At 71.6% G+C, this 56,718-nt stretch carries 49 protein-coding genes and 2 pseudogenes (2 of these 51 cut by a window edge); 19 read left to right on the top strand and 32 right to left on the bottom strand.

From position 1 onward, the window contains the following. Nucleotides 1-570, bottom strand: partial view of a site-specific integrase gene (locus MTF65_RS23040; protein ID WP_243630801.1) — the start only. The gene continues 909 nt to the left of window position 1, outside the view; 570 of the gene's 1,479 nt are visible here — the first part of the coding sequence; its start codon is at nt 568-570; its stop codon lies beyond the left edge, outside the window. A gap of 67 nt (nt 571-637) precedes the next feature. Here MTF65_RS23040 and MTF65_RS23035 point away from each other — a divergent pair. Beyond that, nucleotides 638-1,060, top strand: a pseudogene (locus MTF65_RS23035) (3'-5' exonuclease); the annotation flags it as partial. Between the two features lie 64 nt (nt 1,061-1,124). Here the strand turns inward: MTF65_RS23035 and MTF65_RS23030 are convergent. Beyond that, nucleotides 1,125-2,018: a phosphotransferase enzyme family protein gene (locus MTF65_RS23030; protein ID WP_243630800.1), complete on the bottom strand. Its 894-nt coding sequence runs from the start codon at nt 2,016-2,018 to the stop codon at nt 1,125-1,127. A gap of 107 nt (nt 2,019-2,125) precedes the next feature. Between MTF65_RS23030 and mgt the strand changes: the two are divergent. Beyond that, a pseudogene (gene mgt / locus MTF65_RS23025) lies at nt 2,126-3,396 on the top strand (macrolide-inactivating glycosyltransferase). Then, complete coding sequence (locus MTF65_RS23020) at nt 3,393-3,956, top strand: DUF1697 domain-containing protein (RefSeq protein WP_243630798.1); 564 nt, start codon at nt 3,393-3,395, stop codon at nt 3,954-3,956. Before mgt ends, MTF65_RS23020 begins: the two are co-directional and overlap by 4 nt. 24 nt (nt 3,957-3,980) lie before the next feature. Here the strand turns inward: MTF65_RS23020 and MTF65_RS23015 are convergent, their stop codons facing one another. Beyond that, nucleotides 3,981-5,858 (bottom strand): DNA/RNA non-specific endonuclease, encoded by a 1,878-nt coding sequence (locus MTF65_RS23015; protein WP_243630797.1) that lies wholly within the window; start codon nt 5,856-5,858, stop codon nt 3,981-3,983. Between the two features lie 177 nt (nt 5,859-6,035). Further along, a complete protein-coding gene (locus MTF65_RS23010; RefSeq protein ID WP_243630796.1) occupies nt 6,036-6,884 on the bottom strand; it encodes an aldo/keto reductase in 849 nt (282 codons plus the stop codon). Between the two features lie 44 nt (nt 6,885-6,928). Between MTF65_RS23010 and MTF65_RS23005 the strand changes: the two genes are divergently transcribed. Beyond that, nucleotides 6,929-7,930, top strand: coding sequence for a ketopantoate reductase family protein (locus MTF65_RS23005; RefSeq protein ID WP_243630795.1), 1,002 nt, complete (start codon nt 6,929-6,931; stop codon nt 7,928-7,930). 350 nt (nt 7,931-8,280) lie between these two features. Here MTF65_RS23005 and MTF65_RS23000 read toward each other — a convergent pair whose 3' ends face one another. The 14 genes from MTF65_RS23000 to MTF65_RS22940 form a co-directional block, all read right to left on the bottom strand. Beyond that, nucleotides 8,281-9,045: a sirohydrochlorin chelatase gene (locus MTF65_RS23000; RefSeq protein WP_243630794.1), complete on the bottom strand. Its 765-nt coding sequence runs from the start codon at nt 9,043-9,045 to the stop codon at nt 8,281-8,283. 5 nt (nt 9,046-9,050) lie between these two features. Beyond that, complete coding sequence (locus MTF65_RS22995) at nt 9,051-9,950, bottom strand: ABC transporter permease (RefSeq protein WP_243630793.1); 900 nt, start codon at nt 9,948-9,950, stop codon at nt 9,051-9,053. Next, the gene (locus MTF65_RS22990; RefSeq protein ID WP_243630792.1) at nt 9,937-10,734 is read right to left on the bottom strand and encodes an ABC transporter ATP-binding protein; all 798 of its coding nucleotides are present in this window, start codon (nt 10,732-10,734) and stop codon (nt 9,937-9,939) included. Before MTF65_RS22990 ends, MTF65_RS22995 begins: the two co-directional genes overlap by 14 nt. 33 nt (nt 10,735-10,767) lie before the next feature. Continuing rightward, nucleotides 10,768-11,898, bottom strand: a complete 1,131-nt coding sequence (locus tag MTF65_RS22985; RefSeq protein WP_243630791.1) for an aliphatic sulfonate ABC transporter substrate-binding protein — start codon at nt 11,896-11,898, stop codon at nt 10,768-10,770. Between the two features lie 215 nt (nt 11,899-12,113). Next, nucleotides 12,114-13,454: a sulfate adenylyltransferase subunit 1 gene (locus tag MTF65_RS22980; RefSeq protein ID WP_243630790.1), complete on the bottom strand. Its 1,341-nt coding sequence runs from the start codon at nt 13,452-13,454 to the stop codon at nt 12,114-12,116. Nucleotides 13,455-13,456: 2 nt separating this feature from the next. Next, on the bottom strand, nt 13,457-14,404 hold the full coding sequence (gene cysD / locus MTF65_RS22975) for a sulfate adenylyltransferase subunit CysD (RefSeq protein ID WP_243630789.1): 948 nt from the start codon (nt 14,402-14,404) through the stop codon (nt 13,457-13,459). Beyond that, nucleotides 14,401-14,946 carry an adenylyl-sulfate kinase gene (cysC, locus tag MTF65_RS22970; RefSeq protein ID WP_243630788.1) on the bottom strand — a complete coding sequence of 182 codons (546 nt, stop codon included), beginning with the start codon at nt 14,944-14,946 and terminating at the stop codon, nt 14,401-14,403. The genes cysD and cysC overlap by 4 nt, the downstream gene beginning before the upstream one ends. Before the next feature lie 44 nt (nt 14,947-14,990). Then, nucleotides 14,991-15,710 carry a phosphoadenylyl-sulfate reductase gene (locus tag MTF65_RS22965; protein ID WP_243630787.1) on the bottom strand — a complete coding sequence of 240 codons (720 nt, stop codon included), beginning with the start codon at nt 15,708-15,710 and terminating at the stop codon, nt 14,991-14,993. Further along, on the bottom strand, nt 15,707-15,886 hold the full coding sequence (locus MTF65_RS22960; protein WP_243630786.1) for a hypothetical protein: 180 nt from the start codon (nt 15,884-15,886) through the stop codon (nt 15,707-15,709). Before MTF65_RS22960 ends, MTF65_RS22965 begins: the two co-directional genes overlap by 4 nt. After that, on the bottom strand, nt 15,883-17,595 hold the full coding sequence (locus MTF65_RS22955) for a nitrite/sulfite reductase (RefSeq protein ID WP_243630785.1): 1,713 nt from the start codon (nt 17,593-17,595) through the stop codon (nt 15,883-15,885). The genes MTF65_RS22960 and MTF65_RS22955 overlap by 4 nt, the downstream gene beginning before the upstream one ends. Nucleotides 17,596-17,822: 227 nt before the next feature. Beyond that, nucleotides 17,823-17,906, bottom strand: a complete 84-nt coding sequence (locus tag MTF65_RS30750) for a putative leader peptide (protein WP_309550570.1) — start codon at nt 17,904-17,906, stop codon at nt 17,823-17,825. 152 nt (nt 17,907-18,058) lie between these two features. Then, nucleotides 18,059-18,622 carry a GNAT family N-acetyltransferase gene (locus tag MTF65_RS22950; RefSeq protein WP_243630784.1) on the bottom strand — a complete coding sequence of 188 codons (564 nt, stop codon included), beginning with the start codon at nt 18,620-18,622 and terminating at the stop codon, nt 18,059-18,061. A gap of 24 nt (nt 18,623-18,646) precedes the next feature. After that, the gene (locus MTF65_RS22945; protein ID WP_243630822.1) at nt 18,647-19,915 is read right to left on the bottom strand and encodes a GAF domain-containing protein; all 1,269 of its coding nucleotides are present in this window, start codon (nt 19,913-19,915) and stop codon (nt 18,647-18,649) included. Between the two features lie 337 nt (nt 19,916-20,252). Next, nucleotides 20,253-21,908, bottom strand: a complete 1,656-nt coding sequence (locus MTF65_RS22940; RefSeq protein WP_243630783.1) for an acyl-CoA dehydrogenase family protein — start codon at nt 21,906-21,908, stop codon at nt 20,253-20,255. 17 nt (nt 21,909-21,925) lie between these two features. On the opposite strand from MTF65_RS22940, the gene MTF65_RS22935 reads away from it, so the two are divergent. Beyond that, nucleotides 21,926-23,041: a YihY/virulence factor BrkB family protein gene (locus MTF65_RS22935; RefSeq protein ID WP_243630782.1), complete on the top strand. Its 1,116-nt coding sequence runs from the start codon at nt 21,926-21,928 to the stop codon at nt 23,039-23,041. An 89-nt stretch (nt 23,042-23,130) separates the two neighbouring features. Here the strand turns inward: MTF65_RS22935 and MTF65_RS22930 are convergent, their stop codons facing one another. From MTF65_RS22930 to MTF65_RS22915, 4 genes are read right to left on the bottom strand one after another with little or no spacing between them, the layout of a single operon-like run. Next, a complete protein-coding gene (locus MTF65_RS22930) occupies nt 23,131-24,375 on the bottom strand; it encodes a cytochrome P450 (protein WP_243630781.1) in 1,245 nt (414 codons plus the stop codon). Further along, on the bottom strand, nt 24,372-25,388 hold the full coding sequence (locus MTF65_RS22925; RefSeq protein WP_243630780.1) for an amidohydrolase family protein: 1,017 nt from the start codon (nt 25,386-25,388) through the stop codon (nt 24,372-24,374). Before MTF65_RS22925 ends, MTF65_RS22930 begins: the two co-directional genes overlap by 4 nt. Next, entirely contained in the window at nt 25,385-26,272 is an 888-nt protein-coding gene (locus MTF65_RS22920) for an NAD(P)-dependent oxidoreductase (RefSeq protein ID WP_243630779.1), read from the bottom strand. The genes MTF65_RS22925 and MTF65_RS22920 overlap by 4 nt, the downstream gene beginning before the upstream one ends. Continuing rightward, on the bottom strand, nt 26,269-26,607 hold the full coding sequence (locus tag MTF65_RS22915) for an antibiotic biosynthesis monooxygenase (protein WP_243630778.1): 339 nt from the start codon (nt 26,605-26,607) through the stop codon (nt 26,269-26,271). Before MTF65_RS22915 ends, MTF65_RS22920 begins: the two co-directional genes overlap by 4 nt. Nucleotides 26,608-27,034: 427 nt before the next feature. Here MTF65_RS22915 and rsgA point away from each other — a divergent pair, with 427 nt between their 5' ends. Continuing rightward, nucleotides 27,035-28,150: a ribosome small subunit-dependent GTPase A gene (rsgA, locus tag MTF65_RS22910; RefSeq protein WP_243630777.1), complete on the top strand. Its 1,116-nt coding sequence runs from the start codon at nt 27,035-27,037 to the stop codon at nt 28,148-28,150. Nucleotides 28,151-28,400: 250 nt separating this feature from the next. Here the strand turns inward: rsgA and MTF65_RS22905 are convergent, their stop codons facing one another. The 3 genes from MTF65_RS22905 to MTF65_RS22895 form a co-directional block, all read right to left on the bottom strand. Further along, nucleotides 28,401-28,772, bottom strand: coding sequence for a PPOX class F420-dependent oxidoreductase (locus tag MTF65_RS22905; protein WP_243630776.1), 372 nt, complete (start codon nt 28,770-28,772; stop codon nt 28,401-28,403). Nucleotides 28,773-28,879: 107 nt separating this feature from the next. Then, nucleotides 28,880-29,368, bottom strand: coding sequence for a DUF456 domain-containing protein (locus tag MTF65_RS22900; RefSeq protein WP_243630775.1), 489 nt, complete (start codon nt 29,366-29,368; stop codon nt 28,880-28,882). A 24-nt stretch (nt 29,369-29,392) separates the two neighbouring features. Further along, nucleotides 29,393-30,373: a helix-turn-helix domain-containing protein gene (locus tag MTF65_RS22895; RefSeq protein WP_243630774.1), complete on the bottom strand. Its 981-nt coding sequence runs from the start codon at nt 30,371-30,373 to the stop codon at nt 29,393-29,395. A gap of 753 nt (nt 30,374-31,126) precedes the next feature. Here MTF65_RS22895 and MTF65_RS30335 point away from each other — a divergent pair. From MTF65_RS30335 to MTF65_RS22875, 4 genes are all read left to right on the top strand, one after another. Further along, nucleotides 31,127-31,258: a hypothetical protein gene (locus MTF65_RS30335; RefSeq protein WP_279399440.1), complete on the top strand. Its 132-nt coding sequence runs from the start codon at nt 31,127-31,129 to the stop codon at nt 31,256-31,258. An 81-nt stretch (nt 31,259-31,339) separates the two neighbouring features. Further along, entirely contained in the window at nt 31,340-33,241 is a 1,902-nt protein-coding gene (locus MTF65_RS22885) for a protein phosphatase 2C domain-containing protein (RefSeq protein WP_243630773.1), read from the top strand. Nucleotides 33,242-33,306: 65 nt separating this feature from the next. Next, complete coding sequence (locus tag MTF65_RS22880; protein ID WP_243630772.1) at nt 33,307-35,049, top strand: pyruvate dehydrogenase; 1,743 nt, start codon at nt 33,307-33,309, stop codon at nt 35,047-35,049. A 165-nt stretch (nt 35,050-35,214) separates the two neighbouring features. Continuing rightward, nucleotides 35,215-35,655 (top strand): ATP-binding protein, encoded by a 441-nt coding sequence (locus tag MTF65_RS22875; RefSeq protein WP_243630771.1) that lies wholly within the window; start codon nt 35,215-35,217, stop codon nt 35,653-35,655. A gap of 82 nt (nt 35,656-35,737) precedes the next feature. Here MTF65_RS22875 and MTF65_RS22870 read toward each other — a convergent pair whose 3' ends face one another. Together MTF65_RS22870 and MTF65_RS22865 are read right to left on the bottom strand one after the other, a co-directional pair. After that, nucleotides 35,738-36,796 carry a DUF2637 domain-containing protein gene (locus MTF65_RS22870; RefSeq protein ID WP_243630770.1) on the bottom strand — a complete coding sequence of 353 codons (1,059 nt, stop codon included), beginning with the start codon at nt 36,794-36,796 and terminating at the stop codon, nt 35,738-35,740. Nucleotides 36,797-36,988: 192 nt separating this feature from the next. Continuing rightward, nucleotides 36,989-37,885, bottom strand: a complete 897-nt coding sequence (locus MTF65_RS22865; protein ID WP_374207284.1) for a (2Fe-2S)-binding protein — start codon at nt 37,883-37,885, stop codon at nt 36,989-36,991. 146 nt (nt 37,886-38,031) lie between these two features. Between MTF65_RS22865 and MTF65_RS22860 the strand changes: the two genes are divergently transcribed. Continuing rightward, the gene (locus MTF65_RS22860) at nt 38,032-38,685 is read left to right on the top strand and encodes a GntR family transcriptional regulator (protein ID WP_243630820.1); all 654 of its coding nucleotides are present in this window, start codon (nt 38,032-38,034) and stop codon (nt 38,683-38,685) included. A 226-nt stretch (nt 38,686-38,911) separates the two neighbouring features. On the opposite strand, the gene MTF65_RS22855 is transcribed toward MTF65_RS22860, so the two are convergent. Both MTF65_RS22855 and MTF65_RS22850 read right to left on the bottom strand, forming a co-directional pair. Continuing rightward, entirely contained in the window at nt 38,912-39,688 is a 777-nt protein-coding gene (locus MTF65_RS22855; protein WP_243630769.1) for a hypothetical protein, read from the bottom strand. A gap of 165 nt (nt 39,689-39,853) precedes the next feature. Continuing rightward, on the bottom strand, nt 39,854-41,536 hold the full coding sequence (locus MTF65_RS22850; RefSeq protein ID WP_243630768.1) for a PucR family transcriptional regulator ligand-binding domain-containing protein: 1,683 nt from the start codon (nt 41,534-41,536) through the stop codon (nt 39,854-39,856). A gap of 253 nt (nt 41,537-41,789) precedes the next feature. Between MTF65_RS22850 and MTF65_RS22845 the strand changes: the two genes are divergently transcribed. The 7 genes from MTF65_RS22845 to MTF65_RS22815 all read left to right on the top strand — a co-directional run bounded on the left by MTF65_RS22845 (nt 41,790) and on the right by MTF65_RS22815 (nt 51,161). Continuing rightward, nucleotides 41,790-42,686, top strand: a complete 897-nt coding sequence (locus MTF65_RS22845; RefSeq protein WP_243630767.1) for a xanthine dehydrogenase family protein subunit M — start codon at nt 41,790-41,792, stop codon at nt 42,684-42,686. A 1-nt stretch (nt 42,687) separates the two neighbouring features. Continuing rightward, complete coding sequence (locus MTF65_RS22840; RefSeq protein ID WP_243630766.1) at nt 42,688-43,296, top strand: (2Fe-2S)-binding protein; 609 nt, start codon at nt 42,688-42,690, stop codon at nt 43,294-43,296. A 2-nt stretch (nt 43,297-43,298) separates the two neighbouring features. Beyond that, on the top strand, nt 43,299-45,704 hold the full coding sequence (pucD, locus tag MTF65_RS22835; RefSeq protein WP_243630765.1) for a xanthine dehydrogenase subunit D: 2,406 nt from the start codon (nt 43,299-43,301) through the stop codon (nt 45,702-45,704). A gap of 382 nt (nt 45,705-46,086) precedes the next feature. After that, nucleotides 46,087-47,550, top strand: a complete 1,464-nt coding sequence (locus MTF65_RS22830; RefSeq protein WP_243630764.1) for an NCS2 family permease — start codon at nt 46,087-46,089, stop codon at nt 47,548-47,550. An 83-nt stretch (nt 47,551-47,633) separates the two neighbouring features. Continuing rightward, a complete protein-coding gene (locus MTF65_RS22825) occupies nt 47,634-48,785 on the top strand; it encodes an XdhC/CoxI family protein (protein WP_243630763.1) in 1,152 nt (383 codons plus the stop codon). 138 nt (nt 48,786-48,923) lie between these two features. After that, complete coding sequence (locus MTF65_RS22820) at nt 48,924-50,219, top strand: YncE family protein (RefSeq protein WP_243630762.1); 1,296 nt, start codon at nt 48,924-48,926, stop codon at nt 50,217-50,219. A 192-nt stretch (nt 50,220-50,411) separates the two neighbouring features. Continuing rightward, the gene (locus tag MTF65_RS22815) at nt 50,412-51,161 is read left to right on the top strand and encodes a DUF4190 domain-containing protein (protein ID WP_243630761.1); all 750 of its coding nucleotides are present in this window, start codon (nt 50,412-50,414) and stop codon (nt 51,159-51,161) included. Nucleotides 51,162-51,219: 58 nt separating this feature from the next. Here MTF65_RS22815 and MTF65_RS22810 read toward each other — a convergent pair whose 3' ends face one another. Together MTF65_RS22810 and MTF65_RS22805 are read right to left on the bottom strand one after the other, a co-directional pair. Continuing rightward, nucleotides 51,220-53,436: a terpene synthase family protein gene (locus MTF65_RS22810; RefSeq protein WP_243630760.1), complete on the bottom strand. Its 2,217-nt coding sequence runs from the start codon at nt 53,434-53,436 to the stop codon at nt 51,220-51,222. Between the two features lie 124 nt (nt 53,437-53,560). Then, nucleotides 53,561-55,612, bottom strand: coding sequence for an ABC transporter ATP-binding protein (locus tag MTF65_RS22805; RefSeq protein ID WP_243630759.1), 2,052 nt, complete (start codon nt 55,610-55,612; stop codon nt 53,561-53,563). A 289-nt stretch (nt 55,613-55,901) separates the two neighbouring features. On the opposite strand from MTF65_RS22805, the gene MTF65_RS22800 reads away from it, so the two are divergent. Continuing rightward, nucleotides 55,902-56,459, top strand: coding sequence for a hypothetical protein (locus MTF65_RS22800; protein ID WP_243630758.1), 558 nt, complete (start codon nt 55,902-55,904; stop codon nt 56,457-56,459). A 72-nt stretch (nt 56,460-56,531) separates the two neighbouring features. Here the strand turns inward: MTF65_RS22800 and cobN are convergent, their stop codons facing one another. Beyond that, nucleotides 56,532-56,718, bottom strand: partial view of a cobaltochelatase subunit CobN gene (gene cobN, locus MTF65_RS22795; RefSeq protein ID WP_243630757.1) — the final stretch only. It continues 3,431 nt past the right edge of the window; only the last 187 of its 3,618 coding nucleotides appear in the window; its start codon lies beyond the right edge, outside the window; its stop codon occupies nt 56,532-56,534.

Raw genomic sequence — 56,718 nt, 5'->3', positions numbered from 1 at the left:
CCGTAGGCCGATGTCGCGGAAGGCCGCGTAGCGGGGAACGGAAAGGAACTTCACGTTTCCGCGTTTGGCGGCTTTCTCTACTGCACGGTTGTTGCGGACGCGGACCTGCTGCCCGGAGCCAGTGCGCCGCGAGCTCTCGTAGTACTTGAACGGCGTTCGCTCGATCAGAGCCTCGTCCACCGCCCATGTGTAGAACTTGTCCACGGCAGCGACGCCCCGGTTCCAGGTCGAGGCCGAGACAACCTGTGTCGGGTCGGGAGAGACGCGCCGGGCTCGATGGAAGGCGGTGACGTCGTCGCGGTCGGCGTGCCAAAGGGTCTTGCCGCGATGCTCCTGGAGGAACCGTCCCCAGGTCAGCAGGTCCAGAGCGTAGGCACGCCAGGAATGTGCAGACCTCACCCCGAGGGTCGGCAAGGACCACAGGAATCGATTGAGTTGGACGTCGTAGCTGCCATCATCGCCGAGGATGAACGGTGCACCGGCATGTAATCCGTGCCGTGCGAGCGCCTTCGTCGCGTCTCTCACCCCGGCTGCTTCCAGCGCATCCGGGTCGGTGAAGAAGATCTCCATTTGATCGCACCCCCTGTGCCCCATCAACGACGTTGGGGAGGGTGAGACACGGTCGTGCGTGGATAAGGCCTTCGACCTGACGCTGCTGAGCGCGGAGCTGGCCCGGTACGGGCTGCCGTCGCTGTCCGACCGGTTGGGCGGGCCGCGGACGGGTCCGGTGGCGGACCCGCTGACCATCGACCGGGCCGTGGACCGCTACCGGCGGGGGAAGCGCACGCTGGAGGCGGTGTGCGGGGTGTACGGGGTCACCCTGGACGACGCGCACGACGCGGGGGCGGACGCGCTGGCCGCGGTCCAGGTGGCGCGGGCGATAGCCGCCCGCCACCCGGAGGTGGCCGGCCTCACCCCGGCGGACCTGCACGACCGGCAGGGCACCTGGCACGCCCGCTGGGCCCGCGACTTCCAGTCCTACCTGCGCAAGCAGGGCACCCCGGACGCGGTGATCGACACGGCCTGGCCCCTGCGCGCCCTCATACCGTCCTCGGCCTGACCGTCGGTCGCCCCACCGGTCCTCTCGGGCCCGGTGGAACACCAGGGGTCTTGGTGGCGCACCGTCAGAACGCGTGCCAGCGCATGTGCGGGTCGCGGTGGCGCAGTGAGGCGACTCGGTCGCGGAATTCGGTCAGGGCGTTCGGGTTGGTCGGGGCGTGTTGGGCGACCCAGGCGCAGCTGGCCGTCTCGCGGGCGCCGCGCAGGACCGCGCAGCCGTCCCACTCGCGGACGTCCCAGCCGTATGCCGTCACGAAGGACTCGTACGACGCGGCGGGCAGGCCGTAGCGGTCGCGCGACAGGGCCATCACCACCAGGTCGTGCTCGCGCAGGTCCGCCGAGACGGTCTCCAGGTCCACCAGGACCGGGCCGTCCGGGCCCACGTGGACGTTGCGGGGGAGGGCGTCGCCGTGGATCGGGCCCGGAGGAAGGTGCGGGGTGAGCCCCGCGACCTCACCGGCGTAGGCGTCGCGCCGGGCCCGCAGGTAGGCGGCGTCGGCCGGGTCGATGGCCTCGCCGGCCAGCCGCAGCCAGCGTTCGACGCCGCCGAGCAGATCCCGTGCCGGGAGCTCGAACGGCGGGGCGGGCAGGGCGTGGATGTGCCGCAGGAGCACGGCGAGGTCCTCCGGGCCCGCCGGACGGACCGCTGCCGGGAGCCGGTGCCACACGGTCAGCGGGTGTCCGTCCACCAGCCGGGGCTTCGGCTCGGCCGCGCGGACGGCGGGGACCCCGCGGTCCGCGAACCAGCCGGCCACCGCGAGTTCCCGTTCGGCGCGCTCCAGCAGGGCGGCCTCCCGGGCCACCTTCACCACCAGGTCGCCGACCGCGAAGACGGCGTTCTCACCGAGCGCCAGCAACTCGGCCCGCCCGGCCCGCCCGGCCCGCCCGGCCCGCTCGGCCCGCTCCGTGCGGCCGAGGCCCGCCGCCGTCAGTACGTCCCTGGCCCGCGCCTCGTCCATGCCGTCTCTCCGCTGCCCTGTCCGCCGTCAGCCCCGGTCGCCCCCGGTTGCCTCGATCGCGCCAAGTCTCGCATTCCGGTGTGCGCCGCCGCGCGCCGCAATATCGATTGCACGATACGTATCGTCTCGTTACGGTTGGTTCATGACCTCAGCCAAGCCCGCGCACATCGCCATGTTCTCCATCGCCGCCCACGGGCACGTGAACCCGAGCATCGAAGTGATCCGGGAACTCGTCGCCCGCGGCCACCGCGTCAGCTACGCCATCCCCGCCTCCTTCGCGGAGAAGGTCGCGGAGACCGGCGCCACACCGGTGATCTGGAACTCGACCCTCCCCACCGAGGACGCGCCCGAGGAGTGGGGCACCGAACTCATCGACAACATCGAACCGTTCCTGAACGACGCCATCCAGGCGCTGCCCCAGCTCGCGGCCGCCTTCGAGGGCGACGAGCCGGACCTCGTCATCCACGACATCACCTCCTACCCCGCTGCCGTCCTGGCCCACCGCTGGGGCGTCCCGTCCGTCTCCCTCTCCCCGAACCTGGTCGCCTGGACGGGCTACGAGGAGGAGGTCGCCGCGCCCATGACCGCCGCGCTGCGCGCCACCGAACGCGGCAAGGCGTACTACGCGCGCTTCCGCGCCTGGCTCGACGAGAACGGCATCGACGAGGACTCCGACCGCTTCGTCGCCCGCCCGCGCCGCGGCATCGTGCTCATCCCGCGCGCCCTCCAGCCGCACGCGGACCGGGTCGACGCGTCCGTCCACACCTTCGTCGGCGCCTGCCAGGGCGACCGCAGCGCCACCCAGGGCACCTGGAAGCGGCCGGCCGCGGCGGCGGGGAAGAAGGTGCTGCTGGTCTCCCTCGGCTCCGCCTTCACCCACCAGCCCGGCTTCTACCGCGCCTGCGCCGAGGCCTTCGGCGACCTCCCCGACTGGCATGTCGTCCTCCAGATCGGCAGGTTCACCGACGAGGCCGAACTGGGCGAGATCCCCGCCAACGTCGAAGTGCACCGCTGGGTTCCCCAGCTGGACATACTGGGCCAGGCCGACGCCTTCATCACCCACGCCGGCGCCGGTGGCAGCCAGGAAGGCCTCGCCACCGGCACCCCGATGGTCGCCGTCCCCCAGGCAGTCGACCAGTTCGGCAACGCCGACATGCTCCAGGAGCTGGGCGTCGCCCGGCACGTCCCGATGGACCGGGCCGACGCCGAGACCCTGCGGGAGGCGGTCCTCTCCCTGGTCGGCGACCCCGAGGTCGCCGCCCGCCTCGAAGCGGTCCGAGCGCGGATGGCCGACGAGGGCGGCACGCGACAGGCCGCCGACCTCATCGAGGCCGAACTGCCCGACGTGTCAGTGGCCCGCCCTATCGTTCGGTCATGACCACTCGGAAGTTCGCCGCGCTCCTGCGGGGCATCAATGTCGGCGGGAGCAAGAAGGTCCCGATGGCCGAGCTGCGGAAGGTCCTGGAGGGCCTCGGCCACGGGGACGTCCAGACCTACCTGCAGAGCGGCAACGCCGTCTTCAGCAGCGCGAAGGACGACCCGCGCGCCCTGGCTCGGGAGCTGGAGGCCGCCATCGAGGCCCACTTCGGCTTCAAGGTGCCCTGCCTCGTCGTGGACGGCGCGTACCTGCGCGCCGTCGCCGACGCCTGCCCCTTCCCGGCCGCCGAACTGGAGGGCAGACAGCTGCACGCCACCTTCCTCTCCGAGCAGCCGGGCGAGCAGCGTTTCGCGGGGATCGACGGGCCCTCGTACCTCCCGGAGGAGTACCGGCTCGGCGACCGGGTCATCTACCTCTACGCGCCCGAGGGCCTGGGCCGCTCCAAACTGGGCGAAGCGCTGGCCAGACCGGCCGTCGTCAAGGGCCTCGATGTGACGAGCCGCAACTGGAACACGGTCGTCAAACTCGTCGAGCTGACGGGCGGGCCCGATGCCGCCTAACGCCTAACACCTAATACCTAATACCTAACTCCAGTCGATGTCGGCCACGCTCTCCAGCGGGGCCCGGTCCTCCACGGATTCCGGTACGACCAGTGTGTCCGCCTGGATCATCGTGGCGGGGAACTTGAGGTTGGTCCGCTTCTGCACCTCGCCCAGCTTGACCTGGAAGACGCGGAACTCGTCCAGCTCCAGGATCTCGGCCAGGACCAGGTTCTGGGTGAGCAGGAACGCCTTGCACTTGAGCGTCCCCTTCTCGGAGTAGACGAGCACCTTCCAGAACTCGCGCGGTATCTGGACGTTCCGGAAGACGCGGTCGTCCTCGTGGAACACCGGCCCGCCGAACACGCTGATCTTGAGGCCCTCGACCTGGACGTCCTCGTAGAGGGCGTTCTCCAGCTCACCCCAGACGCCGGCCTTCGCACTCTGGTTGAAGTCGTCCATCTGGGGGGTGATGTTGGTGTAGAAGAACGAGTCCGTGTTGGCCCTGTCCGCCTCGGGCATCGTCCCCCAGAGCAGGTCGGCGCGGCGCGCTATGTGACCCCGGTCGAGCCGGTTGTCCTTGTACAGCTCATTGCTGACCTGGGCGTTGGCCGGCAGCCGCGGGTCCTTCTTGAACTCGATCCCGCTGCGGTCGAGCTTCTTCATCATGCCGCCGTCGATGTTCCAGGCCACCCAGAACGCGAACCGCCGCTTCCCGTTCTGTGCCAGCGAGAAGTGCGTGTACGGGACGACCTCGGTTCCGTCGAGCTGCACCGCGTCGGCCTTGATGGACGGGCCGAGCTGCGGGGTCGCTATCGGAACCGAGAGGAAGCCCGGGTCGTACCCCGTCACGGCCTCCAGCGAATCGGGGGGCGGCTGCTGGAGGGTGATCTTCAGTTCCTCGAAGACCGCCTGGGGGAAGCAGGCGAGCGCCCGCTCGTCGGGGTCCCCGTCGCTCTCGCCGCCGAAGTGCAGGCCGGCCAGCACCTCACTCGGCCGGCCGCCGCGCGTCTTGAAGATCCACGCCGAACCCGAGTCGCCGGGCGCGCTGATCTCCCCGTCCTCCGCCGGCTTGTTGGGGTCCGGGCCTATCTCGAAGCAGTCGATCTCCCGTACGCCGACCGGCGCACCGTAGTCGATGCTGACGCGGGCGAAGGGGCGGCTCACCACCCCGTGTGTGACACCGGTCGTGCGCCCGCACTTGACGACCTTGTCGTCGATCTGCGGCTCGCCCAGCTGCGTCGGCGTGACGTCGAGGTCGAGGATGTTCGTGTCGAACTCGCGGCCCGTGATGCTCGACACCGCGCAGTCGCCGACCAGCCCGAGGTGGGACCGCTTGAGCGTGCCGAGAAGGTTCAGGTCGAGGCGGCTGTCGTCCGCCTTGCCCGGCTGCACGACCTTGTCGCCCAGCTCGCCCTTGCGTCCGTTCAGGACGTGCCAGTTGCTCAGCAGGCAGGTCGAACCGTCGTTCTTGTCGAAGACGACGCACCCGAAGGTGCCGGCGGACACCTTGACATTGCCGACGCTCACCCCGGGACGGACCGGATCGACGCGCTTCTGCCGTTCCGGCGTCTCCGCCTCGGCCACCACGAGGAAGTGCGGCTTGTAGCTGCGCTGGACCACATCGGTCGGCACCTTCACGCCGCCGCCTATGTCGATGACGTCGGGGATCTTGGCGCTCCTGAGCCCGTCCACACCCTCCGGCCGCACCTTCTTGTCCACCGTGAACTGGAGGGCCAGTTCCTTGCCCCGCTTCCCCTTCGTCTCCTTGTAGCCGATGCCGATGGACGAGATGTTCGGGTCGCTGAGATAGCCCGACCCCTGCGTACGGATGAACTGCTTGAGCGAGGTGATCAGCTCGTCCTGCCCGCCGGCGGAGCCGGCAGCCGAGGACGTGGAGGACGTGCGCTTCTTGGCAGCCATCGAAGGCTCCCTTCAAGCGAGAAGTTCCCGCGTGGGAACCCCGCCGAAGAAGATGCCGCCCCCGCGGTCGCCGAATCGACGCAAGCAGGCTGGGGCTCCCCGCTCTGTACGTGCGATTCCAGCCTACGAGCGAACCCGCGCCCCTGCCTCCGGGACCAGGAGTAGTGGACCGCTGAACTACCCGGCGAGCCCGTCGAGCAGGGCGAGTTCCCGCGCCGTGAGGTGCACCGTCGCCGCGTCCAGGTTCTCCGCGAGGTGGACGAGGGACCCCGTGCCCGGGATCGGGCACAGGACCGGGGAGTGGTGCAGCAGCCAGGCCAGCGCGATCTGGCCCGGCCCCGCCCCGTGCTCGCCGGCCACGGCGGTGACGGCGGCCGCGCTCTCACGCGTCAGGGCGCCGCTGCCCAGCGGGTGGTACGGGAGGAACGCGATCCCGCGCGCCTCGCACAGCGCGAGCACCTCGGCCGAGGAGCGGTCCAGCAGGTTGTACGGGTTCTGCACCGAGGCGATCGGGACCGACTCCATGGCCTGCCGCAGCTGTTCGGCCGTGACCGTGTCCAGACCGATGTGCCGGATCTTGCCCTCGGCCCGCAACTCGGCCAGCGCGCCGAGCTGTTCGGCGGGCGGAACCTCCGGATCGAAGCGGTGCAGCTGGTAGAGGCCGATGCTGTCCACGCGCAGCCGCAGCAGGCTCGCCTCGCACATGGCCCGGAGCTGCTCCGGACGGCCCGCGGCGTGCCACCGGTCGGGGCCGGTGCGCACCACCCCGCCCTTGGTGGCGATCACGAGCCGGTCGCCGTACGGGTACAGGGCCTCCGCGATCAGCTCTTCCGCCAGGTCGGGGCCGTAGTTGTCGGCCGTGTCGATCAGGGTGACGCCGCGCGCGACCGCGTCCCGCAGCAGCGTCAGGGCATCGGCCCGTTCACCGCGCGGACCCCAGTAGCCGGGGCCGACCAGACCGCCCGTACCGAGGCCGAGCCGCCGTACGGGCAGATTCCCACCGAGACTGAACACCATGTCCGCCATGGCCCGACGGTAACGCACTGCGCGGGGTGTGCCAGGCTCGGAACATGCGTTACATCATCATCGGCGCCGGGGCGATCGGCGCGGCCATCGGCGGGCGGCTCGCGGAATCGGGCCACGAGGTCGTACTCGCCGCGCGCGGCGCGCACGCGGAGGCCTTGCGGACGGACGGGCTGCGGCTCACGACGGCGGACGGGGAGCGGGTGCACCGGCTGCCCGTCGCCACGGGACCGGCGGAGCTCGGCGAACTCCGGCCGGACGACGTCCTGCTGCTGGCCGTCAAGACCCAGGACGCGATCGCCGCGCTCGACGCGTGGGGCGACGCGGAGGTCGCGGGCGGGGGCACGGCCGCGCAGCGGCTGCCGGTGCTGTGCGCGCAGAACGGGGTGGAGAGCGAACGGCTGGCCCTACGGCGCTTCGCGCGGGTGTACGGGGTGTGCGTGTGGCTGCCGTCCACGTTCCTGGAGCCGGGGGTGGTCTCGGCGCGGTGCGCTCCGCTGACGGGGATTCTGCACCTGGGCCGGGCGGCGGGCGGGACCGACCCGCTGATCCGGCGGATCGCCGCCGACCTGGAGAAGTCCGGGTTCGAGGCGCCGGTGGTCGAGGACGTGATGCGGTGGAAGTACGCGAAGCTGCTCGGCAACCTGGGCAACGCGATCCAGGCGACGACGGGGCCGGAGCCGGACCCGGCGAAGGGGGCGCTGCTGCTCCGCGCGATCCGTGAGGCGAAGGCCGCCTTCGAGGCCGCCGGGATCGGCTACGCCACGGACGCGGAGCAGGCCGCCGCGCGGGACGGCAAGGTCGAGGAGCCGGCCGGGGTTCGGGGCGGGTCGTCGTGGCAGTCGCTGCACCGGGGCACGGGCTCGATCGAGGCGGACTACCTCAACGGTGAGATCTCCCTGCTGGGCCGGTTGCACGGGGTCCCGACCCCGGTGAACGACACCCTCCGCCACGCGGCGAACATCTTCGCCCGCGAAGGCCTCCCGCCGGGCGCGATGTCCATCACGGACCTGACGGCCCTGGCCGACGAGGCCGCCGCGCGCGCGTAGCCGGGCCCGGGGCCGGTGCCGCCAGGCGGGCGTATCCGGTCCGGGCGGGCGGCGCTGCGCGGGGCCTCCCGGGCTCTGCCCGGACCCGCGCCTCAATCGCCGGCGAGGCTTGATTTGCGCCGGCGGTGGGGGGATCCGCTGCGCGGGGCCTCCCGGGCTCTGCCCGGACCCGCGCCTCAAACGCCGGCGGGGCTGGATTTTGGCTGATGCCGCCCGCCAGGTGCGGCTGGATTGCCCGCAGGGCAATTTCAGCCTCGCCGGCGTTTGAGGCGCGGGGTCTGGGGCGGAGCCCCAGGGGGACCGGGCGGAGCCCGGGGGCGCTTGCGCGGCGGCGGCGCAGATGCTCCGGGTCAGGCCGTCAGGGCGGGCAGGCGGGACGGGGCCGTCGCGGCGGCGGCGTAGCGGTGCAGCAGGAGGCGGGCCAGTTCCGGGGCCGCGCCCAGGACATCGGCCACGACATCCGCGCCCCCGGCAACCGCGCCGGCGGCGATACGGTCCGGGAGGCGCCCCGGGGCGATGACGTACGGGGCCACCACCACCCGCCGGACGCCCTCAGCGCGCAGCGCCCGTACCGCGTCCTCCGTACGGGGCAGAGCGGCGGAGGCGAACGCAGGCCGCACGGCGCACCAACCGGTGTGCCGCCACTCCCGCGCGGTTTCAGCGATCACTGCGATCGCCTCCGGGTCTGTGGAACCGGCGGACGCGAGCACCACACCGGTGCCGGCGCGGTCCGCCGGGTCGAGGCCGGCCTCGAACAGGCGGCGCTCCAGGGCCGAGATGAGCAGCGGGGACGGTCCGAGGACGTCCGCCACCGAGACCGAGAGCCCCGGCAGGCGGACCAGCGCCTCCGACAACGCCGCCGGTATGTCGGCCTTCGCGTGGAAGGCGCGGGTGAGGAGCAGCGGCAGGGCCACCACGTCACGGACGCCGTCGGCGTACAGCGCGGACAGGACCTGATCGACCCGCGGGGCGTTGAAGTCCAGGTACGCCGTCTCCACCCGCAGCTCCGGCCGCAGCGCCCGCGCGCGCCGGGTGAGGGCGTGCACGGTCGCCGCGTGCCGCGGGTCGCGGCTGCCGTGGGCGATGACCAGCAGGGCGGGGGAGGCGGGGGACACGCGGCTCAGCTCTTCACCAGCAGGCCGCGGCTGCGCAGCACCCAGCGCTCCAGCGGGCTGAAGATCAGCAGGTCGATGGCGATGCCGACGACCAGGATCAGGATGATCGCCAGGAACACGCCCGGCAGGTCGATGTTGTTGCGGCCGTTTTCGAGGAGCTGGCCGAGGCCGAGGCCGAGGTCGGGCGAGCTGGCGATGATCTCGGCGGCCATCAGGGAGCGCCAGGAGAAGGCCCAGCCCTGCTTCAGCCCGGCCAGGTACCCCGGCAGCGCGGCCGGCATGACCACGTGCCGGGCCCCGCGCAGCCCGGTGGCGCCCAGGGTGCGGCCGGCCCGCAGGAACAGCGGCGGGATCTGGTCGATGCCGGAGACGAGGCCGTTGGCGATGGACGGCACCGCGCCCAGCAGGATCACCGTGTACATCATGGCGTCGTTGAGGCCGAACCAGAGCACGGCCGGCGGCACCCAGGCGACCGAGGGCAGGGACTGCAGGCCCTGGAGGATCGGGCCGATCGCGGCACGGACGAACTTCACCCGGGCGACGAGCAGCCCGAGCGGGGTACCGATGGCCAGGGCCAGCAGGAAGCCGAGCAGACCGCGCGAGACGCTGGTCCAGATGACCTCCAGCAGCGTGCCCTTGAGCCACATGTCGGACAGGCTGTCCCACACGGAGGACAGGGCGGGCAGCTTGGTCTCGTCGGTGACCTTCAGCGCGACGAGGACCTGCCAGACCAGCAGGACCAGGCCCACGGCCACGAACGGCGGCAGGATCTTCTTGACGAGCAGCTCGCGGACGGACGTGCGGTGGGTCTGGACCGCGTCGAGGGCGTCCAGTCCGGCCTCCAGGCCCGCCAGGTCGTCCGCCTTGCCGCCCGTGACCTTCGGGGTGGTGTCAGTGCTGGCCATGGCGGCGGATCTCCCCACGCAGGTGTTCAGTGATCTCAAGGGACAGCTCCGCGACGTCCGCGTCCTCGATACGACGCGGCTGCTGGATGTCCACGGTCCATTCCTTCGCCACCCGGCCGGGCCGCGAGGAGAGCAGGACCACGCGCTGGGCGAGGCGCACGGCCTCGCGGACGTTGTGCGTGACGAAGATGACCGACAGCTGCGTCTCGTCCCAGATGCGGGTGAGCTCACCGTGCAGCACGTCGCGTGTGATCGCGTCGAGCGCCGCGAACGGCTCGTCCATCAGCAGCAGCTGGCTGTCCTGGGCGAGCGCCCGGGCCAGCGCGACGCGCTGGCGCATGCCGCCGGACAGTTCGTGCACGCGCTTGCCGTACGCGTCGCCGAGCCGGACCAGCTCCAGCAGCCGTTCGGCCTCCGGCCTGCGGTCGGCCTTGGCCACCCCGCGCAGGCGCAGGGCGAGTTCGATGTTCTTGCCCGCGGTGAGCCACGGGAAGAGGGCGTGCTCCTGGAACATGAGCGCCGGACGGCCGCCGGGGGTCTCGATCGACCCCACGGAGGGCTTGTCCAGGCCCGCGACCAGGTTCAGGAGCGTGGACTTGCCACACCCCGAGGCCCCCAGGAGGGTGACGAACTCGCCGGGAGCGACATCGAGGCTGATGTCGTCCAGGACGAGCTGCGATCCGGCCGGGCCGGAGAAGGACTTCGAGACGTGCTCGATGCGGGCGGCGTGCGTCGTCTGCTCCGCTACGGAGCCCTCGGCAGCCTTGGCGAGCGTGGTGGCCATGGTCGTCACCTCCTGGGTTGCTGGAACGTGGACTTACTTGGCGCCGAGACCGGCGTCCGAGACCTCGGGCTTGCCGGCGGCCTTCAGCACCTTGTTCAGGAGCGTCAGGTCGTAGATCCCGGCCAGGTCGGGCTGCTCGATGAGCTTGGCCTTGACCGCCCACTCCGCCTGCGTCTTCAGCGTCGTGGCCAGCGGGTCGTCGGTGATCGCGATGCTCGGCCACGCCGGGTCGATGATCTTCGCGTCGAGGGCCTTGCCGCTCTCCGCCTGGAGCTTGGCGTTCGCCGAGGCCTTCGCCTTCTCCGGGTTGGCGTTGATCCACTCGTTGGTCTTCACGGTGCCCTTGAGCACGGCCTCGACCACGTCCGGGTGCGCCTTGAGGAACTTCTGCGACACGATGATGTTCGTGATCACGAACTTCTTGTCGGGCCACAGGGAGGTCTCGTCGAGGAGGACGGAGCCGCCGTCGGAGACGAGCTTGGAGGCCGTGGGCTCGGGCACCCAGGCGCCGTCGATGGAGCCCTGCTTGAAGGCGTCCGGGGTGACCTTGTTGTCCGTACGGACGACGGAGACGTCACCCTTGCCGGACTCCGGGTCGACCGACCAGCCCTTCTCGGAGATCCAGTTGAGGAACGCGACGTCCTGCGTGTTCCCCTTCTGCGGGGTGGCGATCCTCTTGCCCTTGAGGTCGTCCAGGGTCTTGATCTTGTCCGGGTTCACGACCAGCTTGACGCCGCCGGAGGCGGAACCGGAGACGATCCGCAGGTTGGTGCCCTTGGACTTCACATAGGCGTTGATCGAGGGCGAGGGGCCGATGAAGCCGATGTCGAGAGAGCCGCCGTTGAGGGCTTCGATCTCGGACGGGCCCGCGTTGAAGGCCTGCGGCTTGATGGCGGTGCCGCCGAGCTCCTTGGCGATCAGGCCTTCCTGGAGGCCGACCAGAGCCGTGGCGTGCGTCAGGTTCGGGAAGTACCCGATGCGGACCTCGGAGGCGGAGAGCTTCGCGGCGCCGGTGGCGGGGGCGCCCGAAGTCTTCGCGTCCTCCTTCGCGGCCTCGGAGCCGTAGCCGCAAGAAGCGAGCGCGCCGATCAGGAGCGGCAGGGCGGCAGCGGCGGCGACGCCGCGGCGAAGGGTCTTGCGGGTGGCGATACCAGTGGCAGGCACGGGAGGACTTCCTCTCGTGACGCGGTCATCTCATGACGCACGTCTTCGTCTGTGGAGCGGGGGCAGGTACAGCTCGTGGGGGGTGTGGGCGCGCATGCGGTGCGCGTACGTCATCGCGCACATCGCGCCACCCCTCCCTGGCCGCTGCCGAGGGCGCCGCTGCCTACGCGGCCGCCCTCCTTCGCGAAGGTGGAGTACAGATCGGCAAACATGATCTAGAAGTCCCACCCTTCTTCATCCGCCTGGACGGTGGTCCGGGCCTGGGAGGCGAAGGACTCGCCCGCCATGCCCGCCGCCAGGGTGGTGCCGTCGGCCGGGTCGATCAGCAGGAAGGACCCGGTGCGGCGCGAGTCGGCGTACGCGTCGAGCGCGAGCGGCTCGGCGGTGCGGACGACGACGCGGCCGATGTCGTTGGCCACCAGCTGTCCGGGGTTCGGGTGCTGGGACAGGTCGTCGAGGGTCAGCCGCGAGGGGATCTCCTTGACGATCGCCTTGACCGTGCGCGTCGTGTGCTTGAGCAGCACCCGCGCGCCGACGGCCAGGGGCTGGTCCGCCACGTGGCAGACCGTCGCGACGACGTCCTGCGTGGTGGCCGGCGGGTTCGCGGACGGCGCGATCAGGTCGCCGCGCGAGATGTCGATGTCGTCCTTCAGCCGCAGCGTCACCGACTGCGGGGCCCAGGCGATGTCCACGCTCTCGCCGAGCGCGTCGATCCCCTCGATCACCGAGGTACGGCCCGACGGCAGCACGGTGACGGCCTCGCCGACGCGCAGCACGCCGGAGGCGATCTGACCCGCGTAGCCGCGGTAGTCGGGGTGCTCGGCGGTCTGCGGACGGATCACGTACTGCACCGGGAAGCGCGCCGGGCAGGCGGTGAGGTCGTGGCTGACCGGGACGGTCTCCAGGTGCTCCAGCACCGTCGGACCGCCGTACCAGTCCATGTGCGCGGACGGCTCGACCACGTTGTCCCCGGCCAGCGCCGAGATCGGGATCGCGGTGATCTCCGGGACGCCCAGGTCCGAGGCGTACGCGGTGAACTCCTCGGCGATCGCCGCGAAGACCGACTCCTGGTAGCCCACCAGGTCCATCTTGTTGACGGCCAGCACCACGTGCGGGACGCGCAGCAGCGCGGCGACGGCCGCGTGCCGGCGGGTCTGCTCGATCACGCCGTTGCGGGCGTCGACGAGCACCACGGCCAGGTCGGCGGTGGAGGCGCCGGTGACCATGTTCCGCGTGTACTGCACGTGCCCCGGGGTGTCCGCGAGGATGAACCGGCGGCGCGCGGTGGCGAAGTAGCGGTACGCGACGTCGATGGTGATGCCCTGTTCCCGCTCGGCCCGCAGGCCGTCGGTCAGCAGTGCGAGGTCGGGGGTGTCCTGGCCGCGCTGGGCGGAGACGGCTTCGACGGCCTCCAGCTGGTCGGTCAGCACCGACTTGGAGTCGTGCAGCAGGCGGCCCACCAGGGTGGACTTGCCGTCGTCGACGGAACCGGCGGTCGCGAAGCGCAGCAGTGTGGTCGCCGAGACGTCGGCGAACTGCTCGGTGGTGGAGGTCATTTCTAGAAGTACCCTTCGCGCTTGCGGTCTTCCATCGCGGCCTCGGACATCTTGTCGTCGGCGCGGGTCGCGCCCCGCTCGGTGAGCCGGGAGGCGGCGATCTCGGTGATCACGGCGTCCAGCGTGGTGGCGTCGGAGTCGACGGCGCCGGTGCAGGACATGTCACCGACGGTGCGGTAGCGGATGAGACGCGTCTCGGGCGTCTCGCCCTCCTTCGGGCCGCCCCACTCGCCGGCCGTCAGCCACATGCCGTTGCGCTGGAACACCTCGCGCTCGTGGGCGAAGTAGATCTCCGGCAGCTCGATGCCCTCGCGGGCGATGTACTGCCACACGTCCAGCTCGGTCCAGTTGGAGAGCGGGAAGACGCGCACGTGCTCGCCGGGTGCGTGGCGGCCGTTGTAGAGCTGCCACAGCTCGGGGCGCTGGCGGCGCGGGTCCCACTGGGAGAACTCGTCGCGCAGGGAGAAGACGCGCTCCTTGGCGCGTGCCTTCTCCTCGTCGCGGCGGCCGCCGCCGAAGACGGCGTCGAACTTGAGGTGCTGGATCGCCTCCGTGAGGGGGACGGTCTGCAGCGGGTTGCGGACGCCGTCGGGGCGCTCGCGGAGCGTGCCGGCGTCGATGTACTCCTGGACGGAGGCCACGTGCAGGCGCAGGTTGTGCCGCGCCACGGCCCGGTCGCGGTACTCCAGGACCTCGGGGAAGTTGTGCCCGGTGTCGACGTGCAGCAGCGTGAACGGCACCGGCGCCGGCGCGAACGCCTTCAGCGCCAGGTGCAGCATGACGATGGAGTCCTTGCCGCCGGAGAAGAGGATCACCGGCTTCTCGAACTCGCCCGCCACCTCGCGGAAGATGTGCACGGCCTCCGATTCGAGGGCGTCGAGGTGCGACAGCGCGTAGGGCGCGTCGGACTCGCCGGTCTCGTCGTGGACGTGTGCGACGGTGGTCGTCATGCCAGACCCCTCTCGGTGAGCAGCGCGTGCAGGGCCGAAGCCGACTCCCGCACGGTCTGCGTGTGCGACTCGATACGCAGGTCCGGGGACTCCGGAGCCTCGTACGGGTCGTCGACCCCGGTCAGACCGGAGATCTCGCCCGCCGCCTGCTTGGCGTACAGGCCCTTCACGTCACGCTCGGAGCAGACCTCGACCGGGGTGGCCACGTGCACTTCGAGGTAGTCCGTCCCGGCGGCCCCGTGCCGCTTGCGGACGGCCTCGCGGCTGTCCGCGAACGGGGCGATCACCGGCACCAGCGCCTTGACGCCGTTGCTCGCGAGGAGCTCGGCGACGAAGCCGATCCGCTGCACGTTGGTGTGCCGGTCCTCGCGGCTGAAGCCGAGCCCGGCGGAGAGGAACTCGCGGATCTCGTCCCCGTCGAGCACCTCCACGCGGTGGCCCTCCGCGCGCAGCCGCTCGGCCAGCGCGTAGGCGATGGTGGTCTTGCCCGCGCTCGGCAGCCCGGTCAGCCACACGGTGGCGCCCTGGTCGCTCACGCTCATCTGCTCTGTCTCCGTAAGTTCTTCAAGTTCTTCGCTGGTCGTCATCAGCCGTGCAGTCCGCACTCGGTCTTGCCGCGCCCGGCCCAGCGGCCGGCCCGCGCGTCCTCGCCCTCCGCCACGCGGCGCGTGCAGGGGGCGCAGCCGACGGAGGCGTAGCCGTCCATCAGCAGGGGGTTGGTGAGGACGCCGTGCTCGGTGACGTACGCGTCCACGTCGTCCTGGGTCCAGCGGGCGATCGGCGAGATCTTGACCTTCTGCCGCTTCTCGTCCCAGCCGACCACCGGGGTGTTGGCCCGGGTCGGGGACTCGTCGCGGCGCAGGCCCGTCGCCCACGCCTGGTACGCGGTCAGGCCCTCTTCCAGCGGCTTGACCTTGCGCAGGGCGCAGCACAGGTCGGGGTCGCGGTCGTGCAGCTTGGGACCGTACTGCGCGTCCTGCTCGGCGACGCTCTGGCGCGGGGTGAGGGTGATGACGTTGACGTCCATCACGGCCTCGACCGCGTCACGGGTGCCGATGGTCTCCTCGAAGTGGTAACCCGTGTCGAGGAAGACCACGTCCACGCCGGGGAGGACCCGGGAGGCCAGGTGGGCGACCACCGCGTCCTCCATGGAGGAGGTCACGGCGAACTTCTCGCCGAAGGTGTCGGCAGCCCAGCGCAGGATCTCCAGCGGGGAGGCGTCCTCCAGGTCCCGGCCCGCCTGCTCGGCCAGCACCTTGAGATCGCGCGTCCCGGTCTCTGTTGCCTGACTCTGACTCGTCGTCATATCTCTTCCCCTCCAGCGGTGTTGGACTGAAGACCCCGGGCCAGCAGCCCGAGGTACTTCAGCTGGAAGGCTCGGTTGCAGGCCCTGCATTCCCAGGCGCCGTGACCCGTCTCGTGGGGAAACAGGTCCTCGTCGCCGCAGTACGGGCAGTAGAACGGGGCCGCGCGCTCGCTCACGAGAGGTCCTCGTCCTTCGCACGGGTCACCCAGGAGGCGAAGCGCTCGCCGTCCGTACGCTGCTCCTGGAAGCGCGTGACGACCCGCTCGACGTAGTCGGGCAGACCGGCCGAGGTGACCTTGAGGCCGCGGACCTTGCGGCCGAAGCCGGCCTCCAGGCCGAGTGCGCCGCCCAGGTGCACCTGGTAGCCCTCGACCTGGTTGCCGTCGTCGTCCAGGACCAGCTGGCCCTTGAGACCGATGTCCGCCACCTGGATACGGGCGCAGGCGTTCGGGCAGCCGTTGATGTTGATGGTGAGCGGCTCGGCGAACTCCGGCAGGCGGCGCTCCAGCTCGTCGATCAGCGAGGCGCCGCGCGCCTTCGTCTCGACGATGGCCAGCTTGCAGAACTCGATGCCGGTGCAGGCCATCGTGCCGCGCCGGAACGGGGACGGCTTGACCCGCAGGTCGAGCGCCTCCAGGGCCGCGACGACGGAGTCCACCTGGTCCGCCTCGATGTCGAGGACGATCATCTTCTGCTCGGCAGTGGTCCGCAGGCGGCCGGAGCCGTGCCGCTCGGCCACGTCCGCGATCTTCGTCAGGGTGGCGCCGTCCACGCGGCCGACCCGGGGCGCGAAGCCGACGTAGAAGCGGCCGTCCTGCTGCTGGTGCACGCCGACGTGGTCGCGCCACTGGCCGCTGGGCTGCTCGGGCGCGGGGCCGTCGGTCAGCTTGCGCTTGAGGTACTCGTCCTCCAGGACCTGGCGGAACTTGGCCGGGCCCCAGTCGGCGACGAGGAACTTCAGCCGGGCGCGGGTGCGCAGGCGGCGGTAGCCGTAGTCGCGGAAGATCGAGATGACGCCCTCGTAGACGTCCGGGACCTCGTCGAGCGAGACCCAGGTGCCCAGGCGCACGCCCAGCTTGGGGTTGGTGGAGAGGCCGCCGCCGACCCAGACGTCGAAGCCGGGGCCGTGCTCGGGGTGGTCGACCCCCACGAACGCGATGTCGTTGATCTCGTGTGCCACGTCGAGCAGCGGCGAGCCGGAGACGGCCGACTTGAACTTGCGGGGCAGGTTGGAGAAGTCCGGGTTGCCCACGATCCGGCGGTAGATCTCTTCGATGGCGGGGGTGCCGTCGATGATCTCGTCCCGGGCGATGCCGGCGACGGGCGAGCCGAGGATGACGCGGGGCGTGTCACCGCAGGCCTCGGTGGTCGAGAGGCCGACGGCCTCCAGACGGCGCCAGATCTCCGGGACGTCCTCGATCCGGATCCAGTGGTACTGCACGTTCTGACGGTCGGTGAGGTCGGCGGTGCCGCGCGCGAACTCCTGCGAGATCTCGCCGATGACGCGGAGCTGCTCGGTGGTCAGCCGGCCGCCGTCGATACGGACGCGCAGCATGAAGTACTTGTCGTCCAGCTCCTCCGGCTCCAGTATCGCGGTCTTGCCGCCGTCGATCCCGGGCTTGCGCTGAGTGTAGAGGCCCCACCAGCGCATCCGCCCGCGCAGGTCGTTGGGGTCGATCGAGTCGAAGCCCGTCTTGGAGTAGATCGTCTCAATGCGTGTCCGCACATTGAGACCGTCGTCGTCCTTCTTGAACTGCTCGTTGCCGTTGAGGGGGGTGTGGTGGCCGACGGCCCACTGGCCCTCACCGCGGTGACGGCCGGTCTTGCGGCGCGCGGCTGCGGCCGCGGGCGCGGCGGCTGCGGGCGTTTCGGGGGTGGCGGCCATGGCGGTACGTCCTTCTTCGGCGGCTCGGGGCAAGGGCAGGGGGGAACGGCGGCGGCCCCCTGGCACGCCGGCGCCGGTGCGCAGGTGTGGCTGATCACCACCCGAATTTCCGGTGTTTCCGGTGCTCAGGGCGGGTTCGGCCGTCAGGGGACATGCGGGTGTTTCGCGGTGGTCGGCGCGTCCGCGGCGGCGGGGACGACGGCGACGTGCGGCGGTGGCTGGTTCCGTCAGCTCGCCGGACAGATGGCGCTGGACATGCGGCCGAGGTCGACGTGCCGCCGACTCACCAAGGCAATTCCAGCTCCATTCATGGCGGAAGCGTGTCATGTGCCGATTGGAGGAGTCCACTACTGTCCATGATGTGGACGAACTCGTCCCGAATCGTGGGACTACGTGACGAGGGTCACGCCATGAGGAGCGAGGGTCACGCCATGAGGAGAAGCGGAATCCGGCCGCCGAGCGGCTACGCGCCCGGCCAGGGGCCGGGGGTGGGGGTGTCCTCCTTCTCCTCCGTCTCGGTCTTGAAGAGCTTGAAGCCGCGGCGCAGGTAGTTGTCCATGGCCGTGGGGCCGTCCTGGCTGCAGGTGTGGAGCCACACGCGGCGCGTGGGCTCGCGCTCCGGCCAGCGCTCCGCCAGCGACCAGGCCGCCGCGACGCCCACCGTCAGCAGGTGGCCCCCGATCCGACGGCCGCGGAACTCCGGGAGCAGCCCGAAGTACATGATCTCCACCACGCCGTCCGGCTGCGGGTCCAGTTCCACGTACCCCGCCGGCGTGCCGCGGTCGTACGCGACCCAGGTCTCCACGCCCGGCCGCCCCAGCTGTTCCACCCACTGGGCGCGCGTCAGCGACAGCCGGTCCGTCCAGTGGATGTCCCCGCCCACCGACGCGTACAGGAACCGGCTGAATTCGGGGGACGGGACCTCCGCCCGGGCGATGTGGATCTCCGGCCCGGGCACGACGGCCGGGACCAGGTCCTGCGGAGAGGTCATTTCCAGGGACCACGTGGTGAGGGTGATGGTGCTCATGCGGATAGGGAACCACTCCCCCCGCTACCGCCGGGAGCCACCCCCGGGTCCCGTCCCGCCCCGGCGGGCCCCGACCACCGCCGGGGCCACGGAGTGCGGCAGCAGCTCGGCCGGGTCCTGCGGGCGGATCACCTCCACCTCCACGTCCTCCGCGAAGCGGTACGGCCGGTGGGCCAGGACCCCGGCCAGGTGGCGGCGTACCCGGGACATCTCCGCGCGGACCGTCACCGTACGGGTGGGGTCCCCGAAGAGCTCCGCCGAGAGCTCCGCCGCCGAGCGGCCGCGCGGGGACTCCGCCAGCAGGAACAGCAGCTCCGCGTGGCGCGGGCTCAGCTCCTGCGACCAGCTCCCCGCGGCCCCGTACACCGTCGCCGACCAGGACCGGGGCCGGCTGAAGTCCAGCACCACCCGGCCCGCCGGGGCGTCCGTACGGGAATCCGCGACGCGCAGCAGCCAGCCGCCGGGCAGCGCCTCCACCACGCAGTCCCCCAGCCGCGGCACCCACACCCGGCCCGGCCCGAACCGCTTCGGGAGCGGGATCCGCTCCTCGGGCGCCAGCCCCGTCACGGCCGCCGTCCAGCCGTGCGCGTCCACCGCGAGGGCCCGCCCCGGCAGCCGGGCCAGCATCGGGGCCGCCACCGCCCGCAGCCGCTCCAGCGACTCCAGGTGCCGCACCCGCAGCTCCCGCTCCGCGAGCCGGGCCACCGAGCTCACCCACGCCAGCGTCGCCGGGTGCATCGTGGCCAGCGGCCCGCTGACGTCCACCACCCCCAGCAGCCGGCCGTCGCGCGGGTCCCGCAGCGGCGCTCCCGCGCAGGTCCAGTCGTGGTGGCTGGAGACGAAGTGCTCCGCCGAGAACACCTGGACCGGCCGCCGGGCGACCAGGGCGGTCCCCACGCCGTTCGTGCCGACCACGGCCTCGTCCCAGTCGGCGCCCACCCCGAAACCCAGCCGGTCCGCCTTGCGCAGGATCGAGGAGTGCCCCTCCCGCCACAGCAGCCGCCCCTCCGCGTCGGCGACGACCATGATGTGCAGCGCCTGGTCCAGTGCCGGCAGCAGCCCCTCGCGCAGCACCGGCAGCAGCTCCCGCAGCGGGGAGACCTGCCGCCTCTCCTCCGTCTCGGCGGCGGACAGCATCCGCGAGCGCGCGTCCCGGTCCGGGTGCACCCCGCCCGCCAGCATCCGCCGCCAGGATTCCGCGATCTCCGGGCGCGGGGCGGCCGGGGGGCGATTCCCGGCCAGCGCGGCAGCCCGTACTCCCTTCAGCAGACGCGTGGCCTCGCGCGCGTCCATGGCCGAAATGCGCGCCACGTCGATCGAGCTGACTGCGGTGTCGCCCACCGGAACCTCCCCGTGTGAAACAGACGTGCTGCCGGAGCCCCCGGGCGTCCGCGCGTACCGCTTCCCCTGGCGCGCGGCGGGGGTTCCGACCGGAAGAGTTGCAACGGTACGCAACTCTCGCCAAGCCCAGGTCACCCGACCGAAACTGTCCGGACGTCGCCGAGCGGCGTGACAGCTCCTTCCTCGGGGGCTCATCGGATCAGGGGTGGTGCCGAGTCGGCGCGGCGCCGCCCCCGATCTTCGGCCAACGGGTCCGGATCCCGGCCCGGAGCGGTTCGGGGACCACTCCTCAGCCCGCGATCCGCGCCCGTTCCACCACCGCGCCCAGGCCAAGGCTGTGCGGCAGCGTCCCGAACGCCGAGCCCCAGTCGTGGCCCAGCCGGGACGCGCAGAACGCGTCCGCCACCTCCGGCGGGGCCCAGCGCACCAGCAGTGACCCCTGGAGCACCAGGGCCATCCGCTCCACCACCCGGCGGGCCCGGGCCTGGATCCCCTCCAGATCGGCCAGATCCGTCAGCAGGTCCTTGATGGCCGAATCCAGCCGGTGATCGGCGCCCCGCGCCGACCCGACCTCCTGGAGGAACGCGTTCAGGGCCATCGGCTCCCTCTGGAGCGCCCGCAGGACGTCCAGCGCCTGTACGTTGCCCGAGCCCTCCCAGATCGAGTTCAGCGGGGACTCCCGCAGAAGTCTCGGCAGCCCCGACTCCTCGACGTAGCCGTTTCCGCCCAGACACTCCAGGGCCTCCGCGACCATCGGCGTACACCGCTTGGTCACCCAGTACTTCGCGGTGGGCACCGCGATGCGCAAGAAGGCCCGCTCCCGCTCCGTGTCCGCGCTCTGGACGGAGTCCTGTGCCGCCGCGAGCCGCAGCGCCAGTACCGTCGCCGCCTCCGACTCCAGCGCGAGGTCGGCCAGCACATTGCGCATCAGGGGCTGTTCGATGAGCCGTGCTCCGAAAGCGGAGCGGTGCTCCGCGTGGTGGACGGCCTGGGTCAGGGCCTGGCGCATCTGCGCGGCCGAGCCGATGACACAGTCCAGCCGGGTCGCCGCGACCATCTCGATGATGGTCGCGACCCCCCGGCCCTCCTCACCCACCCGGCGCGCCCAGGTCCCGTCGAACTCCACCTCGCCCGACGCGTTCGACCTGTTGCCCAGTTTGTCCTTCAGCCGCTGGAGCGCGAAGACATTGCGGGAGCCGTCCGGCAGCACCCTCGGCACCAGGAAGCAGGTCAGCCCTCCCGGAGCCTGCGCCAGCACCAGGAAACCGTCGGACATCGGCGCCGAGCAGAACCACTTGTGCCCGGTCAGCAGGTACTCCCCGGCGGCGTCCAGCGGCACCGCCGCCGTCGTGTTCGCCCGTACGTCGCTGCCGCCCTGCTTCTCCGTCATCGCCATGCCGAACAGCGCGCCGGCCTTCTCGGCGGCGGGCCGCAGCTCCCGCTCGTACAGGTGCGAGGTCAGCCGCGGCTCCCATTCGGCGGCCAGCTCCGGATCCACGCGCAGCGCCGGCACCGCCGCGTGCGTCATCGAGACCGGGCAGCCGTGCCCCGCCTCGGCCTGCGACCACACGAAGAATCCCGCCGCGCGCCTCAGATGCCCGGCGGGACGCCCCCACGCGTCGGTGAGCCCGGCGCCCACCGCCTTGCCGAGGAGCCGGTGCCACGCCGGGTGGAACTCCACCTCGTCGATCCGGTTCCCGTACCGGTCGTGCGTACGGAGCTCCGGCGGGTTCTCGTTCGCCTGCCGGCCCCATTTCTGGACCTGTGTCGAGCCGGCGGCGCGCCCGAGGACCGTGAGCTCTTCCCGTACCTCGCCGAGGAGTTCGGGGGGCGCGTCGGCGAGATGCCGCTCCACCCCCTCGGAGAGGACCCGGTCGCCGCCGAAGACGTCGTACGCCACCAGGGGCGGAGCCTGGTTGCTGACTGTGTGGGTGGTGGCTGCCATGCGGATACCGTAAGGACGTGCAGCCAGCAAAAGAAACACCCGAGTGGATCCCAGGGCGGCTCCATCGGGCACGTGCCCTCTACCGCAACGTCTCCAAGCGCACAATGGGCTGGCTGCTGCTGAAGGACACCGTCAACTCGTGCATCGAGTACCGGATCCTCGGGCTCGCGGCCGAAGCGGCCTTCTTCACCCTGCTCTCGCTGCCGCCGCTGTTCCTCGGCCTGCTGGGCCTGCTCGGCTACGTGGACGGCTGGACCGGCGGCACCTTCGTGGCCAGCATCGAGGAGAACATCCTGAGCGCGGTCGGCACCGTGCTCTCCGACCGGGGCGTCAACGACATCGCGAGACCCATGCTGGACGACGTGACCCGCAGCGGGCGCCCGGACCTGGTCTCCCTCGGTTTCGCCTTCGCCCTGTGGTCGGGTTCGCGCGCGGTCAACGTCTTCATCGACACCATCACCGTCATGTACGGGCTCGACGGGCAGCGGGGGATCGTCAAGACCCGGCTGCTGGCCTTCCTGCTGTACGTGATCGCGCTGGTGATCGGGGCGATCGTGCTGCCGCTGATGGTGGCGGGGCCGGACGCGGTGGTGCGGCTGGTGCCCTGGAGCACGGAGGTGATCGCGGTGCTCTACTGGCCGACGGTCACGCTGCTGTCCATCGTCTTCCTCACCACGCTGTACCACGTCTCGGTGCCCGTGCGTTCCCCGTGGATCGAGGACGTCCCGGGCGCGCTCGTGGCGTTGGCCATGTGGGTGCTGGGCTCGTTCCTGCTGCGGATCTACCTGACCAACACCGTGGAGGGGCCGACGATCTACGGATCGCTGGCCGCGCCCGTCGCGGTGCTGCTCTGGATCGGCATCTCCGCCTTCGCCGTACTGGTCGGCGCCGCCGTGAACGCCGCCATCGACCGGGTCTGGCCCTCCGTGGCCACGGCCGCCGCGCGCGAGGCGAACGAGCGGGTCCGCGAGGCGGAGGCCGCCCGGCTGGTGGCCCGGGCCGCCGCGTGGCGGGCGCTCGCCGAGGGGGAGTCGGAGGACGACGAGGACGCCGGGATGCCCTCGGAGTTCCCCGAGCGGTGGTCGAAGTTCCTGCCGCCGGAGGACTACTCGTCCCGCCTGCGCAAGCATTGACGCCGCCGGGGCGCCCGCGCCGGAGCCGACAGCGGCGGGCCCCTCTCCGGAGGCTTCGGAGGGGCCCGCTCGGCGTTGTCGTACGTCGGTCAGGACACGGCGGGATCGAGCACGACGGACAGCTCGGCGAGACCGCGGAAGGCCGGGAACGGAACCTCCATCCACTTCGCCTCACTCGCGGGGTCGGCCAGAGCCATTCTCGGGAACCGGCTGAACAGGCCGGTGAGAGCCAGTTGCGTCTCCAGCCGGGCCAGCGGAGCTCCCAGGCAGTAGTGGGTGCCCTGCCCGAACCCCAGATGGGCGTTCTGCGCGTTCCCGGGCCGCCGTACATCGAACTCGTCCGGGGAGTCGAACTTCAGCGGATCCCGGTTGGCCGAACTGAGCGCGATCTGGACCAGAGCGCCCTTCGGAATCCGCGTCCCGCTGTACTCCACGTCCTCGGTCGCGTAGCGGAACGTCGCGCTCTCCACGGAGCCCTCGTAGCGCACCAGCTCTTCCACCGCCGGGCCGACCAGCTCGGGGTCCTCCCGCACGGCGCGGAGCTGCGCGGGATGGGACAGGAAGTGGTGGACGGCATTGCCGATGAGATAGGCGGTCGTCTTGTGACCCGCGAACATCAGCAGGAACGCCGTCGAGACGAGCTCGCTCTCGGTGAGTCCGCCGTCGTTGTCCCGGACCGCGGTGAGCGCGCTGAGCAGGTCGTCACCCGGTCGGCCGCGCTTGCGCGCGATGAGATCGGTGAAGTACGCGTGCAGATCCTCTTCGGCCTTCTGCTGGGCCCGCTTGGACTCCGCGCTGAAACCGGTCTGCGCCACCGTGGCGGACAGGTGGTGCATCTGCGACCGCTCCTGCGGCGGTACGCCGAGCAGTTCACAGATCACGGTGATCGGCAGCGGGAACGCGAACGCCGGCAGCAGATCGAAGGGCTCCCGCGTCGGACACGCGTCGAGCAGCTTCTCGGCGATGTCCCGGATCCGCGGCCGCAGCGCCTCCACGCGGCGCGGGGTGAACGCGGAGTTGACCAGCTTTCGCAGCCGGGTGTGCTTGGGCGGGTCGGAGTTGAGCATGTTGTCGTCCAGCGCCACGGACGAGTCACCGAAGATCCTCCGGTAGGCGTCCATGGCCCCGTACATGTCCTTGCTCAACCGCGGATCCGACAGCGCGGCCTTCGCGTCCTCGTACCGCGTGATCAGGTACGTCTCGTTGCCGTGCGGCGGTCTCATGGGACAGACCGGCATCGCTTCCCGGAGATGGGCGTAGACCGCGTGAGGGTTGCGCCGGTACTCCGGGGTGCACCGCTCGGCTGCGGTGACGGCCTCTTGCGTGGTGGTCACGGACGACTCCTCAGGTCGAAGAGGGCCTCGGCGTTGCCGCCGAGGATGAGCTGCTGGGACGCCTTGTCGACCGGCAGCTTCTCGATCATGCGGATGAAGTCCTCCAGCGGCGCGGCCATCGGCGGTGAGTCGGTGCCGAACAGCATCCGTTCGGGCCCCAGCACCTCCGCGTTGAGGCTCAGGTGCGCCTCGCTGAACGGGCTCGTGTCGACGTACATGCGCTGGAGTGCCGCGACCGGGTCGGCCGCGGGCACCTTGGCCGCGGCCGGGGCGGAGGCCGGCACCTTGGCCGCGGGCGGGGCCGAGGCCGACGCCGCGGGCGCTGCGGGGGGCGGCGCGCCCCCGGCCCAGTGCCGGGGGCGCGCCGCCGTCTGCAGGCGCTCCGGCAGCAGCGCCATCGCGCCGCCGCCGGTCGCGCCGATCAGCCGCAGACCGGGGTACTTGTCCAGCCATCCCGCGAACGCGATCATGGCCATGCCGACGGTGATGTCACCGAACCGGCCGATCTGCTCCACGAAGCCGATCTCGTCGACCCGCTCCGTGCCGATCGGTTCGGCCGGTGCGTGCACCAGGACCGGTACTCCCGCCTCCGCCGCCAGCGCGAAGAAGGAGTCGGCACGCGGGGAGCCGAGCAGCTCCCCGTGGACGCTGGACGTGGTGATCAGGCCGACGAAGGCGGGGTCCGCCAGGGTCTCCCGCACCCCTTCCAGGTGATCGTCGTCGCCGAACGGGTTGGCGTACACGTACCCGCGCAGCTGGTCCGGGAACTTGGCGATCAGGCCCGACATCCAGGCGTGAAAGCCGCGCAGCCGGTCCCGTGGTTGCGCGTAGTTGTCGACGCCCGGGACCCGCGCCATCGCGCCGGCGCCGACCGGGCTGCCGATGATGGTGAGGTCGATCCCGGCCTCGGCGCGAGCGGCGAGCATGCCGTCGACGTCGGTCAGGCTGGGGGGCATGGGGAAGCGTTTGGCTGCCTCCGGCGGGGACAAGTGCCCGTGGATGTCGATGATCATGTGTCGGTTCCCGGGTTCGGTGTGAGTGCGCGGGTGACCGCGGCGCAGTCCTCGTCACCCAGTCCGAGCTCGGTGGCGCGGAGGTGCGTCTCGGCTGCCGCGGCGGCGAGGGGCAGGTGCAGGCCTGCCGCCGATGCCTGCTTGGAAGCGAGCATGAGGTCTTTCGCCATCAGCCGCAGCCGGAAGTCCGGCTCGTCGAAGCGCCCGGCAGCCAGCCGCTTCGACTTGAACGCCATGACCGGCGAGGCGAAGCCGCTGCCCGCGATCGTCCTGAGAACCAGCTGCCGGTCGAGGCCCGTGGCGGCCGCCAGTTCGGTGGCCTCGGCCAGAGCCTGCACCTCTATCCCCATCAGCAGGTTGAGGAGCAGCTTCATCCGCATGCCGGAACCGAGTGCGCCCAGATGGACGACCTCCTTGCCCAGCATCTCCAGCAGCGGCCGGCCCGAGGTGAAGACCCGCTCCTCGCCGCCGACGAACAGCCGCAGCTCGCCGTCGCGGGCGTGCTCACGGTTGCCGAGCATGCCGACGTCCAGAACTGACGGCACGTGCCCGGCGATACGGACGACCTCTTCGGGGGCGACGGTGCTGGCGCAGATCAGGGCGCCGGGGTAGGTACCCCTGGCCAGGACTCCGTCAGGCCCGTGCAGCACGGAGCCGAGGGCTTCGCCGTCGGCGACGGCGCAGATCGCGGCGCTCGTACCCTCGACGGCATCGGCCGGATGGACCGCGGCGACGGCGCCCGCCTTGGCGAGCGGTTCGGCCCGCTCCGAGGTGCGGTTCCAGACCCGGACTTGTATGCCTTGGTCGAGGAGGCGGGTGGCCAGGCCGGTGCCCATCAGGCCGAGACCGAGGACGGCGACAGGGCCGTCTATGGCGCGCGTCATGACGTCTCCTTCGTGGTCTCCTTGACGACCCGGAACCGCAGGGACTGCGTCGAGTCGACCCACTCGCGGAGCGGGGCCACCAGTGCACGGTGGTCCTCGCTCTGCTGCCAGGCGAAGAAGTGCTCGGGCGTCTCCCACTCGCTGGTGATCACCCACTGCCGGGAGTCGTCAACGGGCTCTCCCAGCCTCTCGACGATGTGACCGGGGGTTCCGGCGACGGACTTCCGGATCCGGTCGTACATCTCCAGAAACCCCTGCTCGCCGCCTTCGATCACACGGACCGCGAAAACCACGGACAGCCTGTCGGCCGAACGGCCCTTCTGCTTGGTGCCCATATCTCCTCCTGATGGTGAGATCCGGCAGGACACGACTCCTACCGACTCATGCCCCCCGTGCGGTCGCAACTCCGAATGGGGGACAAGCCAGTGGGCACAAGGGGCCTCGCGCTCGGTTGTTAGCCCGCTCGGGTGAGTGACGAGGCGTCGGGGTCGCGCGGGTGAAGCCCCGAATTAATCGGTGGTGCCCGGCCCTGGGTGGGGCTATGGTTCTGCTCGTTCCAAGGCGCGGCTGTGTGTCGTTGCCGAGGAACGGTGTTGGTTCGTTGAGAAGAAGCAGGAGGTGAGGACATTGATGACTGTCATGGTGACGGGCGCTGCCCGCATTCAGGAGTTCATCGTTTCCACCCCTGTGGTCTCCGGCTGACACCCACTCGACTCACGCGCGCAGAGCGCGCCGCCGGGGCCACCCTTCGAAGGGTTCCCCTTGTTCAACGCTTCGCTCAACACGTCTTCCACTTCTGATGCTCAGCACGTCCTCGCCGCCTACGGCTGGGACGAGGGCTGGGAAGCGGAGTTCGCTCCGTACGCCGCGCGGGGTCTGGTCCCCGGGCGGGTCGTGCGGGTCGACCGTGGCCAGTGCGACATCATCACCGCGGACGGCACCGTCCGCGCCGACACCGCCTTCGTCACCCCGCACGACCCGCTGCGGGTCATCTGCACCGGTGACTGGGCGGCCGTCGAAACGGCTGGAAACCCGCGCTACGTGAACGCGTACCTGCCGCGTCGGACCGCCTTCGTGCGCTCCACCTCCTCGCAGCGCTCCGAGGGGCAGATCCTCGCCGCCAACGTCGACCACGCCGTCATCGCGGTCTCCCTGGCCGTCGAGCTGGACCTGGGGCGGATCGAGCGGTTCCTGGCGCTCGCCTGGGAGTCGGGGGCACAGCCCCTCGTCGTCCTGACCAAGGCGGACCTGGTCCCGGACTCGGTCATGCTGGGTCAGCTCGTCGACGACGTGGAGACGACGGCTCCGGGCGTGCGGGTGCTCACCGTCTCCTCCCTGACGGGGGAGGGCACGGACGTGCTGGCCGCGGTCGTGGCCGACGGTACGAGCGTGCTGCTCGGGATCTCCGGCGCCGGAAAGTCCACGCTGGCCAACGCGCTGATCGGCGCCGAGGTCATGGAGGTCCAGCAGGCCCGCGAGGTCGACGGCAAGGGCCGTCACACGACGACGACGCGCAACCTGCTGGCGCTGCCGGGCGGGGGAGTCCTCATCGACACCCCCGGGCTGCGGGGCGTCGGCCTGTGGGACGCGGAGGCGGGCGTCGGGCAGGTCTTCTCGGAGATCGAGGACTACGCGGCGCGGTGCCGGTTCCACGACTGCGCGCACGAGGCGGAGCCGGGGTGCGCGGTGCTGGCCGCCGTGGACGCCGGGGAGCTGGCGGAGCGCCGCCTGGAGAGCTACCGCAAGCTGCTCCGGGAGAACCAGCGGATCGTGGCGAAGACGGACGCGCGACTGCGCTCCGAGATCCGCCGGGACTGGCGCATGAAGTCGGCGGTCGGCCGCGCCAACTACGCGGCGAAGCGGGGCGTCCGGGATTGATCCCGGCCGGGCCTGATCCCGTCCGGGCCTGATCCCGGCCGGGCCTGATTCCGGCCGGGCTGATCCTGTCCGGGCCCGATCCTGTCCGGGCCTGATTCCGGCCGGGCCGATCCCGTCCGGGGGTGATCCCGTCCGGGGGTGGGCGTGCCTTCGGGTACGGCGCCGTTGGCCGGGCGGGAGCCGCTGTCCCCGGACTCCGGCCGGAGGACCCCCGTGACGTCGGCGGGCTGAGCGGGCTGAAGGGGGCCGGTCAGAGGCCCCACGTGTGGACGCGGTCCGGGTGGATGCGGATCACCTCCGGGCTGAAATGGGGGCCCAAGTGGTGCGGGCCCTCCTCCAGCGTGGCGTGGCCGCGGATCTCGATGCCGCGGACACGCCACGGGCGGGTGCTCACCAGGTCGTCCACGACCAGCGCGAGCCGCGGCTCGCGCCGGAGGTTGCGCCACTTCTTCGTCGTGCCCATCGCCGCCCCGCCCACCAGGATGGTCCCGTCCTCCTGGGGAAAGAACCCCACCGGGTTCGCCTGCGGCTGCCCCGCCGCGTCCACGGTGGCCAGCCGCCCCAGGCGCTGGGAGCGCAGGTACGCCAGTTCCGCCTCGCTGAAACCGTTGAAGTCCCTCATACGGGAAAGCCTCGCAGCGATGCCGGTCCGGCGCATCGGGCCGACGGCCTACGCCCCTCCCGACCAGGCCCTGTCCGGACCTGAGCGGTTCCCGAGACCGCTTCCGCTCAGGACCCCGCCGCCACCGCGCCCACCCACGCGCTCGTCACCAGCAGGCAGGCGAACAGCTCCACCAGCACGCTCGTCCCCACCGCCCGCATCACCGCCCGGGTCGAGGCCCACGCCTCGCCGCGCGTGCCGAGCCGCAGCCGCTCGCACAGGTAGATGCCCCCCACGAAGCCCGGAACCGCCCCTACCACCGGCAGGGCCACGAAGCCCACCAGCGCGCCCGCGCCCGCGTACACCGCCATCCGGCGGGTCGCCCCCACAACACCCCGCAGCCGCCTCGGCGGAAGCAGCCACTTCACCACCTGCACCACCAGCAACAGCGCCGTCGCCGAGACCAGTACGGTCCACGCGAGCGAGGACCGCTCGTGCAGCGCCCACCACAGCAGCCCCGCCCACACCAGCCACGTCCCCGGCACGCCCGGCACCATCACACCCACCACGCCGAGCAGCAGCACCAGCCCCACCAGGAGCAGCTGAGGCAGATCCATCTGCTCAGCGTGACCGACCAGGTCCTATCGGGCCACCCAGCCCCGCTCGTACGCGTGCCAGCCCAGCTGGAGCCGCGTCGTGACCCCGGCCAGCTCCATCAGGCCCTTCACCCGCCGCTGCACCGTCCGCAGCCCCAGCTCCAGGTGCTTGGCCACGCTGGCGTCCGTCATCCCCGCCAGCAGCAGGGTCAGGATCTCCAGGTCCGTGGCGTCCGGGCCGCCCCCCGACTCCTCCGCCGAGCCGGTCGAGCCCAGCCGCAGCGGCAGCGACTCCCGCCACACCGCCTCGAACAGGCCCATCAGGGACTCCAGCAGCCCCGAGGCATGCACCACCAGCGCCGTCGGCTCCGCCCCCCGCGTCGTCAGCGGAACCAGGGCCAGGCTCCGGTCGGCGATCACCAGCTTCGTCGGCACCTGGCCCGTCACCCGGATCCGCTCACCCCGCGCCAACGCCGTCCCGGCCTCCCGGATCCCGGTCGGCAGGGCCAGTACCTCCCGCTCGATCACCACCCGGTACGCGACACCCCGTACGACGGAGGCCCGCTCATCCGCCTCGTTCTCCAACCCCGTCACCACCTGCGGCCCACCGGTGACCAGCGCGCACACCTCCTCCACCGCGCCCAACTGGAGCTGGTGGAAGCGGTGCGCCACCGCGCTCGCGCCCGTCACCACCTCCACCAGGTCGTGCACCGCCGGCTCGGACGCCTCCGCCCGGTACTCCTGCGCCAGCAGCGCCGCCGCCAGCTCCGCCTGCTCCAGCTCGTTCCGCTGCCGGGTGAGCAGCGCGTCCAGTGCCACCCCCGGCGGGGCCGCCACCCACCGCCCCGGCCGGGCCGAGGACCGCGCCGCCAGACCCTGCCGCTCCAGATGCCGCAGCGCCCGCTCGGTCTGCGGTACCGGCAGGGTCAGCCGATGCGCGAGGTCCGGCACCTCCGCCGCGCCCAGCGCCACCAGCGCCCGGTACGCCGACTCCTGGCCCTCGTCCAGGCCTATCGCACCCAGCAATCCGCCCACCCCGCTCTCAGCACTCCCGCACACCGCCGCCCGGCGGCGGGAAACGGCCACGGCGCGAACCCGCCGCGGACATCATCGCCGCACCCACCGCCACTCTGCCAAGGTGACGCCACCGCAGCGCCAACATCCGCCGGTCAGAAGCCATTTACGCGGTGACATCGCCGTGCAATGCCGTGCAATGCGGTACATGGCCGGAATTCAGCTGAGGAGAGCGATGCGCCCGATATCGTGCACGCGCGCTCGGAGCGGCCACGGCGGCCCCCTCGTGTTTGTAGCAACGTTCGCTGGTACCAGAGTTCCGAGTTCTTTTGGCTACGACGCCCGTTCGACCGCTGGGCCGGTGTTGGGCTGATGTACAGACGTGACCTGCGAGAAGAGGCCGTCAGTGCCTCGGGTGAGTCGTCGACTACCGGTTCGAAGGTGGTACCAAACGCGTTGGAACCGTGGTGCCTACGGAAGTGCTTGCAGACACCCTCGTCACCGGCGACCGGATCCTCACCTCCACCGACGCCGCCGGGCGCACGGCCGCCACCGCGATGCCGCACGAGGACGGTTCACAGCCGCTCGTGCGGACCCGCCGGTCCGGCGGCGCAAGGGCCTCTACGCGCATCCCGAGAGCGCGGTCGCGGCGCTCGCCGTCGGGAAGGCCGACGAGGGGCTCTCGCACGTCACGGCCTGATCCGGCAGGGCTACGACGGCGCCCACGCCGAGAAGCTCCCGCTCATCGCGGTCTACGACGCCTCTGTGAACGGGGGCGCGGCGCCGAGCGCTCCCGCACCCCCGACCGGCAAACCGGTGACGCTGAAGGTCGAACTGACGGACCCGGACGGGGTCTCCGTCACCCGGACGGTCGCACGGGCCTACGGCATCCGCTAGTTCGTACGGCTGAGCGGGGCGGAGGACCCCGTTCGGGTATTCGGGGTTTTTCGCCGCGCCGACGGGCCGAGAATAGGGGGCATGAGTCAGCAGGGCGCGGATGACTGGTGGCAGAAGCTGTACGAGGACCCGGACGCGGGACCGGAGCCTGATCCGGGGGACACCCTGGACCACCGGTTCCGCTCGGCGGCGGTGGTGGTCACGGAGCCGTCCGCCCCGCCGGGCCCCCGGCCGCAGACGCCCCCGGACCCCGTACTGCCCGGCCAGCGCCAGGGCGAACCAAACCTGCGCGAGCCGGAAGCGCCACGACCGAACCCCCCGACGGCGGACCTACGCCGCCCGAACCCGCCCGCGCCGGACCTGCGCCGGCCGGATGCGACGCGGCCGGATCTGCCGGTGGCGGACGTGCGGCGGCCGGACGTGGCCGGGCCGGACGTGCGGCGGCCGGACGTGGCCGGGCCGGACCTGCGTCGGGCGGATGCGACGCGGCCGGATCTGCCGGTGGCGGACGTGCGCCGACCGGACGGGACCGGGCTGGACCTGACCGGGCCGGATGTGCGGCGGCCGGACGTGATCGGGCCGGACGTGCGGCGGCCGGATGTGGCCGGGCCGAACCTGCGCCGGCCGGATGTGGCCGGGCGGGATGTCCGGCGGCCGGATGTGCCGGGGGCGGGTGGGACGCGGGTGGGTTCGGAGTTTGGTCGGGGGGTGGGGTCGGAGCGGGCGAAGGCCGGGTGGGATCCGCGGGCGGGCGGGATCTCGGGCGTGCCCGGGCCGCCGCGGGATCCGCGGCAGGCCGGGCCGACCGGGTATGCCCTCGGGGACGTGACCGTGCCGCCCGTGCAGCCCGAGCCGCCGGAGCTGCCGGTGTGGCGGTGGGGGGTGCCGCGCGCGGACACACCCGCCCCGCCGGAGCCGGAGAAGAAGCCGGAGCGGAAACCGGAGGAGAGGAAGCCGGGGCCGGAGCCCGCCCCGGCGCGGCCCGCCGCCGAGCGCCCCGAGGTGCGCCACCTCGGGGACCGGGCCCCGACCTACGCCGCCGAACCCGGATCGCTGCCCGTGGCCGACCCCGGCGCCCTCGACCGGCTGGTCCCCGACACCGTCCTGGAGGGGGCCCGCCACGGCACGTACACCCTGCGCGCGGCCTCCGTACGCGGGGACTCCGCGCGCTACCGCGGCGAGGCCCGGCGGGACTTCCTGCTCACCGCCCGCTTCGGCACCGGCGACGACTCCCTGGTCCTCGTGGCCCTCGCCGGTGGCGACCGGGCCGCCTCCGGGGCCCGGGAGGCCGCCGCCGAGGTGTGCCAGTGGGTCGCCGCGGCCATCGGGCGCAGCCAGGAGCGGCTGGCCGAGGACATCCGGGCCGGCAGGCGCGACGCCCTGCGCTCCGGGCTCCAACGGCTCACCGACCGTGCCTACGGCCGGCTGCGGGCCCGCGCCGCGGAGCTGGGGCTCGCGGACGAGGAGTACACGGCCGGGTTGCGCGGGCTGCTCCTCCCGGTGGACCCGGAGATCAAGACCCGGGTCTGTTTCGGTACGGGCGCGGGCGGGCTGTTCCGGCTCCGGGCGGGCCGCTGGGAGGACCTGGAGCCCGTCCAGCAGCACAGTGCCCCAGAAGGAGCCCCGGACGCCCCGGACGGCCCCCGGGAGGGCGCCGAGGATTCGGCCGGCGCCTTCCGCCTCCGCGCCGCCGCGGCCCGCCCCGGCGACACTCCCGGCCCCGGCGGCCCCCGGGAGGGCGCCGAGGAGCCGGTCGGCGGGTTCCGCTTCCGGGCCGCCGTGGCCCGGCCCGGCGACACCCTGCTGCTCTGCTCCGGCGGCCTCGCGGACCCGATGCGCGAGGAGGGCCTGCTCCCCGCCGAGCTCGCCGCCCGCTGGGCCGAGCCCGACCCGCCGGGCCTGGCGGCCTTCCTCGCGGACACCCAGCTCCGCCTCAAGGGCTACGCCGACGACCGGACGGCCGCCGCGGTCTGGGAGGCGTAACCGGGCGAACCGTGCGTGGATGGAAGGCGCATACGGCCCGCGCACACAGGAAGGGCGCCCCCTCCATGGCCAAGCAGAACGTGGCGGAGCAGTTCGTCGACATCCTCGTACGCGCCGGCGTACGCCGGATGTACGGAGTCGTCGGCGACAGCCTCAACCCGATCGTGGACGCGATCCGCCGGACGGGCGGCATCGACTGGATCCAGGTCCGGCACGAGGAGACGGCCGCCTTCGCGGCCGCCGCCGAGGCCCAGATCACCGGTTCGCTCGCCGCCTGCGCAGGCTCCTGCGGCCCAGGCAACCTGCACCTCATCAACGGGCTGTACGACGCCCACCGCTCGATGGCCCCGGTCCTCGCGCTCGCCTCGCACATCCCCTCCGGGGAGATCGGCCTCGGCTACTTCCAGGAGACCCACCCCGACAGGCTGTTCATGGAGTGCAGCCACTACAGCGAGCTGATCTCCAACCCCGAGCAGATGCCCCGGGTGCTCCAGAGCGCCATCCAGCACGCCATCGGGCGCGGCGGGGTCGGCGTGGTCTCCCTTCCCGGGGACGTCGCCTCCCGGCCCGCACCCGACAAGACCGTCGAGCACGCGCTGGTCACCGTGCGCCCGACCGTACGGCCCGGCGAAGGGGAGATCGAGAAGCTGGTCCGGCTCATCGACGAGGCGGACAAGGTCACGCTGTTCTGCGGCAGCGGCACCGCCGGGGCGCACGCCGAGGTGATGGAGTTCGCCGACCGGGTCAAGGCCCCCGTCGGGCACGCCCTGCGCGGCAAGGAGTGGATCCAGTACGACAACCCCTACGACGTGGGCATGAGCGGACTGCTCGGCTACGGCGCGGCCTACGAGGCCACCCACGGGTGCGACCTGCTGATCCTGCTGGGTACGGACTTCCCGTACAGCGCCTTCCTCCCCGACGACGTGAAGATCGTCCAGGTGGACATCCGGCCCGAACACCTCGGCCGCCGCTCCCAGTTGGACCTCGCGGTGTGGGGCGACGTCCGCGAGACTCTGCGCGCCCTGAACACCCGGGTGCGGGCCAAGACGGACCGCCGCTTCCTGGACCGGATGCTGAAGAAGCACGCGGACGCGCTGGAGGGAGTGGTGAAGGCGTACACCCGCAAGGTGGAGAAGCACACGCCGATCCATCCCGAGTACGTGGCGTCCGTGCTGGACGAACTGGCCGACGACGACGCCGTGTTCACCGTCGACACGGGCATGTGCAATGTGTGGGCGGCGCGCTATCTTTCCCCGAACGGCAAGCGGCGCATCATCGGCTCCTTCAGCCACGGCTCCATGGCCAACGCCCTCCCGCACGCCATCGGGGCACAGTTCACCGACCGGAACCGTCAAGTGGTGTCGATGTCGGGCGATGGCGGTTTCTCGATGCTGATGGGAGATTTCCTCACCCTGGTGCAGTACGACCTGCCCGTCAAAGTGGTTCTCTTCAACAACTCATCCATGGGAATGGTCGAGTTGGAGATGCTCGTTTCCGGCCTCCCCTCGTACGGGACGACGAACGAGAACCCGGATTTCGCCGCGATCGCCCGAGCGGCCGGCGCCTACGGGGTCCGCGTGGAGAAGCCCAAGCAGCTCACGGGGGCTTTGAAGGACGCGTTCCGGCACAAGGGGCCGGCCTTGGTGGACGTGGTGACCGACCCCAACGCGCTGTCCATTCCCCCGAAGATCCGCGCGGAAATGGTGACCGGTTTCGCACTTTCCACCAGCAAGATCGTGCTGGACGGCGGGGTGGGCCGGATGGTTCAGATGGCGCGATCCAACCTCCGCAACCTGCCCCGCCCGTAACCCCGCAGGAGTGCGGATTGCCCCGGCGGGCATGCTCCCGTAGGCCTGTTCGAGAGGCTGTCGTATCGGAGAGCGGACGCGGGGGAGGACATCGCCGTGCGGGTGGGGGCGAAGACCGGGAAGCTGTGGAGACGGGGGCGGCCCGTACCGCGTGAACCGTCGGCCATGGACGGGGACGCGGTGGGCGCGGCGGACGTGGCCGACACGCGGGAGATGAGCCGGAGCCTGCGCCGGGCGGATCTGAAGGCGGTGGGCGAAGTCCGCCGGGCGTTACGGGAGTTGATGCGGCACCGCTGCCGGGCGGACACCGCCGAGGTGGCGGAACTGCTGATCACCGAGATCGTCACCAACGCCCTCGTCCACACCGAGCGGGGCGCGGAGGTGTCCGCCAGCCTCGCCGAGACCCGGCTGAGGGTGGAGGTCCGGGACTACGCCACCCGTCGGCCCCGGCCGTACGTACCGACCGCCGACGACGGTACGCACGGCCGGGGGCTGCTCCTCGTACAGGCGCTCGCCGACGCCTGGGGCGTGGACGCGCCGGCGCGGGGCGGTGGCAAGGTCGTGTGGTTCGAGCTGGCCGCGACGTTCGAGGGAGGGCCTGCCTGAGCACGGGTGCGTGCTCGGGCAGGCCCTCCGGGTCCGGCCGCGCGGCGCCACGTGGGAGGGGAGCCGCGCCGCTTGGCGCGGCTCAGCCGAACTGCTGCTCCAAGTCCTTGAGTTTGCGCTCCAGGGAGTCGAGTCGGGGGATCGTCTGGGTGTCGTCCTCGGCGGTGAGGTCCACCGTGCGGTGGCCGGCCGAATCAAAGGATTCGGCCGCGTTCACGGCCTGGAGGGAGGGCCGGCGTCGCAGTGGCAGCTGTCCCGCTTCCGATATGGCCGGCTCCGCGCCGACCGGCGCGGAGCCCGTTCCCGGGGCCAGCCCCGGGAGCTCGACCTGACGGCCGCGCGACCGCCCGAACGCCCGGTTCTGCCGGCCGAGCGCCTTGATGCGCGCCCGGTCCAGCCGGTTCTGATCGCGCCGGCGGTGCCGGTCCTGCTCCCGCTCGCGCTTGTCCTCGCGTACCTCGTCGACGGCCTCGTCCAGGGTGCGCACGCCCTCCAGCAGCATGAGCGACCAGGCGCCGAAGGTCTCCCGGGGTGCCCGCAGCCAGCGGACCATCCGGATCTGCGGCAACGGCCGAGGAATCAGGCCCTGTTCGCGCAGCGCCGCCCGGCGGGTCTGCTTCAGGGCCCGGTCGAACAGGACGGCCGCCGAGAGCGACATCCCGGCGAAGAACTGCGGGGCGCCGTCGTGGCCGAGGCCGCGCGGCGCGTGCACCCAGTTGAACCAGGCGGCCGCACCGGCGAACAGCCAGACCAGCATGCGGGAACCGAGGGCCGCGTCACCGTGGCTGGCCTCGCGGACGGCGAGCACCGAGCAGAACATGGCGGCGCCGTCGAGGCCGAACGGGACCAGGTACTCCCAGCCCCCGGAGAGGTTCAGGTTCTGTCGGCCGAAGCCGACCAGCCCGTGGAAGGAGAGCGCGGCGGCGACCGCCGCGCAGCAGAAGAGCAGGACGTACGAGGCGGTTCCGTAGACGGCTTCCTTGCGCCGCCGCCGCTCCTCGCTGCGCTCCCAGCTGTCGTCGGCCGCGGCCTTCTCGCCTTCCCGCTTGCCCCGGGCCAGTACCGCCACTGCCGCAAGTACGCCCAGGATCAGCAGGCTGCCGGGCAGCAGCCAGTCCAGCGATATGTCGGTCAGTCTCATGCGGATGTCCCTTGCCTCGCGTATGCGGCGTTCCGGGCGCCATAGTGGCGCAGCCGGTCCGCCGTTCATGCGGGTTTCGGGGCAAGAAGACGCCATCGGGGGGAAGGGCCCGTCGGATAGGGTGTTGTGGCTCGAACTGCCGCTCGGGCGCACGGAGTTGCGTTCGATTTACGTTCATTCTCGCGGGTGGGTTCAGCCGGAGGCCGCCGCCGCGGGGCGGGATCCCCGTACCCGCGTCAACCGGTCCGCGTCGCAAGTGCGCGGGCAGGTGACGCAGGTGTCCTCGGGGCGGATCGTGTAGAAGAGGCAGCAGGAGGCCCGGTCCCGGGTGGGCAGCTCCTCGCCGTTCGGGCCGGCGAGCGTCCGGAATCCGGCGCCCCCGGTGTAGGGGGCGGTGGAGCCGGGCAGGAGGGCCTCCAGCTCGGCCATGGCCCGGTGTTCCTCACCGAGCAGGCGTCCGGCGTACCAGAGGCTCTCGACGACCTCGTCGGTCACCATGCCCCACAGGGCGCGGCGCCCGCGCCGCATGCGCGGGCCGAAGCCCTCCAGTACGGGTCCGAGGTGCTGGGCCACCGCGGCCCGCACCTCCTCGCGCAGCGCCTCCTCGTCGGGTACGACGCGGGCCCCGGGGAGGGCGGCCGCCGGGTCGTCCGGCAGGCAGGCGAAGCCTTCGACGTGGACGGCCATGCGGCCGAGGGTCCGGTGGAAGGCCACCTGGGCGGCCGGGAGGCGGGGGACCCGCCGGCTGAGGAACCACGGCACCGTGAACAGCAGGCAGGCGGGCCACGCGTACCGGTGCAGCCCGAACGAGGCGACCACGTCCGGCCGGGCCTGGAGTCCGTAGTCCCGCAGGACCTGGGCGTCGTCCCAGTCGAGGAAGGCATCCAGGGCCGCCCCGCCCGCCGCGAGCTCGTCCGCGCCGACCCACCCCGCACCGCGAGGGGCGGGTTCGTGCGCGGCCCGCTCGACGATCCGCAGGCCGTCGAACGCCTCGGCCAGGCGTGTGTACGCGTCCGCCATCGGAGAGCCGACCGGGGCGGTTGTGTGGGCTGTGGCGGACGTGGAGGGGGTGACGGCCGTGACGGTCATGAAGGACCACCGAATCGCGCGATCGTTAGGAGGTTAGCCTTACCTTACCTGATCTCGGCCGTGGTGGGTCGGACCGTGTCACCTATTCTCAAAGCAGGTCGAGACCCCCGGAGGAGGACCGAGTGCGCGAAGCGGCCCATGCCAGGGTGTCGGCGAAGCCTTTGATTCCGGCGCAGAAGATGCTGCGCCACTCGGTACGCGGCCAGGTCCTCGACGCGCTGCGCGCGGCGCTGGTCGACGGGGACCTGGTGCCGGGGGAGATCTACTCGGGCCCGGGCCTGGGGGAACGCTTCGGCGTCTCGGCGACCCCGGTGCGCGAGGCCATGCAGCAGCTGGCCCTGGAGGGGGCGGTGGAATGCCTTCCGAACCGGGGGTTCCGCGTCCTCACGCGTACGCCGCGGGCCCTGGCCGAACTGGCCGAGGTACGGGCGCTGCTGGAGGTACCGGTGATGCTGCGGCTGGCCCGCACGGTTCCGGCGGAGGCCTGGGCGGCCCTGCGGCCGGCGGCCGCCGCCACGACGGACGCGGCCGCGGCGGGTGACCTCGCCGGGTACGCGGACGCGGACCGGGCCTTCCACCGGGAGGTCCTGGCGCTGGGGGGCAACCAGCAGCTGGTCCAGGTGGCGGAGGAACTCCACCGCCGGGCGCAGTGGCCGCTGCCGGGCGCTCCGCGGGTGCGGCGCGCCGACCTCATCGCTGACGCGGCGGAACACTCGGCCCTGCTTGAGGCCCTGATCGCCGGGGACCTGCCGGTGGTCGAACCCCTGGTCCGGGAGCACTTCGCGGCCGCCGGCCCCTGACCCAGCCCGGCCCCGCCACGCCCTGGGGCTCCGCCCCAGACCCCGCGCCTCAAACGCCGGCGGGGCTGGATTGGCGCGCCGCCGTTGCCGGGGCTCTGCCCCGGACCCCGCGCCTCAAACGCCGGCGAGGCTGAGATGGCCCTGCGGGCAATCCAGCCCCGCCGGCGTTTGAGGCGCGGGGGTCTGGGGGCGGAGCCCACAGGGAACGGCGGCGCGCAGCGGTTCGCTATGCCGCTGGGGAGGGGGCCAGTTGGTCCGCCAGCCAGGTGGGGATGCCGCCCAGCAAGTGGAACAGGCGGCGGGCCTCGGCGCGCAGGCGCGTGGCCTCCGGTTCGGGTTCGGCCTCGGCCAGCGCCGCGAGGGCCGGAGCCGTGCCGATCAGGAAGCCCAGGTCCTCCCGGATGCGCAGGGACTCCGCGAAGCCCTTGCGGGCTTCGGCCACCTCCCCGTCCCGCAGGGCCAGCGCGGCCAGGTGCCGCCAGGTGAAGGACAGCAGCAGCGTGTCCCCGTGGGCCACCGCGCCCGCGTGCGCCCGCCGGTACGCCGGACGGGCCGACTGCGGGGCGTCCGCGAGGTGCTCGGCCACCAGCCCCCGCCGGAAGTCCAGCAGCGGCCGCGTGCGCGAGCCGGGGCCCAGCAGCGCCGCCGCCCGGCCCAGCGCGGAGCGGGCCTCGTCCGCCCGGTCCCGTACGCCCAGCACGGTCGCGGCGTACGCCAGGTGGCCCCGTTCGCAGGCCGCCGCGCCCCGCTCGTCGTCGTCCTGCGCGACCGCCTCCGCGATCCGCAGCGCGTCCTCCGCCTCGGCCCAGCCCTGCCCGGTGAACAGGCAGCGCTCGACCAGCAGCGCGGTGCGCTGCACGGCCGCTCCCGCGTTCTGTGTGTGCGGCGTCAGCAGGGCCGCCGCGTCGGTCCAACAGCCGCGCGAGCGCAGCCGCCATATCGCCCGCTGGAGGGGGTCGTCTCCCCCGGTAGATCCGGCACCGGACATGGCGGTATCCGCCACATTGCCCTCCCCAAAGCAATCAAGCAGCACGTCTTCGAGCCCTGGGGCGAAATGAGAGCACGGATCTGCTTGATCGGCCAAGGGGTCGGGTGAACTCTTTCACAAAGTCCGGACGCTTCATCAGGCGCCCCCGGCCGGCCTCGGCCGGCCCCCGGCCCGATCGGCTCAGCTCATGCGCAGTGCGAGGAAGAAGTCGAGCTTGTCCTCCAGCCGGGAGAGGTCCCGGCCCGTCAACTGCTCGATTCGCCCGACCCGGTAGCGCAGCGTGTTGACATGCAGGTGCAGCCGCGTCGCGCACCGGGTCCACGAGCCGTCGCAGTCCAGGAACGCCTCCAGCGTCGGGATGAGCTCCGCGCGGTGGCGGCGGTCGTAGTCCCGCAGCGGGTCCAGCAGCCGGGCCGTGAAGGCGCGGCGCACGTCGTCGGGCACGAACGGCAGCAGCAGGACGTGCGAGGCCAGCTCGTGGTGGCCCGCCGCGCACACCCGGCCGGGACGGGCCGCGGCGACCCGGCGGGCGTGCCGGGCCTCCTCCAGCGCCCCGCGCAGCCCCTCCGCGGAGTGCACGGCCGCGCTGACGCCCAGGGTGAGCCGGCCGTCGTCGGCCAGGCCGGCCGCGAGGGGCTCGCGTACGGTCGCCAGCAGCGCGTCGGCGTGCAGCGCGGAGGCGGGTCCCATGTCCTCCCCGGCCTCGCCGGAGAGCGCGGGCAGCGGGACGAGGGCGATGGCCTCGTCACCCGCATGGGCCACCGCGATCCGGTCCGAGGGCTCCGGGCCCGATACGGACGGGTCGACGAGGATCTCCTCCAGCAGCGACTGGGCCACCGGGCCGCCGGGGATGTTCCCGCCCTCCCAGTCCACCCGGGCCACGACGACCTGCCAGTGCGGGGCGGTGCCCAGCCCGGGCAGCAGCACCGGGGCGGCCACCCGCAGGCGCGCGGCGATCTCGGCGGGCGGGGCGCCCGTCTGGACCAGCTCCAGCACCTCCTGCGCCAGCCGGCGGCGCACCGTACGGGCCGCGTCCCGGCGCTCGCGCTCGACGGCGATCAGCTGGGTGACGCCCTGGAGCAGATCGAGCCGCTCGGCGGGCCAGTCGCCCGCGTCCGCCTCCACGGCCAGCAGCCAGTCCGACAGCACGCTCTCGCGGACGTCCCGCGTGGCGGCGCCGGCGCCGGGGCCGCGGCCGTGTCCCCTGATCGGGAACAGGGAGTAGGTAATACCCTGGATGGAGATCCGGTGCGGGCCCCTGCGGCCCGTCCGGACCGCCGCGAGGTGCTCACTCGCCAGTGTCGCGCACACGCCCGGCGCGAGCGGTTCGCCCGCCCCGGCGATCTGCCGGCCGGTGGGCGACAGCACCCAGGCCCGGAGATCGAGGTCCGTGGTGAGCAGATCCAGTACGACATCGGGTCCGCCACCCGCGGGACCGGACGTCATGAGGCGGCGGTGCCGGTCGACGACGGCCGCGAGGTCGCCCGCGCGCTCTCCCGAAACCTGCCGCACGACGTATTCCGTAATCGTGGCGAATGCAACGTCTTCGTTCACAGCGAACAGCGGCAGCCGGTTGCGCACACAGGCCGAGACCAGATCGTCGGGGATGGCTCCCAGCTCCGCCTCACCGGCCGCCAGGCCCGCGACACCCGCGCTCGCGAGGATTCGTACGAACGGCTCGGAGTCGGCTGAATTCCTTCGCCATGCCAGGCCGGTGAGGACGAGTTCACCTCCGGAGAGGTATCGGCTGGGATCCCTCAGGTCGGTCGTCATGACCCCGCGGACCGTCCGGTCGAGTTCTTCCTCGCCGCCCAGCAGCCGCAGCCCCAGCGCCTCGGTTTCCAGCAGTGCGCGCAGCCGCATGATGTCGCCGCCGATCTGTCTCGATGTTGCCGTTGGAAATCGGGCAGGTCGTCGCATCCTGCCTTTCATACGAATCTACAAGACGAGGGAGGCCGTCAGCCAACTCCTTCATGGTTTCGGTGACTGCACCCGGGGGACGCGCGGCTTGTGTACTGGCTCCACACCGCGTTAACAGCACGTGAACGACCAGTCGAGGGCCCTGAGGCCTCCTGGCTTGAAGTGAACGACACGATGAAGAAGAAGAGAGCCGCACATGGACTTCCTTCGCCCCGCCAGCTGGGAGGAGGCGCTCGCCGCTAAGGCCGAGTTCCCCACAGCTGTGCCGATTGCGGGTGGCACCGATGTGATGGTCGAGATCAACTTCGACCACCGTCGGCCGGAGTACCTCCTGGACCTGAACCGCATCGGTCTGCTGCGGGAGTGGGAGGTCGGCGAGGACGTTGTCCGTCTGGGCGCCTCCGTCCCGTACACGCAGATCATGGAGAACCTCCGGACGGAACTGCCGGGTCTCGCGCTCGCCTCGCACACGGTCGCGTCCCCGCAGATCCGCAACCGCGGCGGCGTCGGCGGCAACCTCGGTTGCGCCTCGCCCGCCGGCGACTCCCACCCCGCGCTGCTCGCGGCGGGTGCCGAGGTCGAGGTGGAGTCCGTGCGCGGCTCCCGCCTGATCCCGATCGACGAGTTCTACACCGGCGTCAAGCGCAACGCGCTGGCCGCCGACGAGCTCATCAAATCCGTCCACATCAAGAAGGCGGACGGCCCCCAGCAGTACTCCAAGGTCGGCTCGCGCAACGCGATGGTCATCGCCGTCTGCGCCTTCGGTCTGGCGCTGCACCCCGAGACCCGCACGGTCCGTACCGGCATCGGTTCGGCGGCGCCGACCCCGATCCGCGCGAAGGCCGCCGAGGAGTTCCTGAACGCCGCGCTCGAAGAGGGCGGTTTCTGGGAGTCCGGCAAGGTCATCACCCCGTCGATCGCCAAGCAGTTCGGTGACCTCGCCTCCGGCGCGGCCAACCCGATCGACGACGTCCGCGGCACGGCGAAGTACCGCCGTCACGCGGTCGGCATCATGGCTCGCCGCCAGCTCGTCTGGACCTGGGAGCAGTACCGCGGTACCGGCAACGGCCGCTCGCTTGAAGGGGCTGCGTAACATGCGCGTCAATTTCACTGTCAACGGCCGTCAGCAGGAAGCCGACGACGTCTGGGAGGGCGAATCCCTCCTCTACGTCCTGCGCGAGCGCCTGGGCCTGCCGGGCTCGAAGAACGCCTGCGAGCAGGGTGAGTGCGGTTCCTGCACCGTCCGTCTCGACGGCGTGCCGGTCTGCTCCTGTCTCGTGGCCGCCGGCCAGGTCGAGGGTCGCGACGTCGTGACCGTCGAGGGTCTGGCGGAGTTCGCCAAGCAGCGCGAGGAGCACGGCCACGGCGGTGCCTGCGGCACCGGCGGCGGCTGCGGCGGCAAGGGCGGCGTCTCCCTGGACGCGGCCAAGCAGTGGTCGGCGAAGGGTTCGGACTCCCAGACCGGCGAGGGCGTCGAACTCTCCACCATCCAGCAGGCGTTCATCGACGCCGGCGCCGTCCAGTGCGGTTTCTGCACCCCGGGCCTCCTGGTCCAGGCCGACGCGCTGCTGGAGGAGAACTCCTCCCCGTCCGACCAGGACATCCGTGAGGCCCTGTCCGGCAACCTCTGCCGCTGCACGGGCTACGAGAAGATCCTCGACGCGGTCCGCCTCGCGGCCGCCCGTCAGGGAGAGGCGGTCTGACCATGGCCCAGGACACGCGCACGGTTCCGGCGGGTACGCCGACCAACGTCACGCAGAAGCACACCAAGGGCGGCATCGGCGAGTCCACGCTGCGCCCGGACGGCACCCTCAAGGTCACCGGCGAGTTCGCTTACTCCTCGGACATGTGGCACGAGGACATGCTGTGGGGCCAGACCCTGCGCAGCACCGTCGCCCACGCCGAGATCGCCTCGATCGACATCTCCGAGGCGCTCGCGATGCCCGGCGTGTACTCGGTGCTGACCTACGACGACCTGCCGGCCGAGATGAAGAACTACGGCCTGGAGATCCAGGACACCCCGGTGCTCGCCAACGGCCGGGTACGCCACCACGGTGAGCCGGTCGCCCTCGTGGCCGCCGACCACCCGGAGACTGCCCGCCGCGCGGCCGCCAAGATCAAGATTGACTACCGTGAGCTGCCGGTCGTCACGGACGAGGCCTCCGCCCTCGCTCCCGACGCGCCGCTGATCCACGAGGGCCGCGACGACCACCACTCCGGTCACGTCCCGCACCCGAACATCGTGCACCGCCAGCCGATCGTCCGCGGCAACGTGGAAGAGGCCCGCAAGCGCGCCGATGTCATCGTCGAGGGCGAGTACACCTTCGGCATGCAGGACCAGGCCTTCCTCGGCCCGGAGTCCGGTCTCGCCGTGCCGTCCGAGGACGGCGGTGTGGACCTCTACGTCGCCACCCAGTGGCTGCACTCGGACCTCAAGCAGATCGCCCCCGTCCTCGGTCTCCCCGAGGAGAAGGTCCGCATGACGCTCTCGGGCGTCGGCGGTGCCTTCGGTGGCCGCGAGGACATCTCGATGCAGATCCACGCCTGCCTCCTGGCCCTGGCCACGAACAAGCCGGTCAAGATCGTCTACAACCGGTTCGAGTCCTTCTTCGGCCACGTGCACCGTCACCCGGCGAAGCTCTACTACGAGCACGGCGCCACCAAGGACGGCAAGCTCACGCACATGAAGTGCAAGATCGTCCTGGACGGCGGCGCCTACGCGTCCGCTTCCCCGGCGGTCGTGGGCAACGCCTCCTCCCTCTCCGTCGGCCCGTACGTCATCGACGACGTCGACATCGAGGCGATCGCGCTCTACACGAACAACCCGCCCTGTGGCGCGATGCGCGGCTTCGGCGCCGTCCAGGCCTGCTTCGCGTACGAGGCCCAGATGGACCGGCTCGCGGCGAAGCTGGGCATGGACCCGGTCGAGTTCCGCCAGCTGAACGCCATGGAGATGGGCACGATCATGCCCACCGGCCAGGTCGTGGACTCCCCGGCGCCCGTCGCCGAGCTGCTGCGCCGGGTCAAGGCCCGCCCGCTGCCGCCGGAGCGCCAGTGGGAGACCGCCGGCGAGGGCGCGGACGTCCGCGCGCTGCCCGGTGGCCTCTCCAACACCACCCACGGTGAGGGCGTCGTCCGGGGCGTCGGCTACGCGGTCGGCATCAAGAACGTCGGCTTCTCCGAGGGCTTCGACGACTACTCGACCGCCCGCGTGCGTCTTGAGGTCATCAACGGCGAGCCCGTCGCGATGGTCCACACGGCCATGGCGGAGGTCGGCCAGGGCGGTGTCACCGTCCACGCGCAGATCGCCCGTACCGAGCTGGGCGTCACGCAGGTGACGATCCACCCGGCCGACACGCAGGTCGGCTCCGCCGGTTCCACGTCCGCCTCGCGGCAGACGTACATGACCGGTGGCGCCGTGAAGAACACCTGTGAGGCCGTGCGCGAGGCCGTCCTGGAGATCGGGCGCCGCAAGAACGGCTCCTACCACCCGGCGTGGGCCACCGCCGAGCTGCTGCTCGAAGGCGGCAAGGTCGTCACCGACGGCGGCGAGGTCCTCGCGGACATCGCCGACATCCTGGAGGGCGAGGACGCGATCGACCTGGAGCTGGAGTTCCGGCACCGGCCGACCGTCCCCTTCGACCTGAAGACCGGCCAGGGCGACGGCCACGTCCAGTACACGTTCGCCGCGCACCGCGCGGTGGTCGAGGTGGACACCGAGCTCGGCCTGGTCAAGGTCGTCGAGCTCGCCACCGCCCAGGACGTCGGCAAGGCGCTGAACATGCTCTCCGTGGTCGGCCAGATCCAGGGTGGTACCACCCAGGGCCTGGGCGTCGCGATCATGGAAGAGATCATCGTGGACCCGAAGACCGCGAAGGTGCGCAACCCCTCCTTCACGGACTACCTGATCCCGACCATCCTCGACACGCCGACCATCCCGGTCGATGTCCTGGAGCTCGCCGACCCGAACGCGCCGTACGGCCTGCGCGGTATGGGCGAGGCCCCGACCCTCTCGTCCACCCCGGCCGTCCTCGCGGCGATCCGGCAGGCGACCGGTCTGGAGCTCAACAAGACGCCGATCCGTCCCGAGGCCCTCACCGGCACCCTCTAGGACGGCGCGGTCCGGGGGCCGTGAGGCCCCCGGACCCCCCAGACTCTCCGGGCGGTGTGACACGGGAACGTCACACTTCACAGTCCACCGCCCGGAGTACGAAGTACCGCACCGCTCGCGGTCCGCTTCACACGGCAGTACCAGCAGTACCCAGTAGTACCCAGTAGTACCCAGTAGTACCCGTAAGCACCCCTGCAGCACCACTGCAGAACCACCAGCAGTGCGAGAGGTACCGGTAACCCCGCAGTACCCGCAGTACACGCAGCACCATTCGCGTCGCCTCGGGCCGTCACCCCGGGTCGTGCAGCCAAACGCAGCATCCCAAATCCCGCGTCTCCAATCCCCAAGCGGGTGCCCCTTTGAACCTTGGGAGTTAGGCACCATGACCCAGTCGTCTGTAGAGCCCAAGACCACCGCGGAGGAGGCCGGCGACGGCACTCTCACCCCCGCCGGCAGATCTTGGCTCGACCGGTACTTTCACATAACCCACAGAGGATCCAACGTCGGCAACGAAGTGCGTGGCGGTATCACGACCTTCATGGCGATGGCTTACATCCTCCTGCTCAACCCGCTGCTCCTCTCGGGCAAGGACGTCACCGGCGCCGCGATGGAGGGCTCGGCGATCATCACCGCCACGGCGTTCGCCGCGGCCGTCACGACGCTCCTCATGGGCTTCGTCGGCAAGGTGCCGCTGGCCCTCGCCGCCGGCCTGTCCGTGTCCGGCGTGCTCGCCTCGCAGGTAGCGCCCCAGATGACCTGGCCGCAGGCCATGGGCATGTGCGTGGTCTACGGTGTCGTGATCTGTCTCCTGGTCGTCACCGGCCTCCGCGAGATGATCATGAACGCGATCCCCCTCGCGCTCAAGCACGCGATCACCATGGGCATCGGCATGTTCGTCGCCCTCATCGGCCTCGTGAAGGCCGGCTTCGTCGGCAGGGGCCCGGAGTTCGGCCCCCCTGTCCAGCTCGGTGCCGTCGGTGAGCTCGCCGGGTGGCCCGTCCTGATCTTCTGCGTGACCCTGCTCACGATCTTCATGCTGCAGGCCCGCAAGATCCCCGGCGCGATCCTGATCGGCATCATCGGCGGAACCGTGCTCGCCGCCATCCTGAACGCCGTGGCGGACATCGACCCGAAGTCCTGGAAGAGCGGCCCGCCGGAGCTGACCGGCTCCGCGATCTCGACGCCGGACTTCTCGCTCTTCGGTGACGTCTCCTTCGGCGGCTGGGGCGATGTCGGCTACATGACCGTCGGCATGATCGTCTTCACCCTCGTTCTCGCCGGCTTCTTCGACGCGATGGCCACCATCATCGGCGTCGGCACCGAGGCCAAGCTCGCCGACGACAAGGGCCGCATGCCGGGCCTCTCCAAGGCCCTGTTCATCGACGGCGCCGGTGGCGCCATCGGTGGCGTCTCGGGTGGCTCCGGCCAGACCGTGTTCGTGGAGTCCGCGACCGGCGTCGGTGAGGGTGCCCGCACAGGCCTCGCCTCCGTCGTCACCGGCCTGCTCTTCGCCGCCTGCCTCTTCTTCACCCCGATCACGCAGATCGTCCCGGGTGAGGTCGCCTCCGCGGCCCTGGTCGTCATCGGCGCGATGATGATGCAGAACGCCCGCCACGTGGACTGGGCGGACAGCTCGACCGCGATCCCGGTCTTCCTGACCGTCGTGATCATGCCGTTCACCTACTCGATCACCGCCGGTGTCGCCGCGGGTGTCATCTCCTACGTCGCCATCAAGATCGCTCAGGGCAAGGCCCGTGAGATCGGCGGCTTCATGTGGGGTCTGACCGCGATCTTCGTGGTCTTCTACGCCCTGCACCCGATCGAGGGCTGGCTCGGGGTCGGCTGACCCGGACCGACCTGATCCGTACGCAGAACCGCACCCTCCGCGTATCCGATACTGGAAACCGAACCTCTCCGAGGAGGCCGCACATGCTGGACATCGCCGAAGAACTGAACCGGTGGGTCGAGCAGGGACGTGACTTCGCCGTCGCCACCGTCGTGGCCGTCGGCGGGAGCGCACCCCGGCAGCCCGGAGCCGCACTCGCCGTCGACAGCGAGGGCACGGCCATCGGCTCGGTCTCCGGTGGATGCGTGGAGGGCGCGGTGTACGAGCTGTGCCGGCACGCGCTGGAGGACGGCGAAACCGTCCAGGAGCGCTTCGGCTACAGCGACGACGACGCCTTCGCCGTGGGCCTGACCTGCGGCGGCGTCATAGACATCCTGGTCACCCCGGTTCCCGTGGGCTCTCCCGTGCGGGAGGTGTTCGCGGCCGCGCTGGCCGCCGCCGCCCGCGGGGAGGCGGCGGCGGTCGCCCGGATCGCCGAGGGCCCGGCCGAGCTCATGGGCCGCGCCCTGGTCGTCCGCGGCGACGGCTCCTGCGAGGGCGGCTTCGGGGGACACCCCGAGCTGGACCGCACCATCGCCGAAGAGGCCCGCGCCATGCTGGACGCCGGCAGGACCGGCGTACTGGAGATCGGCGCCGACGGCCGGCTCTGCGGAGAGCCGCTCAAGGTGCTGGTCGAGTCCAGCGTCCCGCCCCCGCGGATGATCGTCTTCGGTGCCATCGACTTCGCCTCCGCCCTGGTGCGGATCGGCAAGTTCCTCGGCTACCACGTCACCCTGTGCGATGCCCGGCCCGTATTCGCCACGAAGAAGCGTTTCCCCGAGGCGGACGAGATCGTCGTCGACTGGCCGCACCGCTACCTGGAAAGCACGGATGTCGACGGCCGGACCGTCCTGTGTGTACTCACCCACGACGCCAAGTTCGATGTCCCGCTCCTCGAACTGGCCCTCAAGCTTCCCGTCGCCTACGTCGGCGCCATGGGCTCCCGCCGGACCCACGAGGACCGCAACAAGCGGCTCCGCGAGGTCGGCGTGACCGAGCTCGAACTGGCCCGGCTGCGCTCCCCGATCGGTCTGGACCTCGGCGCCCGCTCCCCGGAGGAGACCGCGCTGTCCATCGCCGCCGAGATCGTCGCCAACCGGCGCGGCGGCACCGGGGCCGCGCTGGCCGGAGCGCACATCCCGATCCACCACGACGGCTCGAACACCGCGGTCGGTCGGATCGGTGTCGTCGCTTGAAGCGGTGACTCCGCGAGTAACTCCCCGTGTGACTTCCCGACGTGACGAAAGGGCGTGCCCCCTGAGGGTTGCGCCCTTTTGCCGTTCCGCCTATTTTACCGGCCGGTAACAGCGCCTCCATCCAACGGAGTTGAGCGGATGTCCCGGACCGAACGCACCGCCCGTACGCCCCTGCGCGCCTTCCTCACCGCAGGAGTCCTCACCGCGGCCACCGCCGCGCTCCTGGCGGGGCCCGCCCCGGCCGGCGCCACCCCCGCCTCCGGCCTCCGTGAGGTGCTGTTCGTCGGCAACAACTGGGAGGGCACGGCCGATGTCCTCGCCTCGACCGGTGACCTCGCGCGCGTCGGCCGGATCAATGTGATCCCCGACAAGGAGGAGCGGCTCCGCGAGATCTACCTCAACCCCGTGAAGCTCGGCTTCTTCCTGGGCGTCCGCGCCACCGCCGGTGAGGGGCACGATCAGTTCGTGGACGACATGTACACCACCCCGGACGGCTCGGCGGTGGTCGTCTCCCGGCCCAGCTTCGCCGACGTCGTCTCCATCGACGTCCGGTCCGGCCGGATCAACTGGCGCTTTCCGGTCGCCGGCTACCGCTCCGACCACATGGCGGTCTCGCCGGACGGCACCCGTGTCGCCGTCTCCGCCTCCACCGCCAACACCGTGCACGTCCTGGACATCACCACCGGCCGGCAGACCGGCTCCTTCGCCACCGGCGACAAGCCGCACGAGAACACCTTCACCCGCGACGGCCGCTTCCTGTGGAACAGCTCCATCGGGGACGTGACCTCCGCCCTCGACGCGTCCTGGCTGGACTGGACGAAGGGCGACCGGAAGATCACCGTCGTCGACGCGCAGACCTTCCGCACGGTACGGGTGATCGACATGCGGGAGCGCCTGGACAGCTTCGGCCGCCCGGACCTCTCGGACGCCCTGCGGCCCGTGTCCTTCAGCCCCGACGAGTCCAAGCTCTACTTCCAGGTGTCGTTCTTCAACGGCTTCCTGGAGTACGACGTGGCCACCGACCGCATCACCCGCCTCAAGGTGCTTCCCGAGAACCCGGCCACCAGCAAGGACCGCACCACCTGGGTCAACGACTCGCGCCACCACGGCATGTCCATGAGCCCGGACGGCGCCAAGCTCTGCGTAGCGGGAACCATGGACGACTACGCGACGGTCGTGGACCGGGCCACGCTCGCCGAGGGGCCGCTGGTGCCCGCCGACAAGCCGTACTGGGCCACGGTCGACGGCGACGGCACCGGCTGCGTGATCTCCGAGAGCGGCGCCGACCGGGTCACGGCCATCGACTTCGCCACGGGCACCAAGCGCGTATCCGTCCCCGTCGGCGACCACCCCCAACGAGTCCGCCTCGGCCACGTCCCGCAGGACTGGACCGGCCCCGCCGCCCGTCAGGACGTGTCCGGCGCCGGGGAGTAGCGTGGGAGGTGGCACAACTCCATCGGCGGGTATACGGCGGCGTGTTGGGACCAGGCCCCGGCGGGTGGCCGGGAGATGCCGAGGCTCGGCTGGTCCGAGCGCCATCTGCACATCGGGCCCCACCCGGCGGCCACGGTGCCACCGCATGCCCGTCGGCCGCGTCTCACACTCTGTGCAAGGAGAGCCGCGCGCATGTCCAGACTGCCGCAACCACTCCCACCACCGTCGTCGCCCGAGCCGCACCCGCAGCCGGGACCGTACGGACAGCCGGGGCAGCCCCGGTCGCACGGCGGCCCGCAGGGCCGGTACGCCGTCGTGGCGCTCGTCCTGTCGATGCTCCGGGCACTGCGGAGGGTCCCGCTGATCCTCGGCAACACCGCCCGGCTCCCTGTGCGCCATCGTGGACAGAAGAGCAAGGGCGTGGCCGTCGCGCCCGCCGCCGTCCACAGCACGGCCCTCGTGTTCGTGCTGTTCCTCGGGCTCTCCGGAGTGGCGGACGACGGCAGCAGCACCCTGTCGAAGCGCGACACCGGTGGCCGGGTCACCGGCCCGGTCGTCACCGACGTGGAAGACATCAAAGTGGGTGACTGCTTCAACACCGACGACGATCTGAAGGACTATCAGGGCGAGGACGGCCGAGCGCCCCTGTCGGTGGACATCGTGCCCTGCGCCGAACCGCACCAGTCGGAGGCGTTTGCCGTCTTCGGCCTGAAGGACGGGCCGTACCCGGGCGAGAAGAAGATCGCTTCGATGGCCAACGCGAACTGCGGCAAGGCGCTCACCGACTACGTGGGCGCTGCCGCAAAGCTCCCGAAGACCATGAAGGTGTACTACTACTATCCGAGCTCCGCCAACTGGACCTTCGGCGAACGCGAGGTCACCTGCTTCATTGGCGACACCAGCGGCCCGAGCACCGGCTCGGTCCGCGCCACCAGCTCCTGAGCCCGTCCGGCCTGAGGGGCGGCGGGGGCGGGCGAGCGGACCGCCCCCGCCGCCGGGATCACGCGGGTAGGGAGATCCGGGCTGCCGACATGCCGAAGCCGGAGCCCAGCACGCCGGTGGACAGCATGTCGGGGATTGCGTGGAGGTCTTCCTCGCGGTAACGGCGGCACTTATGGTGCCAGTTGAGGATCCCGGCGAGCCAGTCCCGCAGTTCGCCGACGTACGCGTCGATCCCGGACCGCGCCTCGGCCTCCAGCTTCCAGTCGTCGTAGAGCAACGGCAGCTGGTTCGCGACGATGTGCTCGAACTCCTCGGTGCGCTGCGTCATCAGGTCGTGGCAGATGCGCAGGGCCTCCGGATAGCCGATGTCGAAGAAGTTCCGGGTGACGAGCACGAAATTGTGCACCTCACCCTCGACCTCCACCTCCTTCTGGTACGAGAAGATGTCGTTGATCATGCACGCGGCGTCGGCCGCCGCGTTCTCCAGGGACCTGATGGTCCCGGAGGCGTAGATCTCCTCGGGGATGCCGCGGCCCTGCTGGCCCAGCCGGCACAGGTACATCGTGAGGTACGAGCCGAAGGTGCGGCGCCGCATCTCCGCGTAGTCCACCGGGTCGGGGATGCGGCCCAGGATCTGGTTCTCCACCTCCCACAGCCAGCTCTCCAGCATGTCCACCAGCGTGGCCCGGAACTCGGCGCGGACGGCCGGGCCCATGTCCTGGCTGGTGCGCACCCACAGCTCGCCGAGGGCCCGCTCCATCGCGGTCGCCGGCTCCGGCTGCTCGGCGTGGTCGACCGGGATCATGGCGGTGAGCCGGGCCGTCGTCGCCTTCGCGGCGGGAAGGTTCCTGGCCTGCGCGAAGACCACCGGGTAGTAGTCGTCCCCGTACGTCCCCCAGGTCAGCCAGCACGCGTTGAGGAGCAGTGCCTCGGGCGTGGCGTCGGGGTCGATCCCCGCCGAGCACAGGGCGAAGTCGTAGCCGCGCAGCTTCTGTTCGTTCCAGATGGCCGATCCGGGGTCGCCGGGCTGCGGGTCCAGCAGTCCCATCCGCCGGGCCCACGCGACGGAGCCCTCGCGCGCGTGCTCCAGATGCGGGCTGAGCGTGAGCGGGAACGGCATGTAGATGTCCGGGACGACCGAAGGGCCGGTCCGCTCGAAGGGCGCGTGGGTGAAGCTGCGGCGGCGCATCTCCATCGCGCGCGGCGCCAGGATCGACCGCAGGTCGAGGGCGGTGGTGCCGAGCCCGGACGGGAGGAAGGGCAGGGAGACGGGCGCGGTGGCGCGGGCCTCCTTGTTCATGTAGCGGCTGGAGACCATGTGCCATTCGTGGCCGCCCGATTGCCAGTCCTGGAGCCCCTTCGCGTAGGCGAGGACGGCCGCGATCTCCGCCGGGTTCATCGCGTGATCGGCGAAGAGCTGGGGGAGCTCGGAGAGCGCGGTCTGTTCGAACTGCTGCAGCCGGGAGGTGAGCAGATCGTTGGAGGCCTCGGCGGCCTCCTGGGTGGTGCAGTCGAGGAAGGTCTCCAACACCAGGATGGCGTTGGAGAGTTCGCCCTCGTCGGCGACCTCGCGCTCGTAGGAGAAGATGTCGTTCCTGATGTGCACGGCGTCGGAGAAGGCGTCGCGCAGCACGCCGAGCGGCCGTGAGTGCGCCACCCGCGCCGGGACCTCGGCGGAGACATACTCGATCAGTCCGGCCGACCAGGGGGCGCCGCCCACCTTGCGGCGCATCTCGATGTACTCCAGCGGGTTCGCCACCCGCCCGATGTTGATGTTGGCGAGCTCCCACATCGACTCGTTGAGCAGGTTCTTCGTCGACTGGGAGAACCGTTCCCGCCAGTCCATGGACATCGCCGGCACGGTCCGCGCCCACAGGTCCGCCAGGCCGGCCTCGACCGGGTTGGTCGGCTCGGGGAATCCGTCCGCCAGGTTCATCGGCATGAACGCGGCGAGTTTGTCGAGGTACTCCTTGGCACCGTCGCGGTCCTGGGAGCGCTTGTACATCTCCAGGAAGTGGTCGTCGAAGAAGAACACCCACACGTACCAGTCGGTGACCAGCGACAGCGCGTCGCTGTCGCAGTCGGGGTGGGTGTACGAGCACAGCAGGGCGTAGTCGTGGGAGTCGAGGTCGCGCTCCTCCCAGACGCCGGAACCTTCCAGCATGCCGAGCGCGCGTGCCCATTGCTTGGTGTGGACCCGCGCGTCCTCCAGATGGGGGTTCAGTCGCGCCGGATAGGGCACGTAGAAATCCGGCAGTTGGAACGGCTGCGTCACGGCGGGTGGGCCTTTCGTGTGTCTGTACGTCCGTCTGGTGCGGGGGCCCGGTCGCCCGGGCCCCCGCACGAGATCAGCAGTGCCCTACCCCTGGTGGCCGTGGGATAAGGGGGAGTTCACCGCATCAGGTGACGGTGGTGTCTTTCTGTGGCGCGGGGGCCTGCCGGGGGATAGGGGCGCTCACGTCCTCCGGCTGTTCGCCGTACCGGTCGGCCCGCTCCTCGTACGGGACGGCCTGTTCCCCGTACTGGTCGGCCTGCATCCGGAACATCGACGCGTACCGGCCGCCCCGCGCCAACAGCTCCTCGTGGCCGCCCTGTTCGACGAGCCGCCCCTGGTGCAGGACGTAGATGACGTCGGCGTGGCGCACCCCCGACATGCGGTGCGTGACGAGGACGACCGCCCGGTTCGGACCGGCCAGAGCGCGGATGCTGTCGAACGCGGCGATCTCCGACGCCGGGTCGAGTGCCGAGGTCGGCTCGTCCACGACGATGACGCGCGCGTCGCGGTAGCGGGTGCGGGCCAGGCCGAACTTCTGCCACTGCCCGCCGGAGAGTTCGGACGCGCCGCGGAAGACCCGCGCGAGCAGCGTCTCGTAGCCGTTCGGCAGCTTCTCGATGATCCCGTCGGCCCCGGCATGGCGCGCGGCGGCGACGACCGCGGCCGCCTCGTCCACCGACCGCTCCGGTGCCTCGTCGCCGGGCCGGCCGATGGCGATGTTGGTACGGGCGGTCACGGGCCAGCGTTCGAAGTCCTGGGTGAGCAGGGCGACCCGGTCGAAGACCTGCTCCCGGTCGGCCTCCCGTACGTCCACCCCGTCCCAGGTCAGCGACCCCGTGTCGGGCAGGTGCAGACCGGTGAGGAGTTTGACGAGGGTGCTCTTGCCGGACCCGTTCTCCCCGACCAGGGCCACGACCTTGCCCGCCTCGATGGTCAGGGAGACCCCGGCGAGGGCCGGCTCGTCCCGGTCCGGGTAGCCGAACCCCACGTCCGTGAACCGGACCGTGCCCAGCGCCTCGGGCAGCGGCCGCCCGCCCCGCGGGATCGCGCGACGGCCCGCCTCGGCGACGAACCGCTCCAGGTCCCGGACGTACAGGGACTCCTCGTGCAGGGTGTTGGTGGTGGAGACCAGCCCGCCCAGGCTCGCGGAACCGGCGCGCACGGCGATCACGGCGGTGCCGGCGACCGCGAGGTCCATCCGCCCGGCGGCGATGAGCGCGCCCATCGCCGCGTACGTGACCAGGGCGGCGACCCCGGAGAGGGCGGCGGCCAGCAGCTCCGTGGCCGCCTTGTCCTTGGCGAGGCGGGTGGCCTCGACCTCGGCGTGCTCGGCCATGTGGCGATAGTGGCCCAGCAGATAGCGGCCGACGCCGTGCACCCGGACCTCGGGCGCCGACGTACGGGAGATCAGCAGCTGGCCGATGAGCCGGGCGGCCCGTACGTGTTCCACCCAGGCCATCACGGACACGTAGCGGCGCTGCGCCACCCGCATCGCACCCCAGCCGCGCGGGGCGGCGATCAGCAGCAGCATGGGCAGCAGCAGCGGGTGCAGCACGGTGAGCACCCCGGCGGTGGCGACCAGGGAGATCACTCCGCCGAGGGTGGCCACACAGGCGCCGATGGTGCGGCGGGCCGAGGGCGGGCCCCACTGGGCGCTGTCCAGCAGCCGGCGGAACTCCCCGTCCTCGATCGCTTCGAGCTCCACCTCGACGGCGGCGCGCAGGTACTGCTCCTGCGCGGCCCGCTCGACCTTGGGCTCCAGCCGCCCGGCGGCCGCCGTGGACCGGGAGGCGAGCACGGCTCCCAGTACGGCTACCAGCGCGCCGGTGGCGAGGGCGGGCAGGGCGGCGTGCAGCCGGTCGGCGGGGCTGCCCGCCCCGAGCAGCGTACGGAGCACCTCGCTGAGGACGAGCAGCCCGACGGCGGAGGTGACGCCCTGCCCGGCCTCGGAGGCGGCGACGGTGAGCAGCGCCGGCCGGTCGGTGTTCCATGCGAGCCGGAGGGTTCCGCCGACCATGCGGGGCATGGCGCGCAGGGTGGTGAGCAGCCGGCTCTCCAGCCGGGCGTACTCGTGGTTGGCCCAGCCCGCGTCGTAGCGCAGGGGCCCGCCGAAGAGCCGGCGCTCGCTCTCGGAGACGGTGGGCTCGGCGGGCACGGGCCGCTTGAGGAGCCTCATGCGCGGCCACCTCCGTCCGGTGCGGGGTCGAACACCACATGAACGTGCACGGATCGCAAGATTCCTCCCGAGGCGGCGCGGCCGGCGAACTGATGCCGGAAGAACGTGGCTGTTCAGAGCGGCGTCACGGGCGGTGGGGAGCGAACGCTCGAACGCAGTTGCGCCGGGATGGCAAACCCCAAGGGACGTCCGGGCTTCGGTTCGTGACGCGGCGTTCGAATCACCCGGGGGTGCGGAGGACCCCCTTCGAGGTATTGCGTCGATATCCGGCCGGTGATCAAATTCCGCCATGAACATGTCTGACCCGGGCGTCGCCCGTGGGATACGCGGGGTACGCGGGCTGCTGGCGCTCGTGGTCATGGCGGGCGGGCTCGCCGGGTGCTCGCTGCTGTCGCCGTTCACGACCTGCGAGGGCACGGCGGCCGCGCTGAAGAGCCTGGAGCGGGATCCGGTGCTGGAGGCCCGCCCCGAGGGGACGACGGAGCTGAAGGGGTTCGAGGGGCTCTCGGCCGAGTGCCTCGACGACAGCGGGGACGCCTGGATGTACGCGAGCCGGCTCTACGTGGCGCCCGTGGACGCGGGGACGGTGATGCGGTTCTACCGCGAAGCGGCGCCGGAGCAGGGCTGGACGCGGCGGCCGAACCGATGGCTCCTGCCCGAGGAGGAGGCCGGATTCTGCTTCTCGCAGCAGGAGGAGAACGGGGTGCGCGAACTCGACGTGCGGATCATGCCGGCGCGGCAGGCGAAGGAAATGTACGGATACGAGCCGCCCGCGGGCCCGGCCGTCGAGACCCTCTACACCGTGGAGGTCGGCGCGTCCGTGGACGGTACGCCGATGGAATGCTGAGGCCGCCCCCGCGTCCGGCGGGGCGAGGGGGCGGTCTCCGGATCCGCGGCGGTCACCCCGCCTGGCCGGCGGCTACTCCGCCTCGCCCTCCAGGTTGCCCTCGGTGTCCAGGTACACCTGGCGCAGGGACTCCAGGACCTGCGGGTCCGGCTTCTCCCACATGCCCCGGGACTCGGCTTCGAGCAGGCGCTCCGCGATGCCGTGCAGGGCCCACGGGTTGGCCTCCTCCAGGAACGCGCGGTTCTCCGGGTCCAGGACG

Source organism: Streptomyces sp. APSN-46.1 (assembly GCF_022815725.1).
GTDB lineage: Bacteria > Actinomycetota > Actinomycetes > Streptomycetales > Streptomycetaceae > Streptomyces.
Note: the sequence above shows the minus strand (reverse complement) of the source record. Positions and strands in the feature narration are given on the sequence as shown.

Excerpts from the sequence above, each read along its gene's own strand:
- pucD (WP_243630765.1), top strand. The coding sequence starts at position 43,299 with ATGGCCCAGGACACGCGCACGGTTCCGGCGGGTACGCCGACCAACGTC.
- MTF65_RS22830 (WP_243630764.1), top strand. The coding sequence starts at position 46,087 with ATGACCCAGTCGTCTGTAGAGCCCAAGACCACCGCGGAGGAGGCCGGC.
- MTF65_RS22870 (WP_243630770.1), bottom strand. The coding sequence starts at position 36,796 with ATGAGACTGACCGACATATCGCTGGACTGGCTGCTGCCCGGCAGCCTG.
- MTF65_RS22920 (WP_243630779.1), bottom strand. The coding sequence starts at position 26,272 with ATGACGCGCGCCATAGACGGCCCTGTCGCCGTCCTCGGTCTCGGCCTG.
- MTF65_RS22990 (WP_243630792.1), bottom strand. The coding sequence starts at position 10,734 with ATGGCCACCACGCTCGCCAAGGCTGCCGAGGGCTCCGTAGCGGAGCAG.
- MTF65_RS22900 (WP_243630775.1), bottom strand. The coding sequence starts at position 29,368 with ATGGATCTGCCTCAGCTGCTCCTGGTGGGGCTGGTGCTGCTGCTCGGC.
- MTF65_RS22945 (WP_243630822.1), bottom strand. The coding sequence starts at position 19,915 with ATGGACGCGCGCGAGGCCACGCGTCTGCTGAAGGGAGTACGGGCTGCC.
- MTF65_RS23030 (WP_243630800.1), bottom strand. The coding sequence starts at position 2,018 with ATGGACGAGGCGCGGGCCAGGGACGTACTGACGGCGGCGGGCCTCGGC.
- MTF65_RS22940 (WP_243630783.1), bottom strand. The coding sequence starts at position 21,908 with ATGGCAGCCACCACCCACACAGTCAGCAACCAGGCTCCGCCCCTGGTG.
- MTF65_RS22875 (WP_243630771.1), top strand. The coding sequence starts at position 35,215 with ATGGACGGGGACGCGGTGGGCGCGGCGGACGTGGCCGACACGCGGGAG.
- MTF65_RS22820 (WP_243630762.1), top strand. The coding sequence starts at position 48,924 with ATGTCCCGGACCGAACGCACCGCCCGTACGCCCCTGCGCGCCTTCCTC.
- MTF65_RS22980 (WP_243630790.1), bottom strand. The coding sequence starts at position 13,454 with ATGACCTCCACCACCGAGCAGTTCGCCGACGTCTCGGCGACCACACTG.
- MTF65_RS30750 (WP_309550570.1), bottom strand. The coding sequence starts at position 17,906 with ATGAATGGAGCTGGAATTGCCTTGGTGAGTCGGCGGCACGTCGACCTC.
- MTF65_RS22915 (WP_243630778.1), bottom strand. The coding sequence starts at position 26,607 with ATGGGCACCAAGCAGAAGGGCCGTTCGGCCGACAGGCTGTCCGTGGTT.
- MTF65_RS22850 (WP_243630768.1), bottom strand. The coding sequence starts at position 41,536 with ATGCGGCTGCGCGCACTGCTGGAAACCGAGGCGCTGGGGCTGCGGCTG.
- MTF65_RS23020 (WP_243630798.1), top strand. The coding sequence starts at position 3,393 with ATGACCACTCGGAAGTTCGCCGCGCTCCTGCGGGGCATCAATGTCGGC.
- cysD (WP_243630789.1), bottom strand. The coding sequence starts at position 14,404 with ATGACGACCACCGTCGCACACGTCCACGACGAGACCGGCGAGTCCGAC.
- MTF65_RS22800 (WP_243630758.1), top strand. The coding sequence starts at position 55,902 with ATGAACATGTCTGACCCGGGCGTCGCCCGTGGGATACGCGGGGTACGC.
- MTF65_RS22865 (WP_374207284.1), bottom strand. The coding sequence starts at position 37,885 with ATGACCGTCACGGCCGTCACCCCCTCCACGTCCGCCACAGCCCACACA.
- MTF65_RS22825 (WP_243630763.1), top strand. The coding sequence starts at position 47,634 with ATGCTGGACATCGCCGAAGAACTGAACCGGTGGGTCGAGCAGGGACGT.
- MTF65_RS22995 (WP_243630793.1), bottom strand. The coding sequence starts at position 9,950 with ATGGCCAGCACTGACACCACCCCGAAGGTCACGGGCGGCAAGGCGGAC.
- MTF65_RS22925 (WP_243630780.1), bottom strand. The coding sequence starts at position 25,388 with ATGATCATCGACATCCACGGGCACTTGTCCCCGCCGGAGGCAGCCAAA.
- MTF65_RS22815 (WP_243630761.1), top strand. The coding sequence starts at position 50,412 with ATGTCCAGACTGCCGCAACCACTCCCACCACCGTCGTCGCCCGAGCCG.
- MTF65_RS22950 (WP_243630784.1), bottom strand. The coding sequence starts at position 18,622 with ATGAGCACCATCACCCTCACCACGTGGTCCCTGGAAATGACCTCTCCG.
- MTF65_RS22840 (WP_243630766.1), top strand. The coding sequence starts at position 42,688 with ATGCGCGTCAATTTCACTGTCAACGGCCGTCAGCAGGAAGCCGACGAC.
- MTF65_RS22805 (WP_243630759.1), bottom strand. The coding sequence starts at position 55,612 with ATGAGGCTCCTCAAGCGGCCCGTGCCCGCCGAGCCCACCGTCTCCGAG.
- MTF65_RS23015 (WP_243630797.1), bottom strand. The coding sequence starts at position 5,858 with ATGGCTGCCAAGAAGCGCACGTCCTCCACGTCCTCGGCTGCCGGCTCC.
- MTF65_RS22905 (WP_243630776.1), bottom strand. The coding sequence starts at position 28,772 with ATGAGGGACTTCAACGGTTTCAGCGAGGCGGAACTGGCGTACCTGCGC.
- cysC (WP_243630788.1), bottom strand. The coding sequence starts at position 14,946 with ATGAGCGTGAGCGACCAGGGCGCCACCGTGTGGCTGACCGGGCTGCCG.
- MTF65_RS22955 (WP_243630785.1), bottom strand. The coding sequence starts at position 17,595 with ATGGCCGCCACCCCCGAAACGCCCGCAGCCGCCGCGCCCGCGGCCGCA.
- MTF65_RS22885 (WP_243630773.1), top strand. The coding sequence starts at position 31,340 with ATGAGTCAGCAGGGCGCGGATGACTGGTGGCAGAAGCTGTACGAGGAC.
- MTF65_RS23010 (WP_243630796.1), bottom strand. The coding sequence starts at position 6,884 with ATGGCGGACATGGTGTTCAGTCTCGGTGGGAATCTGCCCGTACGGCGG.
- MTF65_RS22845 (WP_243630767.1), top strand. The coding sequence starts at position 41,790 with ATGGACTTCCTTCGCCCCGCCAGCTGGGAGGAGGCGCTCGCCGCTAAG.
- MTF65_RS23005 (WP_243630795.1), top strand. The coding sequence starts at position 6,929 with ATGCGTTACATCATCATCGGCGCCGGGGCGATCGGCGCGGCCATCGGC.
- MTF65_RS22880 (WP_243630772.1), top strand. The coding sequence starts at position 33,307 with ATGGCCAAGCAGAACGTGGCGGAGCAGTTCGTCGACATCCTCGTACGC.
- MTF65_RS22965 (WP_243630787.1), bottom strand. The coding sequence starts at position 15,710 with ATGACGACGAGTCAGAGTCAGGCAACAGAGACCGGGACGCGCGATCTC.